The following is a 57671-nucleotide window of genomic DNA, read 5'->3' as shown; positions in this document are numbered from 1 at the left end:
GTAGATGAGGGTCGGCTGACGCAGGCGCACCGGCCAGAAGACCAGGTCGAGCGGGGTGTCGGGGGTGTCGTCGAAGCGCCGCCAGCGGAACTCGTAGTCGAGCTGGCGCAGCAGCTCCACCGCCGACGGCCGCGCGCCGAGGACGGCTTCGAGGGTGGGCAGGTGGACCCGGTGCAGCGCGGTGCCCGCGGGCGCGACCCCCGGCGGGGCGGGGACGCTGGGCGCGGCGGCCGGTGGCGGCGAGGGCGGGAGGGTGGCCAGGCCGCGGCGTACCGCCGGGAACAGCCGGTCGACGTCGACCCCGGTGTAGACGAGCGCGGCGCCGGCCGGGGACGCGTCGTCGTCGTGCCGGGCCCACAGCACGTCGGCCTGCTCGTGCACGGCGCGGGTGAGCGCGTCGCCGCGGCCCGGTGGGTAGCCGGCGACGCAGATCGTGTCGCCGCGCAGCGCCTCGGTCAGTGCGGCGACGATGACCTGGTCGTCGGCGCGCAGCGGTTCCGGGTCGTGCAGCAGGGCGCGCTCGTCGGATTCGGAGGTCGGCCGCCAGTACCCGTGCAGATGCAGGACGTCGACGCCGCCGGCGGGACCGAGCGGGCCGGCGAACGTGCCGTCGCGGTTGAGGGTGAGCGCGCGGGCGGTGCCGCCGGCGCGGCGGACCGCGATCTCGATGAGCGGGTCGAAGTTGGTGGTGATGACCCGCCGCTGGAACCGGTCCGGCAGCCCGGCGAGGAGCTCGCCGACGGCGACGACGCCCGGGGGCAGCGACCAGGCGTCGCGGTCGTCCTCCAACTGGACGCCCCGGTGGTAGCCGACGCGTTCCCAGGCGGGGGTGGCGGCGCGGGCGGGCCGGTACGCCTCGAGGGCGGCCCTCTGCACGACGATGTCGAACTCGACCGGGGACAGCCATTCGGTGAACGCTCGGCGGTAGGCGGTGTAGAGCGCCGCGTCGCGGCGGGTGGCGCGCAGCCCGGCGAGAGCGGCTTGCAGGTCGGTGTTCTGCAGCGTCTGCCCGACGAACTCGTCGGCGAGGTCGACCATCCGGTCCACGCCGGGCACGACCCGCGCGGTGAGCCCCGACCCGAGGACGAGCGTGATGTCCCGTCCCTTGCGGATCGTGGTGACCAGCCGGTTCACCAGGCTCTGTTCAGTGCCGGTCATGCCGTCGCCTCCGCTGCGCTCCGGCGCCGACCCGACCGAAACACTGCGCCCATGATGACCGGCCCTCCGCTGCGCTCCAGTCCGGTCATGAGGTCACCTCACGGGCGGCGGGCTCAGTCATGCGCTCACCTCGCGTGCCGCGGGTCGTCGAGCCAGGTGACGAGGTCGGTGCCGGTGTCGGTGAGGTCGCCCGCCGCCAGCTCCGTCTCCAGTTGCTGCGGGCGCCAGCCGAGGTAGCCGACGAAGAGATACGCGGCGTCGATGACGGCCTCGGCCAGGGCGGGGTGCGCGTCCTGCGGCACGACGACGAGTCCGCCGCCGACCACCCGCCACCCGCCGGGTGCGGTCATGCCGGGCCGCAGCACGCCGAGCAGCAGGATCACGTCGCGGACGGGGCCGCCGTCGAGGACCGCGGGCACGTGCAGCGACCCGGCGAGCTCGTCGCCGAGGACGTGCGCCGGGGAGCGGGTCGCGGGCCGGTCCAGGCGCACGCCGATGGCGCCCTCGATCGGCGAGTGGGCGAGGATCGCCAGGTCCCCGGCGAGCTCGGGGTCGCCGCCGCCCTCCGCGCCGCGCAGGACCCGCCCGACGAGGGAGCTGTCGGGCCGCGCCGGCACCGGCCTGGGCGGCTGCGGGGGCGCGGCGGTCGGGAGCGGCGCGGCGGCGTTGTGCACGATGGGGATGCGGTCGCCGCCGTTGCGGGCGCGCAGCTCCGGGATCGGGCGGCCGCGGGCCCGTTGCACCCGGCGGATCTCGTCGTGCAGCGTGCCGAGGTCCAGCAGCGCGGGCCCGCCCTCGACGCCGTCGCGGAGCAGCTCGACGAGCACGCCGGTGAACGCGGTGAGCGGCTCGTCGGGCGGCGCGAGCGCGATCCGGTTGCCGGACGCGGCGACGAGCACGCAGCTGCGGTCGATCTCGACCTGGGAGGCGAGCGCGGCGTCGTCGTCGGTGCCGAGGCCGGGGATGGCGCGCCCGGCGTAGCAGCAGTCCAGGACGACGACCCGGTGTGCGCTGCGGCTGCCCTGCACGAGGCGGCGCACCCAGTCGAACGGCACGGCGCTGGAGTACGCCGAGTCGGGCACGGTCTGCCCGACCGCGAGGTGCAGCACGCCGGTGTCGGGGTCGATGACGCCGTGGCCCGCGAAGTACAGCAGCAGCAGGCCGGACACGTCGACCTCGGCGGCGGCGCGGCGCATGACGGCGTGCACGTCGCGCGGGGTCTCCGGATTGTGCACGACCCGGCACGCGTCGGGGTCGAGACCCCAGCGGTCCGGGTCGATCAGCACGTCCCGCAGCGCGGTGAGGTTGTTGGTGACGGCGGGGATGGCCGGGAAGTTGTCATAGGTGCTGGAGCCGACGAGCACCACACGCGACCGCCGCGCGTCGGAGAGGTGCGTCAAGACCCGGAACCGTCCCTTTTCATAGACCCTCGTCGTCGGCACCGAGCGTATACGAGCCGCGCCACTGGGTGCGCGTCAGGCGGCCAGGAAGTTCACCACCTCGGCCACCACGGCGGGCTCGCGCAGCAGGCGGCGGTGCCCGAGGCCGGTGGTGACGTGCAGCCGCGCCGACGGCCACGCCTCGGCGATCGCGATGCCGTCGGCGACCGGGACGGACCGGTCCCCGCGGTCGTGCACGATCAGCGTCGGCGGCATCAGTACGGCAGCGCCGATCGCCGGCACGTCGAAGTGGTGCATCGGCGCACCGACGCGCCGTTCGACGCGCCGGGTCAGCCGGGTCAGGGTGCGCTCGCCGAAGCCGAGCACGCGGGCGAAATGCCGGGCGTAGGACGCCGGGCTCGCCATCGGGGCGACCATGGCGACCTTCTGTGCCATGAGGCCGTCGCACAGCGCGACCGCGGCCGCGACCGAGCCCAGGGAGTGCGCGACGATCCCATCCGCCGGACCGTGCTCGGCGACGACGGCGTGCAGCGCGGCGGCGAACTCCGGGATCGACGAGGAGCGCGGGCCGAACCCGCCGGGCCCGGACGCGCCGTGGCTGGGCGCGTCGAACGCGATCACCCGGTAGCCGCGGTCGACGAGGCCGGGCACGAACGGCTCCAGCTGGCCGCGGTGCCCGGCCCAGCCGTGCAGCAGGTAGATGTTCGGCCCCTCACCCCAGGTGGCGCCGGCGATGTCGGTGCCGACGGCCCGGACGGTGAACGGCCGCCCGGTGGTCGTGCCCGGGGCCGCCCTCGGAGGGAGGCGGAACCAGATCCGCTCCGCCCACCGGGCGCCGATCGAGGGCGCGGCGTGTTCGAGGAACCGGAACGCCGACCGGAGCGGCTGAGGCGCTCGAAAAAACCGATCGTTCGTGCTTTTTTGCACCGACACTGCGACAGCGGTCATGAACAGGACTCTCCTCAGGAGCAGCGGATGAACAGGGCGTCGAGGGCGGCCCGGGCATGCGCCTCGGCCCGCTCGTCCTCGAGCAGATGGAACGCCTGGTGGAAGGCGAGCAGGATGCCGTCGTACTCGTACGCGGCCCGGTCGGGGTCGAGATCCGCGCGGAACGCCCCATCCGCGACCCCGGCCCGGAACATGGTGGAGATCATGTCCAGCATGTCCCGCTCGCCGCGCACGACCTCCTCGCGCACGGCACCGGGCTGGTGGTGGAACTCGGCGGCGGCGGTGACGAACAGGCAGCCGCCGGGGGCCGCCTCCCACCGCAGCCACCCGTCGAACAGCACCCGCAGCCGCGGCTCGCCGCGGGGCGCGGCCAGCGCGGGCCGCACCACCTGGTCGACGAACCGGGACCGCGCGTGCCGCAGGACCTGGACCTGCAGCGACTCCTTGGACTTGAAGTGGCCGAAGAGCCCGCTCTTGGACAGGGCCGTGCGCTCGGCGAGGGTGCCGATGGTCAGCCCGCCGAGCCCGACGGCCCGGGCGACGCTGGCGGCCTCGTCGAGCACCGCGATCCTGGTCTCCTCACCCTTCCCCATGCGACCAGAAAAGCACGACCGTTCGTCCCGCGCAAGCGTGTTGCGCGCGAGCCCGACCCGGACTGCGACGCCGCGTCGGTGGTCAGGCCCGCTGCGGTGCCGGGCAGGCCGCGGCCAGCCACAGGTCGGCGGGGCTGCCGAGGCGGGTGGACTCGACGGAGACCTGGCGATACGCGGTGGCCGTGGTCGAGTGGGCCAGCATGCCCCGCACCCCGTGCAGCTGCAGCGCGGTCCGGCTGGCCGTCTGGGCGTGTTCCGCGAGGGCGGCCAGGACGCCGGCCGCGGCAGGGTCCTCGTCGCGGTCGAACTGCCAGGCGGCCCGGTGCAGGACGAGCCGCCACCCGTCGCCCTCCCCCATCAGGGTGGCCAGGCGGTGCGCGACCGTCTGCCGCTCGACCAGCGGCCTGCCGGACTGGACGCGGGTGTTGACGTGCGCCCGGGCGACCTCGAGGATGCGGTCCGCGGTGCCGAGCAGCAGCGCCGCCTGACGGATCCGGGCCGCGGCGAGCGCGCGCCGCCAGCGCTCCGCGGTGATCGGCAGCGGGCGGGCGGCGGCGCCGTCGAAGCGGACCCGGGTCGCGGGCGTGCCGAAGTGATCGAAGGGCTCCGCGAGGCAGGTGGCGGGGTCGGCGACGACGAGGTGCCACGCGTCGTCGTCGGTGCGCACCACGCACAGCCCGACGGTGGCGCGCGGCAGCGGCTCCGATGCGCCCCACAGGGTGCCGTCGGCCTCGACGCGGATGTCCGACGGGACGCGGGCGCCGATCACCACGGCGTGCTTCGCGCCCTCCAGCAGTTCCGCGACGGTGTCCGCGGGCACGTCCGGCGAGCCGTCGAGGAGGTCGAGGGCGAAGGCGGTGTCGCGGTAGGCGCCGAGGGGCTGCAGCGCGTGGCCGAGCCGGTCGTTGACGACGATGTCGGCGCCGAGGCCGAGGGCGGCGCCGCCGATGCCGGCGGGTGCGCCGAGCGCGGGCACGCCGATCGTGCCGAGCTGCGCGGACAGGTCGCCGGTGCGGGTCAGCACGGCGTCGACCGCGTCGCGCAGGCGCTGCTGCAGCGGGTCAAGGGCCGGTCCGGGCGCGGCGACGCCGGTGCTGCCGGTGTCGAAGACCCGAGCGCTGCTCAGAATGTCGATCATCACCTCGGACGCGCCGCCGGAGATCGTGACGCCGGGCGACTCGCGCAGCGCCGCCTCCAGGATCCGGTCCCCCGCGCCGGGTCCCGGCACGAGCACGTCGGGTCCGAGCGCTTCCAGGGCCCACCAGGCGATGCGCTGGCCGGTCTCGCTGCAGTGCCACTTCGCGAACGACGACTCGGCGATGTCGGCGTTGCCGTCCTGCAGGTTCCGCAGGACCTGGCAGCTGAGCAGCTTGCTGGCGGCGAGGCGGGTGCGGTGCCGGGCCAGCCCGACCCGCGTGACGTCGCCGGGCCGGCGGCCGTCGGCGTCGAGACGCTCGGCGATCATGTTCAGCCAGTGCCGGCCGCGCGCGTAGTAGTCCAGGCCGGTGCGTTCCGCGGCGAACATCTGCGTGATCAGCGACCAGCCCGCGCCGGGCGGGCCGAAGACCGCGTCGTCGCCGACGCGCACGTCGCTGAACCAGATGTCGTGGAACTGCTCGTCGGCGAGGCTCGGGATGGGCCTGATCGTCACCCCCGGCGTGTCCAGCGGCACGAGGAACAGGGTGATGCCCTCGTAGACGCTGGCCTGCGGGTCGGTGCGCACCGCGATCAGCGCGAAGTCGGCGTAGGCGCTCTTGAGGTTGTACGTCTTGCGTCCGTCGAGGACCCAGCCGTCACCGTCCCGCACGGCGGTCGTGGTGAGGGCGGCGAGGTCGGAGCCGTTGGTCGGCTCGGTGAACAGGATGCAGGCCGTCGTCTCGGCGCTCGCCATCGCCGGCAGCAGGTCCTTGCGCTGCCGCTCGTCGCCGGACGCGAGGATCAGCGAGCCGACGTTCTGCACCGAGATGCAGTACAGGTTCTGCGGGATGCCGTGCGCGACGAGCTGCTCCAGCAGCGTGACGGTCGCCGTGTAGTCGAGGTCGCGGCCGCCGTACTCGGCCGGCCACGAGGGCGCGAGGATGCCGGCGGCGCCGAGGTGCCGGTACAGGGGGCGGACGTCGCCGTCCATCCCGTCCCTGCGGGCATGGACGTCCCGCAGCAGCCGCGCGGTCTCCGGCGAGCTCAGCACCTGCTCGACCTCGGCCGCGAAGTCGAGCGTCTTCTGTGGAACTTCGAAATCCATGCCAGGCTCCTAAACGTCAGACGCCCCGCAGGGCGGCGTGGACCTCCCGCACGACCCGGGCGTGGTGCTCGGTGAGGAAGAAGTGCCCGCCGGGCAGCACGGACAGCGCGAAGGGGCCCGACGTCTGCTCGCCCCACGGGGCCATCGCCGCCGGCGGCACCCCCGGGTCGCTGTCGCCGCACCACGCGGTGACCGGGCACGACAGCAGCGGTCCCGGCTGCATGCGGTAGCTCTCGATCATCGAGAAGTCCGCCCTGAGCATCGGCATGAGCAGGTCGATCAGGTCGTCGTGCTCGAAGACGGTCTCGTCCGCCGCGCCGTAGTCGCGCAGCATGTCGATGAACTCGGCGCGGGGCAGGTCGCTGACCGGCTCCCGCGGCCGGACGATCGGCGGCGCGGGCCTGCCCGTCACGAACAGGTGCCGGACGGGCCGGTCGGCGGTCCTGAGCCGCCGGGCGACCTCGAACGCGAGGATGGCGCCCATGCTGTGGCCGAAGAGCACGATCTCGGTCGGCTCGGCGGCGATCGCCCCGGCGAGCTGGTCGGCGAGGCCGCCCAGGTCGGTGGCGGGCGGCTCCACCATCCGCGCGCCGCGCCCCGGCAGCTGCACCGGCACGAGCTCGACCCGCCCGGTGAAGTACCGCTCCCAGCCCGCATAGTAGGTGGCGGAGCCGCCCGCGAACGGGAAGCAGTAGAGGCTGTGCGTCGCGGTGACGGACCGGAACCGCTGGTCGAACCACGAGCCGGCCTGTGTCGTCTGCTGGATGCTCACAGGGCGGCCGCCACCTTCCGCGGCGTGAACCGCACCGGCAGGCTCTTGTAGCCCGGCACGAAGTGCGACGCGACGTGCTGGACCTCGCCGGCGATCTCGACGGTGTCCACCATGTCGAGCATCTCCTCCATGAAGATCTGCAGCGTCACCTTCGCCATGCCCGCCCCGATGCAGTAGTGCGGGCCGACCCCGAACGCGAGGTGCCTGTTGGGCCGGCGGGCCAGGTCGAACGTGTAGGGGTCATCGAAGACCCGCTCGTCGCGGTTGGCGGAGCCGAGCCAGGCGCTGACGGGGTCGCCGGCCTTGATGGTCTGGCCCTGCAGCTCGACGTCCTGGATGGCGTACCGCATCAGCGCGGTCACCGGGGACGCCCAGCGCAGCACCTCGGCGAGGGCGATCTGGATGCCGTCACGGTGCTCGCGCAGCCGCTCGAACTGCTCCGGGTGCTCCGCCCATTGGCTGAACAGGGTGCACAGCGTGTGCGGCGTCGTCACGTTGGCGCCGATGAGCAGCACGTAGCCGTTGACCATCGCCTGCTGCTCCGACAGCGGCCCCTCCGACAGGTCCATGTTGCGCATGACGCCGATCGCGTCGGGGTGCTCCGCGCCGCGCTCGCGCAGCGCGAACTGCTCCCGGAACGCCTCGAACATCTGGTGCCGGGCCTGGCGGACGGTGGCCATCGCGTCGCCGGAGGCGTAGGTCGGGTCCTCGTAGGCGATCGTCATCATCACCACGTGCATCAGGTGCTCCCAGTCCTGCGGGGGCAGACCCATCAGCGTGCCGGTGATCGACATCGCGAACATCATCGTGTCGTGCGCGATGTCGTGGACGTCCTTGTCGATGGCCCGCCGGATCGCGTCGCGCGCCAGCCCGCGGATCAGCTCGTCGTGCGTCTCGACCAGCGCCGGCGCGAACGCCTCGTTGAGCGGCTTGCGCAGCTCGCCGTGGCGCGGCGGGTCGGTGTCGGCGAGCATGTCGTCGGTGGCGATGTCCGGCGTGTTCAGGTCCAGGACGCTGAGGATCGTGCCGCGCCGCGACGAGAACTCGGTCGGGGTGCGCAGCACTCTGGTGACGTCCTCGTGCCGGGTCACCACCCAGAACGGCTCGCGGCCGCCGCTCGGATCGGCCTTGTAGACCGGTGCCACGTCACGCAGGTGCGACCAGAGCGCGTGCATGTCCGTGACGGCGTGGAACGCGGAGTTGAGCAGGTCGGGGTCGTCGAACTGCACCGGACAGAACGGCGGCGTTGAGATAATCATCAACCGGGCCTTTCGATATCGCCTGTGCATGTCGTATGTGTCGAGTGTCGGCTAAGGCAACAGTAACTGCGCAGTATGTGCGCGGCAACCCGAGGGCGCGTCAGGAGATCCGGATACGTCGATCCCGCAGCTGCTCGTAGAACGGCAGGTGGTGCTCGAAATAGCTGCGCAGCAAGGGATCCGTCCCGATCGTCCGCTCGTACGAGCGCTCCGTGCGCTGCACGGTGGAGCTCTCGCTGACGTCGGTGTGCCAACGCGCGGACCGGCTCCACTCCGGCCGCTCCCCCGGCTGCCACCGCAGGATGTCCGCACGGAAGGGCAGGCCCACCGCCTCGCAGTACGCGCGCATCGTGGCCTCGGGACGGTCGACGAGGTCGTCGGAGTCCAGCACCACGGGCTCGCCGCCGGCGTCGAGGACCGCCTGGTGGATGCGGTGCAGATACTCCACGCCGACCTCGTGCGGCGCGATGTCGGGTTTGATCGCCGCGTACGACGGGATGATCTCGCTCGGGTGCCGCAGCAGGAACGCGTGCCGGGCGCTTTTGAGGAAGTCCTCGCGGGCGAAGAGCGCGTCGTAGCGGCAGTCGGTGGTGTCCTTGAAGAAGACCGTCGACGGCATCCCCAGCAACACGTCCATCAGCTGGTCGTGGGAGTCCACCGGGTGACCGCCGGCTTCGGTGCGGCCGTCGTCGGCGATGTTGCAGAACGGCTCGTGGACGGCGAGGAGGTCGTCGCGCTCCAGCATCATCCGGAAGAACACGGTGGAGCGGGACCGCGGCGCGCTCCACAGGGCCAGCAGCCGGCTCATGTCGACTCCACCTCTTCGAGGGTGCCGACGACCCAGTCGACGATGCACCCGGCGACGTCGATGTCGGTGGCGTCGATCGCGCCGTGGAACTCCGGCGTGTGGTTGACCTCGTTGGCGTAGAGGCGCTCCTCCTGGTCGATCAGGATGTCGACGCCTAGGAACCCGCCGCCGACCGCGTTCGCCGCGGCCACCGCGAGGTCGTTGAGCTCGTCGGTGATCGGGCAGGGCGTAGGGGCGCCGCCGATGGCGGTGTTGGTGCGCCAGTCGTCGACCGCGTTCTTGTAGATCGCGCACACGACGCGGTCGCCGGCGACGTAGGACTTGATGTCGCGGCCGGGCTTGTCGATGTGCTCCTGCAGGTAGTACACGTGCTGCTGCGGGTTGGGCAGCGCGGCGCGGTGCTCCAGGATCGCCCGGCCCTGCTCCTCGTCGTGGACCCGCGCCGTCAGGTTGCCCCACGACCCGGTCACCGGCTTCGCGACCAGCGGGTAGCCGACCTTCCGCATGACGTCCAGCGCGGCCGGTGTACCCCACGCGACCGCCGCCTGCGGGATCGGCAGGCCGGCGTTGTGGAAGGCGAGGGTGGTGCGCAGCTTGTCGCCGCACGTCTCCAGCACCGGCGGGCGGTTGAGCGTCGGCACCCCGAGCGCGTCCAGCGTCGACGCGACCGACGAGGAGCGGCTGTGGCTGACCTCGCGCATGAGCGCCGCGCGGTACGGTGGCCGCCCGTCGGCGAGCATGACCGTCAGCTTCCTGGGGTCGACGTGCTCGTGGCGCAGCCCGCGCCGTTGCATGGTTTCGAGGATCAGCCGCTCCTCCCGGCGGACCCGGGAGGCGACGACGGCGATCGGCATGTCTGTGGTGTCCACGATGGCCCTTCTGTTCGGCCCGGCCGTGCCCCCTGAGCGGTACCCCAGGGTCACGCGTGCCGGGACACGGCGTCCGCGGTGCGGTCGAGCTGGTCGAGCGCGACCTCGAGACGGCGGAGGAGTTCGGCGCTGTGCTCCCGCAGCTCGGCCGGGCGGTGCCGGTCCCAGACCCGCGAGTGCGCGCCGGTCATCCGCACGCCCGTCCAGCCGTGCGCCACGGCGTCGACCCGTGCCGCGGCCTCGGCGAGGTCGGGGCTGCGCCATTCGACGCCCTGGCGGCGCAGGAACTCCGCGTGCAGGCCCGCCTGTGCCTGGATGTTCCAGCTGATGACGTACAGCTCGCTCAGCGCGACCTCGGCCGCGCCGGATCCGGGCGGCAGCGCGCACAGCTCGTCGAGGTAGTCCCGCAGGCCCTCCACCCCGGACAGGGTGTCGCCCTCGGACGGCCGCCGGTAGCGGGCCACGTTCTCCCGGATGGCGGCCGCCACCCATTCGCGGTCCGGCCGCGGCACCTCACCCCGCATGCGGGCGTGCAGCCAGCGGCGGTCGCTGGGACTGGCGCTGAAGAAGACGTCGCCGTCGTCGGCCGGGTTCGCCGAGCCCCAGCTCGCCAGGAAGTCCGCGATCGGGATCGGGCCCTGGAACGCCGGCGGCTGGGCGTCGGACACGAACACCTCGGTGTCGGTGATCCGGTACACCACCAGCAGATGCGCGGCGTGCACGTCGTGGAAGGCGGGCCGGAACGGCAGGTGGAAGTTGTCCACGGCCGCGATCGGCAGCACCCCGGCGGCGAGCGCGTCGCGCAGCTCGCCGAGCCCCGCGTCCCTGCTCTGGTGCCACGTCGAGGAGAAGGGGTGGTAGAGCGCGAGCCGCTTGGCGAGGGAGTCGGGCGACGCGTGGTAGTAGTACTCCTCGGTCGTCCAGGCGCCGGCCTTGCGGCGGAACTCCCACGGTGCGCCCAGCACGGTGACGGGGTCGTGCCCGTCGTGCAGGAGCACGGTGGCCATGGTGCCGTGCAGGCAGCTGCCGAGGTCGCGGGTCCACAGCCGGACCTGGTCGAGGGAGTCGGCTGTGATCATGCCGTCGCACCGTCCGCGAGGCGCACGTCGACGCCGGTCACCAGCGTGACCGCGAAGACGTGCAGGGCGACCAGCCGCGGCAGGCGCAGCGCCTGGGCCGTGCCGCGGCGCGGCATCCCGATCCGGGACAGCCACATCGTGGTGGGCAGGCCCTGCTGGACGTGGTGCGGGTAGTGCATCCGCGCGGTCCTGAACGCGGGCTCCTCACCGAACGCGGGCGTGCCGTCGAGGAAGTCCGAGACACCCACCCGCAGCGGGTCGGCGTACCCGTCGTCGTAGTGCACCCACAGGACGTCCTCGCTGCGCCGCTCGGAGGCGGCCAGCAGGTAGATCCAGTCGTAGCGGCCCGGCGGGACGTCGATGACCTGCCCCTCGGCGCGGACGTTGTCGCCGTCGGCGCCGGCGTCCGGCCACACGAACGGGATGCCGGCGACCTCGATCACCGTGCGCGGCGCGGGCAGCTCCTCGGCGGGGAACGAGTTGCCCCACGCGTTGACGCGGCCGGCCGTCAGCTCGTCGACGCCGCTCGTCGCCCGGTTGTTGAGCAGGTCGTCGATGTTGATCAGACAGAACTCCGGACGGGTCGTCGTGGCGGGCAGCCGCCGCACGACGCGGCCGGGCGCGCTGGAAACCTGGCTGCTCATACGAACCTCCGATCAGTACAGCGAGAGGGCCTGCAGGGAGCTGTGCGTGCGCCCGTCCACCTCGGCGAGGTCCGGCACGGTGTTGAAGTCGACGATCATCGTGTCGCGCCAGCCAGGCACGTCGCGGTCCTCGGTGCGGATCTCGCTGACGGCGTGCTCCATCGTCGTGTCGGACAGCACCAGCGCCTCGAGCGGGTCGGTCATCGTGACGCGGTGCTCGGCCCGGTCCTCGCCGCGGCGGAAGACCTGGCTCTCGCCGCCGACGCAGTGGTGCCGGCCGATCAGGTGGATCGCCACGTATTCGTGGCCGTCGGAGTGCCGGCCCTCGGGCGCCGGCTCCGAACCCTCGTCGGGCTCGGCGATCACGCGGATGAAGTGGATGCCGAGCTCCCAGTCCCGGCTGCCGGCCGCGTCGTTCATCAGGCCGACGGACTCCTGCAGGATCTCGCTGAAGCGGCTGCTGGTGAGGGCGTCGTCGGTCAGGGGCTCGAAGACGCGCAGCTGGTCGCCGAACGCCCGGTTGATCTTCTTGCTCTGGAAGAACTCGGTGCCGAGCAGCGGTTCGAGGGTGCCGTCGCGGTGGGCGAGCACGCGACCGTACCGGCGGTTGCGCCGGCACCTGGCGGGGCCGAGATAGGCGTCCGGGACGAGGTCGTCCCAGGCGGCCGTGAAGCGTTGCCAGTCGTGTCCCTCGGTCGGCAGCGGCAGGCGGCCGTGTGCCCAACCGCGCTGCGCGACGTCACCGGCGCGGAGGTCTTCGGAGGTGTCCATCAGTGGTTTCCCCTCGATGGGTCGACGTGGGCGCGTACGCACACTCGGGGGCTCTACAGTCATTACCGCCAGAATACTATGGAGTCTGCATCGTGTCCTGTTGACTGTCGGAGTCTATTTGTTGATACAACGGGCCCGGGACGGGTGGATCGCACCGTCCCGGGCCCGGGGCGGACCGGGGCGACGAGGTCATCGCCGCACCCGGTCCGGTCTCATGCGGCGGCTACCGGGGTCTCCACCCGCACCTGCGGCACCTGCCGGGTCAGGCTCGGTGCGTCGGTGCCGGGCTCCTCGGCAGGAGGCGTCTGCGAGGCGGCCTCGGCGGCCGTGTCTTCGGCGGAGTCCTCAGCGGCACCGCCCACCTCGCCGGCGAGGAACTCGGCGAGGGCGCGGACCGTCGGGTTGCTCCACAGGATCGTGGGCGGCAGGTCCACCGCGAAGCAGCGGTGCAGCCGCACCCGCAGCGCCACGGTGAGCACCGAGTCGACCCCGAGCTCCAGCAGCGGCCGGTCGATCGCGATGTCCTCCGGTGCGAGGTTGAGCTCGGCGGCGACCTGCTCGTGCGTCTCCGCCGTCACCTTCTCCACCAGCTCGTCCGCCGGGACCGATGCCCAGTCCACGGCGCCGCCGCCGGTGTCCGCGGCCTCCGCGTCGGTCACCGACAGGTGCGAGAACACAGGCAGGGTGTGCCCGGGCATGACCCGCATGACGGCGACGTACGGCAGCGCGTAACGGTCCGCGTAGCTCCAGCTGCGCAGCGCCTCGCTGACAGTGATGCCGCCGAGGCCACGCGACTCGGCCTCGAGGATCGTGGCCTTGCCGGTGGTCTCCCCCATGCCGCGGCCGATCCACTGCGCCCACGCGAAGCTCGTCGAGCCGGTCTCGCCCCGGGCGTGCCGCAGCGCGGCGAGCGCGTCCAGGAACGAGTTCGCCGAGGCGTAGCTGACCTGGCCGGTGAGCCGGGCGAACTGGCCGCAGGAGGAGAACATGGTGAAGAAGTCGAGCGTGCCGGCCGGGTACAGCCGGTGCAGGACCATCGCACCGTCGGCCTTCGGACCCATGGTGGTGTCCAGGTTCTGCGCACCGGTCTTCTCCACCAGCGCGTCGGACACGACACCGGCGCAGTGCACGATGCCGCGCACCTGCGGCAGGTCCAGGTTGCCGGGGTCCAGCGCCCGGGCGGTCGCCTCCGGGTCGGAGATGTCCAGCCGCAGCACCCGCACGGTCGCGCCGGCCGCCTCGAGGGCGACCACCTCGGCGACCTGGGCGGCGACGGCGGGGTCGGACACGGTGTCCCACTCCGAACGCGGCGGCAGCCCCCGGCGGCCGACCAGGACCAGCCTGCGGGCACCCCGCTCGACCAGGTACCGCGCGGCCTCGAGACCGAGCGCACCGAGACCGCCGGTGACCAGGTAGGTGCCGTCGGGGCGGCAGTCGACCGGCTCCCGCTCGGCGGGCCGCTCCACCTTGCGCAGCCGGGCCGCGAAGAGCCCGTCGGCGGTGCCGGACAGCACGTCCTCGTTCGGCGGCAGCGCGCCGATGACGGCCGCGACGGACGCCAGGTCGGTGCCCGCGTCGACGTCGACGGTGCCGCCCCAGAGGTCGGGACGCTCGCCGGCGACGATGCGGCCGGCACCCCACAGCGGGGCGTGCGCCAGCGCGCCTTCCGTGGTGCCCTCGCGGACGCCCCGGGTCAGCGCCCAGATGGTGGGCCTGCGCTGCTCGTCCTCGATCGCGGCGACCCGCTGGGTGGCGTCGACGAGCGCCTGCGCGCACCGCCGGGCCGCCTGCTCGGGCGCCTCGCCGGGCAGCAGCGCCGGCGGCGCCACGATCACCACGTCACCGGCGGCCAGCAGGCCGTCGCTGATCGCGGCCGGGTCGGTGGCCACGCGGGTCTGCACGCCGCGGGCGTTGAGCGCCTCGACCAGCGCCGGTCCGCCCTCGGGCTGCCCGACGAGGAGCGCCTGCCGCGGCTGCGGCGCGTCGGCGCGGACCTCGACTGGCTCCCAGGCCAGCTCCTGCACCAGGTCGCGCGGGCCGACCGCGCCGGAGCCGATGTCCTGCACCTTGACGTAGCGCAGCCCGCGGGCCTCGCACACGACGGCGCCGGTCTCGTCGGCGACCCGCATGTTGATGGTGTCCGGGGTGCGCGGGTCACGCGTGGTGTGCACGTAGATGCGCGCTGGCGACTCCCCCTTGAACTGCAGCGACTCCAGGTGCGAGCAGGTCCGCAGGACGGTCGAGTCCTCCGACATCACCAGCACGCCGCTGGCGGTCAGTGCGGCGTCGACGACCGCGGTCCAGCTCGATGGGTGCAGCTTCGGCGTGTGGTCGACGGTGACCGTCGCGATCTGCTCGTCCTCGCCGCGCAGCAGCTCCTCGACGACCCACGGGAACGTGTAGCCGTCGACACCCATGGCGCGGAAGATGCCGTCGACCTTCGCCCACGTCCACGACACCGGGCAGCGGGCGCGGATCGTGTCCACGTCCTCGAGCGGGGTGACGCCGACCTCGGGCTCGGGCACGACGGTCGCGGTCGTGTGGGTCAGCCACTCGTCGTCCCTGACACCACCACCGATACCGCCGCTGCCGTCCTCGCGCTTGATCCGGCTGGCGAGCCGGACCTTGTCCTGCTCCATGACGACCTGCACGACCCGGGTCGGGTGCGCCGCGAGGGGGATGCGGAACACGATGTCGCGCAGCCCGTAGGGCACGTCACCGTCGCCGGCGGCGGCACCGATGAACGAGTTGAGCACCACCGAGGCGGGGACCGTCTCCACGCCGACGACCTTGTGCGACTGGGCGTAGGGCCGGTTGTCCATGTTCAGCTCGGTCTGCCAGACCCGCTGCACGGGGGCGCTGGCGACGGTCGTGTGCCCGCCGATCAGCGTGTGCTTCTCCGGGTCGTGGCCGAGGCCGCCGCTCGTCTCCGCCGGGGTGTCCGGGAAGATCCAGAACGGGCGGTGCTGCCAGCGCACGGCCGGCACGTCGACGAGTCCGCCGGTGTACGACCAGCGCACCGGGCTGCCGAGGCAGTGCAGGCGGCCGAGGTTGGCCAGCACCGTGCGCTGCTCCGGCTGCTCGCGCTTGAGGGTGATCGCGACCTGCGCGTCGGAGACGCCGGCGTCGATGGCGGTCTCGCTGATCGAGTGCGCCACCACCGGGTGCGAGGACACCTCCAGGAACACCCGGGCGCCGTCGTCCAGCGCGGCCCGGACGGCCTGGTGGAAGCGCACCGGGTCGGCCAGGTTCGTCGCCCAGTAGCCGCCCTCGCGGGCCGCGGTGGAACGCGGGTCCGCCATGGCCGTGCTGTACAGCGTCACCTTCGGCTCGACGGCGTGCAGCTCGGCGGCGGCCCGGCCGACCTCGGCCAGGACCTCGCCCCGCACGTGCGGGCTGTGGAACGCTACGTCGGTGTTGACCTTGCGGGCCTGGATGCCGTCGGTCTCCATCTCGGCGACGAAGGCCTCGACCGCGCCGATGTCACCGGAGACCACTGTGGACAGTGGGCTGGCGGCGATCCCGGCGACGACGCCGTCGCGGCCGGCGAGCCGCTGCTCGACGTCGGCGAAGGACATCGGCACCATCGCCATCGCGCCCTGCCCGGCGACCCGTTCGAGGGCGCGGGCCCGGCGGCAGGCGAACCTGGCCGCCTCGATCCGGTCGAGGCTGCCGGCGACGACCGCCGCGGCGATCTCACCGACCGAGTGACCGATGACGGCGCCGGGGACCAGCCCCAGCTCCGCCCACACCTCGGCGAGCGCGACCTGCATCGCGTAGGTCATCGCCTGGGTGCGGGTCACCGTCCACGGGCCACCGGCGTCGATCGCCTCACGCGGGGTCCAGCCCAGCTCCTCGGCGAAGACCGGGCCGAGCTCGTCGATGACGCGGGCGAACGCCGGCTCGGTGGTGAGCAGCTCCTGGCCCATCCCGGACCACTGGGCGCCGTGCCCGGAGAAGACCCAGACGGGTCCGCCGGCGCCATGCTCACCGAAGGCGCGGGCGGCGCCGGTGACGACGCCGGGCGAGTGCCCACCGTCGGCGAGGGCCTCCAGCCCGTCGAGGAGCTCGTCGGCGCTGCCGGCCACCACGACGGCCCGGCGGGCCAGGTGCGAGCGGCGGTCGGTCAGCGTGTGGGCGAGGTCGTCGAGGTCGGTGCCGGGGTTGGTGCGCACCCAGTCGGCGACCGCGCCGGCCAGGCCGCGCACGCCCTGCTCCGAGGCGGCCGACACGGGGAACACCCAGGGGCGCTCGCGCCGGTCCACGCCGTGGCCGTTGGCCGGCGGGTGCTTCGCCGGGGCCTGCTGCAGGATCGCGTGCGCGATCGAGCCGCCCACGCCGTAGCTGGAGACACCGGCCCGGCGGCCGTGCTCACCGGCGCGCCACGGCGTCGTCTCGCCGACCAGGCGCATCCCGCCGTCCTCGAGGCCCAGCTCGGGGTTGACCTCCTCGTGCGGGCTCGGCGGCAGCTCGCCGTGGCGCATGCCGAGCAGCACCTTGATGACGCCGGCGATGCCGGAGGCGGCCTCGACGTGCCCGACGTTGGGCTTGAGCGTGCCGATCAGCAGCGGGTCGTCGCTGTCGCGGCCGGGGCCGAAGACGCTGCCGATGGCCTTCGCCTCGGCGGCGTCGCCGAGCTGCGTGCCGGTGCCGTGCGCCTCGACGTACTGCACCGTGTTCGGGTCGATGCCGGCCCGCTCGTAGGTCTCCTCCAGCATCCGCTGCTGGGCCTCGGGGTTGGGGGCCATCATGCCGTCGGAGCGGCCGTCCTGGAACACGCCGCTGCCCATGACGAGCCCGTAGATCGGGTCGCCGTCGCGGGTCGCGTCGGACAGACGCTTGAGGATGACGACGCCACCGCCCTCACCGCGGCCGTAGCCGTCGGCGGACTTGTCGAACGCCTTGCTGCGCCCGTCGGGCGACGTCGCCGACGCCGCGTCGAGGGCCACCACGAGCGCCGGCGAGGACATGATGTTGATGCCGCCGACGATCGCCACGCTGGTCTCACCGGTGCGCAGCGACTGGCACGCGACGTGCAGCGCGGTCAGGGAGCCGGCGCAGGCGGTGTCGACCGCCATGCTCGGCCCGTGCGCGTCGAGGAAGTAGGAGATGCGGTTGGCGATGCCGTAGAACGTGGTGCCGTTGACGGCCCAGGCGCCGGTGCGGTCCAGATCCTCCAGGAGCCGGCGGCCGTAGTCGTTGGTGTTCGCGGCCACGTAGACACCGGCGTCGGTGCCGGCGAGCGAGGTCGGCGGCAGCCCGGCGTCGCAGAGCGCCTCCCAGGCCATCTCCAGCATGATCCGCTGCTGCGGGTCGATGTATTCGGCCTCGCGCGGGGTGATCTGGAAGAACTCCGCGTCGAAGCCCTCGATGTCCTGCATGAACGAGCCCTTGCGGGTCGTCTGGCGCAGGATGGCGCGGGTCTTCGGGTCGGCCTCGTAGGGGTCCCACCGCCGGGCGGGCATCTCGCCGACGGCGCTGCGTCCGGCCCGCAGGAACTCCCACAGCTGGCCGGGTGTGTCGAGGTCGGGGGCGAAGCGGCAGCTCATGCCGATCACCGCGAGCGGCTCTTCGGTGGTTTCCGGGGCGGTCTGCGGTGTGTGCACCATTTCAGCCAACGTGAACACCTCCTTCGGCGACGACCGCGCGGCGCAGGCTCAGCGGCCGCAGGTCGGTCCATACCTCGGCGATGTGCGCGAGGCAGTCGTCCTTGGGGCCGTCAAAGCCCTCAGCGGCCCAGCCGTCCGGGACGTCCTGCCCGGCGGGCCAGATCGAGTACTGGTCCTCGTGGTTGCGCACCACGAGATACGTGCGCTCGTCCGTGCTCACTGTCACTCCCATCGTTTCGGTCTCGTCCGTTTCGGCCGTGCGGGGGCCGGCGCCGGGCATCCTCCCGGCCCGTTCCCGTGTGTTCCGGTCCCGGGACCCGTGTCCCGGCCGGCAGTTCAGGACGCTCAGGACGCGCTGAGCGTCCGGATGTATCCGGCCAGGTGCGCCGGGGTGTGCAGGGCCCGGGTCCGCAGCAGCTCGCTCAGCCCGCCTGCACCGGAGGGGGCGGTGCAGCGGCGCAACGTCCGGGGCCCGGCGGCGGACGGGTCCGCCGCCAGCTGGGCGGCGACCTGACCGGCGATGCCGGCCACCCAGACCCGGTCCGGGTCCAGTCCGCCGGCCCGCTCGTACCATTCGCGGTCCGGGCAGGGCCGCAGCTCGTGCCCGGCGGCGCGGATCGCCGCCAGCAGGTCCTGGGTGCTGCCGACGGCCGCGGGGACGGCGTCGACGTAGCTGACACCCGCCTCGGTGCGGCCGTCGCCGGCCAGCAGGACCGCCTCCGCGGCGGCGTCGGCGGGCAGCGCCTGGAAGAGCTCGTTGCCGTCCAGGGCGAAGCTCTCCGGGTGCTGACCGGTCTCGATCATCGCCCGGGACCAGCTCCACACGGCGTCGGCCGCGTTGATCTGGTGGCGGTCCTGGTCGCCGAAGACGCTCGGGATCCGCACCACGGCGGCGGGCACGTCGAGCTCGCCGGCGTGCTCGAGGTACAGCTCGGCGACCGCCTTGGACCGCACGTAGCCGTTCACGCCGGACGGCAGCGTGTGCAGCGGGCCCGGTGGCACCGTCCCCCCGGCCGGGTAGCCGGCGGAGTCGAAGACGGAGCTGGTCGACACGACGGTCAGCGCGGTGCGGCGCCCGGCGGCGGCCAGTTCCAGAAGCCCGGCGAGGCTGTGCGTGTTGGCGTCGGCGAGCTGCTCGTACGGGTACACGTGGTTGACCCACGCGGCGGTGTGCACGATGCGTCCCGCCCGGTCGGCGAGCCGGTCGTGGTCGGCGACGGACAGACCGAGCCGCGGCGCGGCGATGTCGCCGTCGACGAGCTCCACCCTGGCCGCGTGCCCGTCGCGCCACAGCCCGAGCGCCGTCATCCCCGCGACCAGGTCGTCGCGGCGGGCCTCCCCGCCCCGGGCCAGGCACACCACGCGGGTCGTCTCCTCCGCCAGCAGCCGCGCGAGGACGAACCGGCCGACGAAGCCGGTCGCGCCGGTGAGCAGCACGACGCCATGGTCGGCGTCGGGACGCTCCGCCGGGCGCGGGATGCCGGCGACCCGCTCGGCGATCTCGGCGCGCATCGCGGTGATGTCGTCGTCGCCGGTACCGGCGGCGGAAACCACATCCGCGGTGCCGGCGCGGACCTCGTCGACGGCGTCGGCGAGAGGCTGCAGCTGCGGCGTGCGGAACAGGGTCTCCATCGGCATCTCGACGCCGAGCGACGTGCGGATCCTCGCGACCAGGTGCATCACCATCAGCGAGTGCCCGCCGAGTTCGAAGAAGTTGTCCTCGGTGCCGACCGTGGCGACGCCGAGCAGGTCCTGCCAGATCGCGGCGAGCTCCCGCGCGGTGCCCTCGGCCGGCGTCGCGCCGCGCGGGCCGGTCGCGGTGCCCTGGTCGCCGCGGTCGGCGAGCGCCTGCCGGTCGAGCTTGCCGTTGCGGGTCAGCGGCAGCTCGGGAAGGACCGTGACCTTCGCCGGGACCATCCACTCGGGCAGGGTCCGCAGCAGCGCGCGGCGGATCGCGGAGCCGCTCGGCTCGGCGTCGCCGGCGGGGACCACGTAACCGGCGAGGGTGGCGGCGCCGACCCGGTCGCGTTCCAGCAGCACCGCGGCGCGGGCCACGTCGTCCAGGGCGCTGAGCGCCGCCTGGACCTCACCGAGCTCGATCCGGTGGCCGCGGACCTTGACCTGGTCGTCGCCGCGGCCGAGGTACAGCAGTTCGCCGTCGGCGCGGCGGATCGCGAGGTCGCCGCTGCGGTACATGCGGGCGCCGGCCCGGCCGGTGAACGGGTCGGGCAGCATCCGCTCGGCGGTGAGGGCGGGGTTGGCGACGTAGCCGTGGGTGACGCCGTCGCCGCCGACGAAGATCTCGCCGGGGACGCCGGGGCCGACCGGGTGGTGCGAGCCGTCGAGAAGGTACAGCGACAGGTCGTGCAGCGGCGGGCCGATCAGCGACGCGTGCTCCGCCAGGTCGGTCTCGCGCACCCGACGGAAGGTGACGTGCACGGTGGTCTCGGTGATCCCGTACATGTTGATGAGCTCCGGCTGCTCGTCGCCGTGCGCGGCGACCCACGGGCGCAGCGCGGCGTGGTTGAGGGCCTCGCCGCCGAAGACGACGTAGCGCAGCGCGGTGCCGCCGCCGCGTGCGAGCAGCGCCGCGCTCACCTGGCCGAACGCCGACGGCGTCTGGCTGAGCACGGTGACGCCCCCGGTCTGCACCAGCTCGGCGAACACGTCGGGGGCGCGGGTCGCCCACTGCGGCACGACCAGCAGGCGGCCGCCGTGCAGCAGCGCGCCCCACAGCTCCCAGACGGAGAAGTCGAAGGCGTAGGAGTGGAACAGCGTCCATACGTCGTCGGGGCCGAAGGTCATGTGCTCGTCGCAGGCGGCGAGCAGCCGCAGCACGTGCTCGTGCGCGACGAGGACGCCCTTGGGCCTGCCGGTCGAGCCGGACGTGTAGATCACGTACGCGGGGGCGTTCGCGGGCACGTCGACGGTCACCGGCTCGGGCGCCTCGGCGATCTCGGACCAGTCCAGCACCAGGGTCTGCGGGCCGTCGTCGCCGAGTGCGGGCGCTTTCGCGGTCGCGGGGGTGACCAGGACGGTGCTGACCCCGCATTCGGCGAACTGGTCGGCGGTGCGGTCGGCGGGGTTCTCGGGGTCGATCGGCAGGTACGCCGCGCCTGCCTGGAGCACGCCGAGGATGGCGGCGGGCAGGTCGACGCCGCGTTCGAGGACGAGCCCGACGATGCTGCCCGGTCCTTCGCCGCGGTCGCGCAGGGCGGCCGCGATCCGGTTCGCCCGCTCGGCGAGGTCGGTGTAGGTGAGCCGGTCCTGGTCGTCGGCGGCGGCGACCGCGTCGGGATGCCGGGCGGCCTGCTCGGCGAACGCGCCGTGCAGGGTCGTCGCCGCCGGCGCATTCGCCGGCTCGTGCGCGGGGATGACCGCCGGCTCGTCGTCGGCGAGGATCGCAAGGTCCGCGACCGGGACGTCGGGCGTGGCGAGGCCGGCCCGCAGCAGCGTCTCCAGCCAGCGGGCCCAGCGGTCCACAGTGGACGCGTCGAGCAGCTCGTCGTCGAACGGCAGGTAGCCGACGACCTCGTCGCCCTCGCACCACAGCTCGGCCATCAGGTCGTAGTGGGTCGCGCCGCCGTCGAGCTCGGCGAACGACACCTCGACGCCGGGCATCCGGGGCGGGGTCGGCGCGCCGTCACGCAGCGAGAACGACGTCTGGAAGATCGGTGTCACGCCGGGGCGGCGGGAGGTCTGCAGCTCCCGCACCAGCATGTCGAACGGGATCTCCTGGTGTCCGAGCGCCTCGCCCAGGGCCACGCCGGTGCGGCGGACCAGGGTGTGCAGGTCCGGCCGGTCATCGACCCGCACGTGGATCGGCAGCCAGTTCAGGAAGTAGCCGATCATCCGCTGCGTCTCCGCGCGGGGGCGGCCGGCGACCGGTACACCCACCACCAGCGACTCCGAGCGGACGATCCGCGACAGGAAGGCGATGTAGCCGGCGAGGAACGCGCCGAGCAGCGTCGTGTCGTGCCGCTTCGCGAGGTCGCGCAGCCCGTCGACGAGGTCGGCGCCGAACCTGACGTGCTGGAACTGTCCCTGGCTGCCGCGGATCGCCGGGCGGGGGCGGTCGGTGGGCAGGTCGAGGGCCTCGGGGGCGCCGTCGAGCCGCTCGCGCCAGTGCTCCAGCAGCCGCTGCATCGACGCGCCGTCCACGGTGGCCCGCTGCCACTCGGCGAAGTCCGGGTAGTGCACCTCCAGCGGTGTGAGCTCGACCGGCACGCCGCGTTCCCTGGCGTACAGACGGCCGAGGTCGTCGAGCAGGATCCCCAGCGACCAGTTGTCGGACACGATGTGGTGCTGGACGAGGGCGAGCAGGTGGGTGCGCTCGTCGACGCGGTAGAGGGTGCAGCGCACCAGCGGCCCCTCGGCCAGGTCGAAGTCCTCGGCGACGAGCCCGGAGGCGAGCTTTTTCGCGGTACCTGCCGGGTCGGTCTCGCCGGTGCAGTCGACCTCGTCGAGCGGCAGCGTCATGCGGTCCAGGACCAGCTGGTAGGGCTTGCCGTCGCGCTGCCGGAACACCGTGCGCAGCGACTCGTGCCGCAGGGCGAGCTGCTGCAGCGCCTCCCGCAGCGATTCGGGGTGCAGGTCGCCGTCGATGCGCAGTGCGACCGGGACGTGGAAGATCTCGCGGCGGGTCAGCAGCTCGTACATGAACCAGAGCCGCTCCTGCTCGAAGGAGCACGGCGCCTCGTCCGTGTCGGCGGCGCGGCTGGTGATGCCGAGGTCGGCGCCCTGGCGGGCGAGCATCCGCTCCACCAGGCGGCGCTTCTGCGGGGGCAGCGACGCGAGCCGCGTCCGCAGCGCGGCGAGGTCCGCCGGGGCGGCGTCCGGCTGCCCGTTCGACGGGGTCTCCGGCGCGGCGTCCAGGTCGGCGTCCGGCCGCGTCTGCAGCTCGGTCGGCTGGTCCATGGCAGGGAACTCCTTGTCCGTCGTCTGCGTCCGTGTCGGCTGTCCGGTCGTCGTCCTGGTGCTCTTTCGTCGTCCCGGTGCACTTCCGTCGTCCCGGTGCTCTTTCGTCGTTTCGCCGCGGTCGTACCTGTCGTCAGCGGCCGGCTGCGGGTGCGGTCGTCCGCCAGGTCTGCGGTCGCCCGCAGGGTCAGCGGGCGGTGAAACCGCCGTCGACCACCAGTTCGGTGCCGGTGACACCGCCGGAGTTGGGGCTCGCCAGCCACAGGCAGGCGGCGGACACCTCGGCCGCGGTGACGAGGCGGCCGAGCGCGTGCAGGGACGCGGAGGTGCTCTCGTAGTCGTCGAGGCCGGAGCCGAGCGACTCGGCGACCGCGCGGGTGCTGCGGGTGCCCAGCTCGGCGTCGTCGGCGACGGTGCTGGGGCACACGGCGTTCGCCCGCACGCCGTGCCGGCCGTACTCCAGGGCGATCGACTTGGTCAGCCCGACCACGCCGTGCTTGGAGGCGACGTAGTTGGCGTACATCTCGAACGCGACCCGGCCGCCGGTCGACGCGGTGTTGACGATCCGGCCGCCGCCCTGCCCGACCATGTGCGGCAGCACCGCCCGGCAGCAGCGCCAGGTGCCGCTGAGGTTGACGTCGAGCGCCAGCTGCCACTGCTCCTCGGTCAGCTCGTGTGCCCGCACCCCGCCGGGGCCGAGCACGCCGGCGTTGTTGAGCAGCACGTCGATCTGGCCGAACTCGTCGAGCCCCTCGTCGACGACCTTGTCGACGCCGGCCTGGTCGCGCACGTCGGCGACGCCGGTCAGCACGCGGCTGCCGAAGCGCCGGCACTTGTCGGCGGTCTCCTCCAGATCGCGCCGGCCCGACATCTCGTACGGTCCGGCGTCGGGGTCGCAGTGGTCGACGAGGATCAGGTCGGCGCCCTCGCGGGCGAAGGTCAGCGCGTGGGAGCGGCCCAGCGCACGGGCCGCACCGGTGATCATGGCGACGTTCCCGTCGAGCAACATCATGCCTCCATCGGTCTGGGATCCGCCGGCGCGGGTGTCACGGCCAGGTGCCGCCCGAGCCGGGGCAGGGCGAGCGCCAGGACGTCGATCGCGCGGTACAGCTCGCTGATCGGGATGTGTTCGTCGGTGGTGTGGTCCAGGTGGGCGTCGCCGGGCCCGTACGCGGCCATCGGCACCCCCCACGGGTCGAGGGTGTTCATGTCCGAGGTGCCGGCCTTGCGCTTGAACGTCGGGCGGCCACCCTGGGCGGCGATCGCCGCGCGCAGCTGGCTCACGACCGGGTCGGACCGGGTCCGGGTCACCCCGGGCACCCGCTCGTCGACCCAGATCCGGCTGTGCGTGCGGCTGCGGGCGAAGCGCTCCAGGGCCGCGAAGTCGAAGCCCGGCGGCACCCGGCAGGTCAGGAACGCCTCGGCGTCGGCGAGGTCGCCGCACAGCCGGATGAGTGTGCCGGCGGCGACGCCGAACGCGACCGGGTCGTCCTGGTCCGGTGACAGCCCCCGCAGGTAGTCCTGCACGTCGTGGGCCCAGCGGGCGGCGCGCTCGACGGCGGTCGGCTCCGGGCTGCTGGTGTGCAGCGGAGGTTGACGCATCTCGTACCCGAGGCCGATGCGCCCCTTGTAGCCGAGGCAGACCCCGTCCCAGCCGCTCGGCTCGCCGATGACGACGGCGGCCGGCCTCGGCACGGTGTCCATCACGTGCAGGGCACCGAGTCCGCCGGCGACCTCCTCGCCGACCGCGCCGATGACGTGCACGCGCACGTCGTGGCTGCGGGCGGCGGCGCAGATCATGGTGACGAAGGCGCCCTTCGCGTCGACGGAGCCGCGTCCGTACAGCAGGTCGCCGATCTGGCAGACCGGGACCTGCCCCGGCACGGTGTCGATGTGCCCGAGCAGCATGACGGTCGGGGCGTCGCCGGGGCCGATGACGCCGTGGACGTTGCCGACCTCGTCGACGTGCGCGTCGAAGCCCAGCGTGTCCAGCTGGTCGGCGAGGAACCCGGCGAGCGGCAGCTCCTGACCCGACACCGACGGGATGCTCAGCGCGGCGCGCAGCAGCCACGCCGGGTAGTCCTCGCGCAGCACCCCGGGCCGGGTCCGGCGCGCGGCCCACGCCGCCGCCTGCTCCCTTTGTTCAGCCACACTCATGCCACGCCGCCCGTGCCGCGCTCGCGGACCTTCGAGCCACGGCCGGCGAGGGCCTGGCGGATCGGGCGCTTCTGGCTCGCGGCGCCGATGGCGACCCGGGCGACGGTCAGGCTGGCGCGCAGCCCGGCCCGCACCTTGTGCCGCATCCGCCCGCGGACGGTGTCGCCCTCGAGGTGCTGCGGGCCGACCTCGGCGATCCTGGTGGCCGGGTCGTCAGGGTCGGCGTAGACCCCGGCGACGTCGGTGAGCAGGACGAGCGCGTCGGCGTCCAGCGCGACGGCGAGCCGCGCGGCCATCTCGTCGGCATCGACGTTGAGCAGGTTGCCGTCGGCGTCGCTGGCCGGCGGGGACACGACGGGCACCTCGCCGCGGTCGAGGATCGCCCGCACCGGTGCGGGGTCGACGTGCTCGATCCGGCCCGACCGGTCGTCGCGGATCAGCACCGTCCTGCCTTCCCGCACCGACCGGATGGCCGGCTTGCGCGACGCGGTCGCCAGTGCGCCGTCCGCCCCGCTCAGGCCCACCGCCCGCGTGCCCCGCGCCCGCAACCCGCTGACCAGCTCCGGCTTGACCCGCCCGAGCAGCGCCATCGTGATGACGGAGAGCATGGTGCGGTCGGTGCGCCGGCTCTGGGTGCCGTCCGGCGACTCGATGACCTCACGTTGCACGCCGAGCTCGTCGGCGAGCTGGTCGGCGACGGCTCCGCCGCCGTGGACCAGGACCGTGGGCGTGCCCGCGGCGGCCAGCTCGGCCACCTCGTCCAGCACCGGCCCCGGGTCGGCGCCACCACCGATCTTGACCACGATCACCCCGTCGGACGTGGGTGTGACGTCCTGTGCCATGCCCGTTCACCTCCTCTGCTGTCCCGCCGCCGGTGTTCCCGCCCGTGCCCGTGCCGCACGGCTCAGGCCGGGTGCAGGCCCGTGAACTCCAGGCCGGCGTCCTCGGGCAGGCCGCGGGCGACGTTCAGGCTCTGCACCCCGCCGCCGGCGGCGCCCTTGACGAGGTTGTCGAGCGCGGCGACCACGACGATCCGGCCGCCGTCCTCGTCCACCGCGCAGCCGACGTCGACGAAGTTGGTCCCGGACAGGAACTGCGGGTCCGGCAGGCGGTGCACCCCGCGGCTGCGGGCGACCACCCGGACGAAGGGCCGGTCCCGGTACTCCCGCTGCAGCACCCGCAGCACGTCGCGGCGCTCGACCGGCTCCGGCGGCGTGACGTGGCAGATCACCTGCGCGCCACGGACCGACGGGACGGCCGTCACGGTCATGCGGGCCCGGACGCCGGCGTGCGCGGCGATCTCCTGCTCGTGCCGGTGCCCGGCGGGCTTGTAGACCCGCAACGCGTTGCCGCGCTCCGCGTGGTGCGACGACGGGCCGGGTTCGGCGCCGGAGCCGGACGAGCCGGTCCGGGCGTCCACCACCACGTCTCCCGAGACGAGGCCGGCCCTGCTCAGCGGGGCGAGCGCCAGGATCGCGGCGGTCGCCATGCAGCCGGGGACGCTGATGCGCTCGGCACCGGGCAGTTCGTCGGCGTACAGCTCGGGCAGGCCGGTCCTGTAGACGTCGCCGGACGCGGAGGTCGCCCCGGCCCGGAAGTCGGGGCTGAGGTCGACGATCGTGCCGGCCAGCTCGCCGACGCCGGCCTCGACCTCGGTGGACGCGCCGGAGGGCAGCGCCAGGAAGGCGGTGTCGACCGGGGCCAGCTCCTGCGGCGGGTGGAAGGTCAGCCCGAGGTGGTGCAGGTTGGGGTGCACCTCGGCCACGGGCCGGCCGGCGTGCCGGCGCGAGATCGCCTGCACCAGGTCCAGTTCCGGGTGGGTGTGCACGAGCCGCAACAGCTCCCCGCCCGTGTAGCCGGCCGCACCGACAACGCTCACCTTCACCGTGCCGCCCCTTCCACCTCGTGCAGTCTTTGTCGTTTGTGCTGTCAACGTTTCGTCAGAGTTCCGGAGTGGGCACCGCGGCATCGCGCGGTTGTATCGCGCGGTGGTATCGCGCGGTGGTATCGCGCGGTGGTGGAGGGTCCGCCTCGGCGTGCCCGCCACCGACCGGCGAACGGGCGGCTATTCGCCCCAGTCCTCCTCGACCTCCGGCGCCAGGGCCAGCACGACCGGCCCGGTCGCCACGACTTCGAGCTCACTGCTGCAGTGCTGGCAGATCACGATCTCGGCAACCATGAGTTCGTCCGATACGCCCACTGCGCCACCACACTCGGGGCACTGCACGGTCAGTGCAACAGTCACGAGTTGCCTCCTGCAGATTGTGTGACTACTGTTTGGCCAACACTGCAGAAACTAACACATGCTTCACGGCACCACATCCCGAGAGACGCGATGAAGACGACGCGGGGAGATCTGCCGGGAAGGGCTCTCGCAGGTCACGGCAAGGGTGATCGAATATCTGGGAAGATGGATCGATGTGCCTTCCCCACGTCGCGTTTTGTCGCACAGCACAAGGAAGGGAGGAGCCGCGATGATCGAGTTGCGGATCACCCCGGACGGGGTGATGCTGGCCTTCGACACTGTTCCGCCGACCCGGCGACACCGGATTGAGGACTACGCAGACTCTGCATCGCAAGGCGATGAAAGTCTGCAGCATCGGTCTCCTCGCGCACGCCCTTCCGAGCGGCGACCCGGCACCCGAGAGCACCGTCCGGAGGTGTTTGTTCATGGCTGACACGCGCACCGTGACCCCCACTGTGCCCCCCACACGGACCCGCGGCGCCGAGCTGGCGCTGCTCGGCGGCGACCGCGCCGTGCCGAAGGACATCGCCGGCGGCGACTGGCCGATCGTCACCACCGACGACGAGCGGGCGGTGCTCCGTGTGCTGCGCGACCAGCCGCTGAACGCCGCGTCGCCCGGCGAGCCCGAGATCGGCCGGCTCGAGGCGGCATGGGCGGAGCACACCGGCACCCGGCACTGCGTCGCCGTCGCCTCCGGCACCGTCGCGCTGCACCTGGCGCTGCGCGGCTGCGGGATCGGCCCCGGCGACGAGGTCGTCGTGCCGGCCCTGACGATGAACGCGACCGCACACGCCGTCCACGCGGCCGGTGGCACCGCCGTGTTCGGTGACATCGAGCCGGGCACCTACAACCTGGATCCCCGCTCCGCCGCCGAGGCGACCGGTCCCAGGACGGCGGCGCTGCTGCCGGTACATCTGCATGGGCTGCCGGCGGACATGCCCGCCCTGCACCGTCTCGCCACCAGGCTCGGCGTGCCGATCGTGGAGGACGCCGCGCAGGCGCACGGCGCGCGGCTCGAAGGGCGCAGGGCCGGGGCGCTCGGCACGGCCGGCTGCTTCAGCCTGCACCCGCACAAGAACCTGCCGACGTGCGGCGAGGGCGGGCTCATCACCACCGACGACGACGACCTGCACGAGCAGCTCGTCGGTCTCCGCAACTTCGGCGAGCACGCGCCGGCCGAGACCCGCAGCTACATCAGCCACCGCGCCGCGTTCAACGCCCGGATGGCGCCGGTCGCGGCCGCCTTCACCCACTCGCAGCTCGCCCGCTTCGACGACTACGCCCGGCGGCGCGAGCCGGGAATCCGTGCGTTCGTCGACCGGCTGGCGCAGCTGCCCGGCCTGCGGGTGCCGCTGATTCCGTCCGGGCGCACGCACGCCTGGCACATCCTCCGCCTGATGCCGCAGCCGGAGGCCCTCGGGCTCGGCCCCGAGCACCGCACCGGGCTGCGCGCCGCCCTGCACCGGGTGCTGCGCGCCGAGGGCGTGCCGGTCTCCCAGTACCAGGTCGCCCCGCTGCCGGCGCATCCCGCCTTCCGGCCCGCCGGCATGTCGGAGGCCGACGCACTGGACCGGGTCGCCGAACGCTTCCCCGTCACCGCCGCGGTCGTCGACGGATCCCTGTGCCTGCAACGCCGGCACCTCGACCCGGCAGCCGGGCCGCTGCTGGAGCGCTACGCCGACGGCTTCGAGAAGGTCTGGCAGCACCTCGACCTGATCCGCCAGATGGCCCGCTCGCGCCCCGCGCCGGGCTGGCGAGAGGTGCTCCGCAAAGGCTGACCAGACCGAAACTCACCGAAGGGAGCCAGACATGGCCGTGCCGACCACGACCGGCCCGCCGCACTCCCCTGTGCGGGCGGGTGGAACACCCGTCTCCGACGAGGACGCGCCCGGGTCCGAAGTGGACCGGAGCAGGTCCGCAGCAGACACCGCCGGCGCCGACGTATCCATTGTGGACACACCCGGCGGGACAGGCTTTCCCGGCGGGGCGGCGGCGATGGCGCAGCGGATCCGCCAGGACGTGATCCGGATGGCGGGCGGCCCCGAGGGCGCACACGCCGGCGGCAGCCTGTCCTGCGCCGACCTGATGGCCGTCCTGCACGCGGAGCTGCTGCGCCCCGGCGACTCGTTCGTGCTCAGCAAGGGCCACGCCGCGCCGGCGCTCTACAGCGCGCTGGTCCAGCTCGGCCGCCTGCCCGCCGAGGAGCTCGACAGCTACGCCCGGCCCGGCAGCCGGCTCTTCGGCCACCCCGCCCACGACCTGCCCGGCGTCGAGTTCGCCACCGGCTCCCTCGGCCACGGGCTCGGCCTGTCGATCGGGCTCGCGCTCGCCGAGCGGCTGCGCGGCGGCGACCGGCGCGTCTACACCGTCCTCGGCGACGGCGAGCTGCAGGAAGGCAGCGTGTGGGAGGCGGCGCTGCTCGCCGGGCACCGCAAGCTGTCCGGGCTGGTCGCGACCGTGGACCGCAACGGACTGCAGATCACCGGCGGCACCGAGGGCTGCGTCGCGCTCGAACCGCTCGACGCCAAGTTCGCGGCGTTCGGCTGGCAGGTGCGCACCGTCGACGGGCACGACCTGGCGGCGCTGCGCGAGGCGCTGCGGCCGTCGGCCGACGGTCCCGTCGCGGTGATCGCCGAGACCGTGAAGGGCCGCGGCGTGCCGTTCCTGGAGCGCAAGGTCGCCGGGCACTACGCCAAGCTCAAGCCCGCCCTGGTGCAGCGCGCGCTCGCGGCCCTCGCCAAGAGCGCGAAGGGAGCACCGTCATGACCCAGACCGTCGCCGCCGCTGCCGACCCGCGGCCGGTGCAGGAGACGCCCGAGCTGGGCCCGGACCCGCGCACCGCCTACCGGGACGCGCTGATGGACCTCGCCGCCTCGGACCCCCGGGTCATCTGCCTGGACTCCGACACCGGCGGGCTGGAGGACACGTTCGCCGAGCGGTTCCCCGACCGGTACATCAACGTCGGCATCGCCGAGGCCAACCTGATGACCGTCGCCGCCGGGCTCGCCCGCCGCGGCTTCATCCCCTACGTGCACACCATGGCGACCTTCGCCACCATGCGCGCCGCGGAGTTCCTGAAGGTCGACGTCGTCGGCAACCGGCTGCCGGTGCGGGTCATCGCCACCCACGGCGGGCTGTCCGCCGCGCACTTCGGCACGACCCACTTCGCGCTGGAGGACCTCGCGGTCGCCAGAGCCCTGGCCGACCTGGCCGTGGTCGTGCCCGGCGACGGCCGGCAGATCGCCGCCGCCACCCGGCAGCTGCACGAGCTGCCCGGCCCCGTGTATCTGCGGCTGGGCCGCTCGGCCACGCCCGTCCCGCCCGGCCCGGCGCCCGAGTTCCGGCTCGGCGAGGCCAGGACGCTGCGCGAGGGCACGGACGTCACCATCGTCGCGACCGGGCCGATGCCGCTGCTGTTCGCGCTCGACGCGGCCGAGCGGCTCGCCGGCGACGGGATCGCCGCCGAGGTCCTCGACCTGCACACGCTGCATCCGCTGGACCGCGACGGGCTGCTCGCCGCGTGCCGCGGCCGCGCCGGGGTGGTGACGGTCGAGGAGCACCGGCCGCAGGGCGGCGCCGGCGACGCGACCGCCGAGGTGGTGTCCGCCGACCTGGCCGTGCCGATCCGCCGGATCGCCGTGCGCGGCCGGCCCGGCGCCCGCGTCGCCGGCCAGCGCGACGCCCTCGAAGCGCACGGGGTGAGCACGAGCGCGGTCGTCGACGCCGCCCACGCCCTCCTCGCCCGCACGGACCACGACGACACACCGGCGCGCCACGGGGCCGCCGACCGGAGGACGAGGTGATGACGATGGCCGGGACGGCCCTGATCCACGACGAGGACCGGATCCGTTACGTGCAGAGCGTGTTCCAGCGCGTGCTCAAGGTCGAGAAGGGGGTGACGCCCGACGACGACTTCTTCGCCCTCGGCGGCACCTCGCTGACGGCGATGGAGGTGATCGACCTGATCGAGGCCGAACAGGGCCGGCGTCTGGCGGTGCGCAACTTCTACCAGGCGACCGTGGTCCGTGAACTCGCCGGCGAGCTCACGCCCGCCACCGACACAGACGGAGGTGCCGCATGATGCGGCCGAGAGCAGGACTCGCCGCCGAGGCGAGCACCGAGGTTCGCCCTGAGGCGAGCACAGGGGCGAGCACGGCCGCGGACGGCCGGACGTCCGTTGAGGCCACCGGCGCGCCCTCACCCGGACAGTCGACGTCCAAGCTGCACTCCCTGACCGGTCTGCGGTTCATCGCCGCGTTCCTCGTGGTGCTGTGCCACGTCGGGATCAACCTGCTGCCCAACGTGGCCAAGGACCAGGTCTTCGTCCTGCACGTCTTCTACGGCTTCGGATCCGTCGGGGTGTCGTTCTTCTTCATCCTCAGCGGTTTCGTGCTGACCTGGGTCGCCCGGCGGACCGACACGGTGCCGCAGTTCTGGCGCCGCCGGTTCTTCAAGATCTACCCGAACCACCTGGTGATGTTCGTCGCGGCGATCATCCTCGCGGTCACCGCCGCGCACGCGCTGTCCACCCGCGACACCCTGGCGACGCTGTTCCTGGTGCACGCCTGGATCCCCGACCAGCAGCTGCTGTTCAACCTGTGGTCCAACACGCCGACCTGGTCGCTGTCGTGCGAGCTGCTGTTCTACCTGGCGTTCCCGTTCGTGCTCACGCTGCTGCGCAAGGTCCGCCCCGAGCGGCTGTGGCGCGGCTTCTGGCTCACGTTCGCGGCGATCTGCGCCGTGCCGTTCATCGCGCTGCTGCTGCCCAGCGGCGGCGAGCTGCACCGCGGCACCGGCCTGCCCTGGCTGCACATGTGGTTCATGACGTTCTTCCCGCCGGTGCGGATGCTCGAGTTCGTGCTGGGCATCTTCACCGCGCTGATCGTCATCAACGGCCGCTGGAAGAAGTGGCCGATGCCCGTCGCCGTGATCGTCGCGTTCGTCGCGCTGATCGCCGCCGGTGGTGCCACCCCGCCGATCCTCGGCTTCGTCGCCGTCTCCGCGCTGCCGCTCGCGCTGCTGGTCGGCGCCACCGCCACCGCCGACATCAACGGCCGCGGCACCTCGTTCGGCAGCCGTGCCATGGTGTTCCTGGGTGAGATCTCCTTCGCCCTGTACCTGGTGCACTGGCTCGTCGTGGCCTACGGCTGGATCGGCCGGCACTCCCCGACCTGGGGCGCCGACCCCGCCGACGCACCCACGACGTGGGGCACCGTGCTCGCCTATTCGGGGCTGACGATCGTCACCAGCCTCGTGCTCGCCTGGCTCCTCTACACACTCGTGGAGCGCCCGATCATGCGGCACTGGAGCCGCCCGGCGGCGAAACGCGAAACTCCCGAGGCTGTCGGGGCCGACAGGGGCTGAACATCGATGAGGCTCCCACCCGTGCGGGTGGGAGCCTCATCGCGTCTCATGCAGTGTGTTTCGGGCAAGGGTAGGGTGAGGACGACCGCAGAGGGGGCAACGTGAAAGTCACCTGGAAACAGGTCGCGACCTGGCGGATGCAGCGCCAATACGTGCACCCGCGCACGAAGCGGAGCGCGAGCGAGATCGTCGGCAGGCTGTGTGGTGTGCAGGCGCAGGTGTGGAGCGCCGCCGAGCTGGCCGTCGCCTTGCGACAGACGACACCCGACGGTGACGCCGTCGACCGGGACGTCGCCGACCTGACGCTGATGAAGACGTGGGCGATGCGCGGCACGCTGCACCTGCTGCGTCCCCAGGACGCAGGTGCGTTCCTGTCGCTGATGGCCGACGCGGGCAGCTGGCTCAAACCCTCGTGGACCAAGGCGTCCGGGGTCAGCCCGAAGCAGGTCGACGAGCTCACCGAGGAGGTCTCGGGCATCCTCGACGACGGCGCGGAGCTCACCCGCGACCAGCTCGTCACGAAGCTCATCGCCGACAAGCGGTTCCAGAGCATGGAGGAGCGGCTGCGGTCCGGCTGGGGCTCGGTGCTCAAGCCCCTCGCCTGGCGGGGCGCCCTGTGCCACGGCGTCAACCAGGGCAACAAGATCACGTTCACGTCGCCGGCGAAGAAGTTCGGCAAGGACTGGCAGGGCATCCCCGAGCCCGACGAGGCCGCCCCCCTCGCGATCGAGGCCTATCTCGGCGCCTACGGGCCCGCCGCCCCGGACACCTTCGACCGCTGGCTGACGCTCAACAGCACCAGCAAGCCGAAGCTGCGCAAGTGGTTCGCGGACCTGGGCGACAAGGTGACCGAGGTCGACGTCGAGGGCCGCAAGGCGCTGATCCTGGCCGAGCACGCCGATGAGCTCGCCGGCACCACCGAGTGCAAGGGCGTCAAGCTGCTCGGCCACTTCGACCAGTATGTGCTCGGCCCCGGCACCAAGGACGACGCGCTGCTGGACGCCCAGCACCGGGTCAAGGTGAGCCGGGCGGCCGGCTGGATCTCCCCCATCGTCGTGGTCGACGGCCGCGTCGAGGCCGTGTGGGAGATCGACGGCAAGGAGCTCGTCGTGACACCGTTCGACGGCGTGAGCCTGCCGCGCAAGGACCTCGACAAAGAGGCCACCCACGTGGGCAAGGCCAACGGGATCAGCGGCCTGAAGGTCCGCATCGCCTAGCACGCGGGCGGAGGCGGCGCGCGCCGACGCGCACGGCGGAAGCGGGCGCCGGGAGGCGCGCGGCAGCGACAGGCTCAGGAGAAGTGGGCACGGTGGAGGTCGCGCAGCAGTGCGACCTCCGCGCCGTGGTGCATGACCTCGCGGTTGACGTGCAGCATCAGTGTCGCCATCGGCCGGTCGCCCCACGGGCCCTCGGCCTCGCCGATCGGGCGTTCGAGGGCCGCCTTGTCCAGGCCGCTCACGGCGTCGCGCCAGTCCTGGTAGTGCGCCCGCAGCGCGGCGACGGCCGCGTCGGCGCTGACCGGCAGCTGTGCGGTCGCCATCGTCAGCGAGCCGTCGCCGAAGTGGGTGCTGGTGCGGATCGCCAGCACCTGGAAGGCGACATGCGTCAGGCGCCACGCGATCGTGGTCACCGGCGGCGGCTCCGGCGTCTCCCTCGTGCCGTCCAGCGTCGCGCGGCCGTCCGCGGCGGTGCGGACCGACCAGCAGTCCTTGACCGGCTCCCAGAAGTACTCGTCGTCGGTGAGACCGCCGAGGCGGGGCGTGAGATTGTGCTCCCAGTAGAGGTCCAGCTGATCGAGCACCTCTGCGCGCCAGTCCATGCACGGGCTCCCGTCCGGTCGTTGCGGCCCTTCCTGCACCGTAGGACTGCCGCGACAACCGCCTTGCCGGGATCGGCGCGCGTTCCCCCGTTCGGGAGAAGCGCGCCGGAATGCCTGCCGATCAGCGCAGATTCTGCAGCCTGACCTGCCCGCGGGCGACGAGCCCGCCGGCCGCGTCGACCGTCTCCACGACCCACACCTGTTGCGTGGCGCCGCGGTGGACGGGCACCGCCGTCGAGGTGAGCCGGCCGTTGGCCGCGGTGACCGGGGCGTAGAAGTCGGTGGCGTTGCTGACCCCGACCACGGTGCCCCGGTCGCCGATCCAGCGGTCGGCGGCCACGCTCGCGACGGACTCGACGACCGCGCAGTGCACCCCGCCGTGCAGGATGCCGTGCGGTTGCAGCAGGTCCTCGCGGGCCGACCAGGCGGCGACCACCCGGTCGGGGCCGACCTGCTCGAACTGCAGGCCCAGGTGCTCGACATAGGGTCCGAGTCGCTGCGCGACCATGTCCGTCGTCATGTCTCGAGTATCCCAGTGTCTGCCGGACTCTGCAGAGTCCGCAGTCAGTTGTCGAAGAACTCGAGCTGCCCGTTGCGGCGCAGCCGGTCGACCCACGCCTGCGCCGTGTAGCGGGGGACGTCGAAGTGCCGGGCGAGCTGCCCGACGCTGCCGGTGCGGCGCAGCTCGGCGGCGACCAGCTCAGCGTCGGGCATGCGCCGGTACGGCCGGTCGGGCTTGGCGCGGCTGGCCTGCCGCTCCTCGGTCTCCGGGACCGCCGTGCCGGGGAGCACGGTCGCGGCGACGGCACTGCTGAGCGACCGGGCGAGCATGTCGAAGTCGATCGACCGGGCGGCGTTGGTGGGCAGTGCCCCGCCCTCGGGGGCCATCACGGACAGCTCGACGACCTGCGCTTCGAAGTTCTGGTTGATCCGGACGCGTGCGGTGATGGTGGCGGGCGCCTTGTCCCTGTCCGGGCTCTCGGCCACGATCTTGACCGTGTAATGCGTTTCAACGAACTCCTGATCGGGTTCCATCGGGACCGCCTTATTCTGTTGCTCCTCTCGGGGCGAGCCGAGGGAAAGGTGCATGTCGACTGGCACAGCCATCCTGCGGATACTATACTCCGGTCGAATCTTCGAAGGCTGCCCCGAAGGAGTGAGGCTTCGAAGGCCACGCGCGGCGACCGCATAGCGCTTGACCTGGGAATTCGCCGAAGCCCGACCATCGGGAGTCGCAGTCTGCGACGTCTCGCCATCGCGGAGCATGCGCAGATTTTTTCGACCCTGTGCCACCGACTCACACCGTAGGGTGACGGACCTCGCCGGTCAGCCCCGGCCGGGCGCGCCGGTTAACGCCAGCTCCCCGATCGGCGCGCCGGGCGTCTCGGCGACCGCCGCCAGGAGATCGAGCACCTGATCGATGCGCCGGTAGCCGGACGCCTGGTCCCACAGATCGGTGTTGAGCTCCACCATCGCGGACAGGCCGGACGGGCGCAGCAACCCGTGGAACGCCATGTCGTAGCGGGCCGTGCCGTGGGAGATGAAGCGGTACTCGCAGCCCAGGCCGGCGAACGAGGCCGGCATCCACGACTCCAGCTGCAGCTCGCAGGTCACCTGGTAGATCGGGTGCACGCCGGTGACCCGCTCCGGCTGCACGGTCTGCACGATGTCGGCGAACGGCGCCTGCTGGTGCTCGTAGGAGCGCAGCACCGCGGCGCCGACCCGCTGGACCAGTTCGTCGAAGCGCGGGTCACCGGACAGATCCAGCCGGATCGGGATCACGTTGAGGAAGCAGCCGATGAGGTGTTCCGCGCCGCGGACGGTCCGGTTCGCCGTAGGGATGCCGATGACGATGTCGTCCTGGCCGCTGAGGCGGTGCAGCAGCACGGCGACCGCCGCGCAGAACACGGTGAACGGGGTGGTGCGCCCCGCGGCCGCGACGTCGCGCAGCGTGCGGGCCGCGCCGGCGGAGACGGGCCGCTCCAGGAACTCGCCGCGGAAGCGGGCCTTGTCGCCGCGCGGGTGGTCGGTCTCCAGCCGCAGCGCCGGCGCACCGGCGAGCTCGCGGGCCCAGAACCGGCGCAGCCGCTCGCCCTCCGGTCCGTCGAGGAGCTCCTGCTCGGCCCTGGCCAGGGCGGCGAAGCCGACCTCGTGCCGCGGCAGGACCGGCGCGCGACCGGCGGCCCTCGCCTCGTACGCGGTGCCCAGCCCCCGCATCAGCAGCGTCATCGACACCTCGTCGGTGACCAGGTGGTGGAACAGCAGCTGGGCCTGGTGGTGCTCGGCGGTCAGGCGGATGATCCGCGCCCGCAGCAGCGGCCCGCGGGTGATGTCGAAGCCGGTGTAGGCGATCTCCTGCTCCAGCCGCTCCCGTTCGGCCTCCCTGGCGGCGTCGTCGAGTCCCGTCAGGTCGTGCACCGGCACGTCGATGCCGGTGTGCGGCTGGATCCGCTGTACCGGCTGCCCGTCGACCTCCACGAACGTGCCACGCAGTCCGGGCTGGTGGGAGACGACGTCGTTGACCGCGGCGGCGAACGCGTCCGCCCGCAGCGGCCCGGTCAGGTCCAGCACCAGGGGGATCGTGTGGGTGAGCGAGCCCGGGTCGGCCTGCTCGGCGAGCCACAGCTGACGCTGCCCGGACAGCAGCGGCACGTCGACCACCGCGGCGGGATCGTCGGGGGCGTCGGCGGCGGCGGTGGCCGGCCCCTCGTCGGAGGCGTCGGGCAGGTCGGCGACGAGCTCCAGCATGCCGTCCAGCTCGGGGTTCGCGGTCCGCAGCTCGGCGGTCAGCTGCGCCGGGGTCGGGTTCTCGAACAGGGCCCGGACCCGCACCCGCGCCCCGAGCGCCTCCTGGAGATCGGCGACGAGCCGGGTGGCGAGCAGTGAGTGCCCGCCGGCGGCGAAGAAGTCGTCGTCCGGTCCGGTCTCCGGCTGCTCCAGGGCCTGCGCCCAGATCTCGGTGACCAGGTCGAGCAGCCGGTCGGGCCCCACCTGCGAAACGGCGGGCGCGGACTCGGTCCGCAACGCAGAGGCGGGCAGGCCGTCCACGACCTCCAGCCGGCCGTCGACGCTGCGCCGAGCGGTGAGCCCGGTGGGCGCGCCCGCGAGGAGCAGCGCGGCGGGGTGGTGCGGCGACAGCCCGCCGGCCAGGGCCAGGTCCTCGGCGCGGGCACCGTCGAACGCGGTGAGCACCGGCCAGTCCTCCTCGCCGCGGGACCGGTCCAGCCGCACCGTCACCGGCGTGCCGTCCGGCAGGTCGATCCGCGTCGCTTCCCCGGCGTCGCCGTCCAGCGGCGCGGCCTGCGGCGCGTGCAGCTCCAGCTCCGGCAGCCGCAGCTCCGGGCGCTCCAGCCACTGCCGCAGCACCCGGCCGTAGTCGTCCACCAGCGCCTGGACCCCGGCCGGGGTGTAGAGGTCCCCGTCGTACTCCAGCCACAGCCGGACCTGCCCGCCTGCGAACTCGATCTCCACGACGGTGTCGAAGCGGCCACGGCCGCGCTCCACGTCCAGGACCCGCACCGGCAGCCCACCGAAGCGCAGGTCGCCGACGGCGTCGACCCGCGGCAGGAACAGGTGCTGGATCAGCGGGGTCCGGTCGGTGGGGCGCGGCGCGGACGCGGCCCGCACGATCCGGTTGAACGGCAGCCGGACGTGCTCGATCGCCGCCGCGACCCGCTTCGAGCAGCGGGCCACCGTCTCGGTCAGGTCGGGTGCGCCGGCGAGGTCCAGGCGCAGCGGGACGGTGTTGGACAGCTGCCCGACGAGCGACTCCAGCTGCGGAGCGCCGCGGTTCGCGGCGAGCACGCCGAGGATCAGGTCGTCGCGGCCGGTGGAACGGGCGATCGTGGCGGCCCACCCGGCGAGGCACAGCGCATACGGCGAGCTGTGCAGGTCGCGGGCGGTGGCGCGCAGCGCGGGCCCGCCGACGCCGGGCAGGACGAACTCGACGCGGCTGCCGACCCCGCGCCGGATGCGCCGGCGTGGCCGGTCGGGCCGCACGTCGAGACTCGTCGGCGCGTCGCGCAGGGTCTCGCTCCACCACGCGGTGTCGGCGTCCTGGGTGGCCGGCAGGAGTGCCTCGCGCTCCCAGAAGACGAAGTCGCCGTACTGCAGCTCGGGCTCCGGCACGGTCGACGGGAGATCGGCCGACGCGGCGGTGTAGTCGGCGGCCAGTTCGGCCAGCAGCAGCCGGACGGCGGTGGCGTCGGCGACGATGTGGTGCACCGCGAGCGCGAGGACGTCACCGTCCGGGCCGCCGCCGTGCACCAGCAGGAACGCGACACCGCAGCCGGCGGAGGGGTCGATGCCCCGGGCGGCGAGGTCGGCGAGTTCGGCGCCGGTCGGCTCGTCGACCACGGTCACCGGCAGCGGGTCCGGCACCGGCCGCACGATCTGGCCCGGCTCCCCGTCCCGCAGCCGCAGCGCGGTGCGCAGCACCTCATGCCGGGTCAGCAGCGCGCGGACCGCGGTGCGCAGCGCGGTCTCGTCGAGGCGGCCGGGCACGGCCAGTGCCACGCACTCCGTCAGCGGGGCCTGCTCCGCCGCCGACGCGTCGGAGGACCAGAAGTGCTCCTGGATGACCGCGAGCGGCATGAAGTCTTCGTAGTCTCTCATGGAAATACGGTAACTCACTGCGCCTCCAGGCGCGCGAGAGTGACCGGTTCGGGTGGCTTCTGCCCCGGCAAGATGCGCTGTCTGCAGAGTCGCGTTACCGTGAAGCCGTCGGCAGTTGTGGTGTGTGGGTGAAGACTCATGCCGACACACAGCGCAGACCCGCGCACCGGAATACGAGCGTCTCGCACGAATTCCCGCAGAGGAGTCATGGGGCATGACCTCAACCAACGCGCAAAACAGGACACCAACCGCACGGGCCGGGCATCCCGGGGGCGCGGCCCTCAAGACGCCACAGCAAGGCCCGGCGGGCGCCGCGAAGCCTGCCGACGATGGTGGCCGCCGGCCCTCGGTGCTGCGCAACCGCGACTTCGCCCTGGTGTGGAGCGGCGAGTCGATCAGCCTGCTGGGCAGCGAGATCAGCGTCGTCGCGCTGCCGTCCCTCGCCGTGCTCGTCTTCGGTGAGGGCGCACTCGGCGTCGGTCTGCTGATCGCGCTGCAGTGGATCCCGTTCGTGCTGCTCGCCCCGATCATGGGGGTGCTCACCGACCGGCTGAACCGGCGGATGATGATGCAGGTCGCCAACCTCGCCCGCTTCCTCATCCTCGGCTCGCTGCCGCTGCTGTGGGCGCTGGACGGGCTGACGGTCACCCACCTGTACGCGGCGGCGGTGCTGAAGGGCATCTTCGACGTCGTCTTCCAGCTCGCCTATCAGGCGTACCTGCCGCAGCTGCTGCCGCGGGAGGACCTGGTCGACGGCAACGCCAAGACCCAGCTGAGCCGGTCCGTCGCGCTCATCTTCGGCCGCAGCGCCGGTGGCGCCCTGGTCGGCCTGCTCGGCGCCGCGCGGGCGATCACCGCCGACGCGGTCACCTATCTGCTGGCCGGTCTGAGCCTGATGTTCGTGAAGTTCCGCGAGCCCGCGCCGCAGCCCCGGCCCGGCGGTGTCGGCGCCACGCTCAAGGAGCTGCGCGGCGGTGTGTCGATGACGTTCGGCAACCGGCTGCTGCGCTACCTGACGCTGATGGCCACGTTCGGCAACACCGCCGTGTCCATGGTCCTCGCGATGATCATCGTGTTCGGCTACCAGGACCTGGACCTCAGTGCCGCGCAGATCGGTCTGGTCCTCGGCGTCGGCGGCACGCCCGTCATCCTCGGCGCGATCCTGTCCCGCCGGATCAACGAGCGTCTCGGCATGGGCCGCACGCTGCTGCTGACCCATTCGATGCTGGTGCTCGCGTTCCTGCTGCTGCCGTTCGCGCAGTTCGGCGGCACCGCGGTCGCCGTCACGATCCTGATCGTCTCGCAGGGCATCTCGTCGTTCACCACCCCGGTCGGCAACGTCGGCGTCATGACGCTGATCCAGAAGGCCACGCCGCCGCAGGCGATGGGCCGCGTCGGTGGGGTCGCCCTGCCGTTCGTCTGGGGCGCCAACGCCGCCGGCCCGCTGCTGGGCAGCGCGGTCGCCGTGACGTTCGCCAACATCACCGCGTTCTACCTGGCCGCCGCGCTCGCTGTGATCGCCGTGATCTGGGTCCTGCTGGGCCGGGTGAACAGGCTGATCGACGACGTCCCGGAGAACGAGCGAGTGGTCGTCCCGGCCGCCTAGCGAGCACCCGGCCACGTCCGTCCGGCCGCCCAGCGAGCATCCAGCCATCAGGAGGTGCACAGACATGATCACCCACCAGGACACCCCGGTCGTCCGCGACAGTGACGCCGCGACCACGACCCTGGTCTCCCGGATCGAGGAGTTCGCCCGCACCGCACCGCTGTCGCCGGCCGTCCGGCACGGCGACCGGGCGCTGACCTACGGGGAGCTCGACCAGCAGGCCAACCAGCTCGCCCACGAGCTGTCGGTCCTCGGTGTGCGGCGCGGCGACATGGTCGCCATGTATCTGGGCCGCTCGATCGAATGGGTGGTCGGCATGCTCGGCTGTCTGAAGGCCGGCGGTGTCTGCATGCCGCTGGATCCTTCGGTGCCGGCCGAGCGGTTCCACCGGGCCGTCACGGCGGGACGCCCCACCGCCGTGGTGGCAGCGGCGCACTGCCCGAACGCGGCCGAGGTGCCCCCCGTCCCGGTCGGGGTGCCCGTGGCGCCCTGCCCGGGCGGCGGGAACCCGACGCCGCCGGTGCCCAGCGGGCTGCCCGTGGTGACCATCGACGCCGGCGTGCCCGCCCGCGACCAGCTACCCGACCCCGGCCCGGCGGCGCGGCGCGAGGAGCTCGCCTACGCGATGTTCACCTCGGGCTCCACGGGCGCGGCGAAGATCGTGCTCGCGCAGCACTCCTGGCTCGCGCTGAGCGCCGCCCGCAGCGCCACCATCAACGGCACCACCGCCGCCGACCGCGGCTCCTGGCTCGGCGCGGCCGGCGCCGGCATCGCGATCCACGAGGTCGGCGGCCTGCTCTGGCAGGGAGCGGAGATCGTCATCGGCGAGCACGACGTGATCGCGTCGCCGCCCGCGCTGCGCGACTGGCTCCTCGCCGAGCAGATCACCCTCAGCTTCGTCATCACCCCCGTCGGCGAGGTGCTGCAGAACCTCCCGTGGCCGCGGGAGACCGCCCTGCGGCTGCTGACCCTCGGCGGCGACCGGCTCAACCAGTGGGGTCCGGCCGGCCTGCCGTTCGAGATCGCCGTGTCGTACGGCAGCCTCGAAGCCTTCCAGGTCGCCAACTCCAGCTACCCGTGGGACCGGCGGTGCACGCCGGCAACGGCGACGGACGCCGACCGGCAGGCCGCGCCGCCCGTCGGCCGCCCGATCGAGGGCGTCACCGTGCACCTGCTGGAGGACGACGGACGCACCCCCGTCGGCGACGGCATCGGCGAGGTCTGGATCGACTCCGACTGCCTGAGCCTCGGCTACCTGGGCGACCCGGCGCAGACCGCGGACCGCTTCCGCCCCAACCCGTTCGGCGCGCCCGGCAGCCGCCTCTACCGCTCCGGCGACGCCGGCCGCTTCCGCCCCGACGGCGTCCTGGAGCACCACGGCCGCATCGACGACATCGTGAAGATCCGCGGCCACCGGGTGGAGCTCGGCGACGTCGAGTGGGTGCTCGGCCGGCACCCCGCCGTGCGTCAGGTCGCGGTCGTGCCGACGATGGACGGCGATCAGCGCCGGCTCGTCGCCTGCTTCACCGCCGAGACCGGCGTGTCGCCGCTCGAGCTGCGCGAGCACGCCCTGGAGCGACTGCCCGACTTCATGATCCCGGTCGCCTTCGTCCAGCTGGACGAGCTGCCCCTCAACACGTCCAACAAGATCGACCGCCGCCGGCTCCCCCCGGCGGACTGGGCCCGGGGCCGTCCGGTGCGCGCGTGGCGGGCGCCCGCCCCCGGCGCGGAGACGGAGCTGGCGCGGCTGTTCGCCGACCTGCTGCACGTCGACCGGGTCGGTGCGGACGACCACTTCCTGGAGCTCGGCGGCGACTCGCTGCTGCTGGCCCGCCTGCAGGGCCACATCGAGCAGGACCTCGGCACCCGGGTCGAGATGAACGACCTGGTGACCGACCCGACCGTCAGCGGCCTGGCGCAGCTGGTCTCGGCGGCCGGCCCGACCACCGTGGCGCCCGCGATCCCCCAGATCACCCCGCGGCGGCGCTGAGCACCACCGGAGACCCCAGGAACGTCAAGGGCCCACGGGAACCCCCATGGGCCCACCGACCCGGCTTGGAGGCTGGCATGACGACAGAGGCTGCGGAAGCCACCGACAGGTTGGTGACCGCGTTCGACCATCACGACCCCGAATACACCCCCGAGACCGCGCAGCGTGTCAACAGCGGGATCCGCGACCGCGGCGTCACCTACTCCCCCGCGTACGGCGGCGTCTGGATCCTGTCCCGGTACGCCGACGTGCGCGCGGCCCTCACCGACTGGCAGACCTACAGCTCGGCCCGCGGCGTGCACTTCCCGCGCGCCGAGGGGATGCCGATGTTCTCCCCCATCGACTTCGACCCGCCGCAGCAGCGCGAGATCCGTGACCGGATGGCCGCGCCGATGACCCGGGAGGCGATCGGCGACCTGGAGGCGCAGCTGCGCGCCATGGCCGACCGGCTGCTCGCCCCGGTGGCCCAGCGCGGGCACGGCGACCTGATGAAGGAGCTCGCCGAGCCGTTCGCGATCGAGGTGCTGGGCGTCGCCTTCGGACTGTCCGAGGAGTGCCGCGGCCGGGTCCGTGCGGCGACGAAGACGATGTGGACCTACATCTCCACCGACCGCGACGCGAGCAAGTTCTGGCCCGCGTTCCACGACATCCTCGCCGAGGAGATCGAGCGGGTGCGGCGCGAGCCCGACGGCGGCTACATCGCGCGGCTGGCGGCGATGACCCGCGACGGCGAGCCGCTGCCCGACGAGGAGCTGTACTCCATCATCGTCAGCTTCTGCGTCGCCGGGCACGACAACACGATGAACTCGATCACCCGCCTGGTGCACACCCTGGGCCAGGATCCCGCGCTGCAGCTGCGGTTGCGGCACGAGCCGGAGCTGCGCGCGGCCGTCGCCGAGGAGACGCTGCGGCGCTGGTGCCCGACCGACCGGTTCACCCGGATCACCACCCGCGAGGTCACCGTCGCCGGCACCACGATCCCGGAAGGCGCCCGCGTGGTGCTGCTGTTCGACGCCGCCAACCGCGACCCGGAGAAGTTCCCGGATCCCGACGCGTTCGACCCCGACCGTGGCAACTCCCACCAGCATCTGGGTTTCGGGCACGGCATCCACCACTGCATGGGCGTGCATCTCGCCCGGGCGGAGTTCGCGGCGGTCCTGGACGCGCTCGCCGAACTGCCGGTGTTCGACCTCGCCGGCCCGAGCGAACTGCACTTCGAGAACGGCCGGCACATCATGTTCGACCAGGTGCCGGTGCGGTTCCGGGCCGGGGAGGAGCGCTGAGATGACCGTGGAGACGACGACGGCACCGCCGCCGACGCTGCTGATCGACCTGGCGACCGGCCTGTGGCGGTCGCAGACGCTGACCGCGGCGATCGAGACCGGGACGTTCGAGACCCTCGCCGACGGCGGGGCGACCGCGCCGGAGCTGGCCGAGCGGCTCGGCATCGCGCCGCGCCCGGCGGAGATCCTGCTGACCGCGTGCACCGCGCTGGGCCTGCTGGAGCAGCGCGACGGCCGCTACTACAACAGCGCCGTCGCGGACGCCTATCTGGTGCCGGGCCGGCCGGACTACTTCGCCGACTACGTGCAGATGGTCGCGAAATACACCGCGCCCGGCTGGCTGAAGGCGACGGAGGCGGTGCGCACCGACGCGCCGACCAAGCCGGTGCCGGACCCGGACCGCAACATGTTCGCCGACGGCAACCGGCCGGACTCGTTCTGGGACGGGCTCTTCGCCTTCTCCACCCTGACCGCCCGGCACCTGGCGCGGGCCGTGGATCTGTCGGGGGTGCGCCGCCTGCTGGACGTCGGCGGCGGCGCCGGCGCGACCCTGTTGGAGCTCTGCCGGCAGTACCAACACCTCAACGGCACCGTGCTGGACCTGCCGCACGTGTGCGGACTCGCGCGGCAGCGCATCGACGCGGCCGGCCTGCGGGGGCGGGTCGGCACCACGGCGGCGGACTTCTTCGACGACCCGCTGCCCACCGGGCACGACGCGGTGCTGCTGTCGATGATCCTGCACGACTGGGACGAGGCGCAGAACCGGAAGATCATCGCCGCGTGCCTGGACGCGCTGCCGTCCGGCGGCACGCTGCTCATCAGCGAGCTGCTCGTCGACGACGACAAGTCCGGACCGGTCGACGCGGCACTGATGAGCATGAACATGCTCGTCGGCTGCTGGGGACGCAACTACACGGCGGCCGAGTACAGCGGCTGGCTGCGCGACGCCGGGTGCGCCCGGGTCCGCACGGTCCGCTTCGACTCGCCCGGCGCGAACGGCGTGGTGATCGGGGAGAAGGCGTGATGGACCCGCGGCAGAGACGCTGGTTCCTGCGGGAGCCGTCACCCGATGCGAAGATGCTCCTGCTCGCCATGCCGTACTCCGGCTGCGGCGCCTCCATGTACAAGGGCTGGCCGACGAGCGTCGGCGACGCCGAGGTGGTGCCGATCCAGCAGCCCTTCCGGGAGAACCGGATGCGGGAGCCGCACTTCGGCACCTACCAGGACGTCACCAAGATGATGCTCGACGACATCGGCGACATCGTCACCGGCCGCCCGTGGGCGGTGTTCGGGCACTGCGGCGGCGCGCTGCCGGCGTTCGAGACGGTGATCCAGGCCCGCGAACGCGGCCTGACGCCGCCGCACCAGTGCTTCATGTCCAGCCAGGTCGCGCCGCAGGACGGCCCGTGGGGCCGGTTCCTGAGCCTCGACGAGGACGGGCTGCGCGCCGAGATCGCCGGTCTGCTCAGCGCGATGGGCGCCGCCGGGTCCGCGGCCGAGGAGCTCGTCGACCTCTTCATCGACACCATGGAGGCCGACGTCGAGGCCAACCGGGTGTACTGGCGCCCGGCCGGCACCGTCGACTGCCCGATCACGGGCATCGGCTGGGACGAGGACGTCGAGGTGCCGCACGGGCTGATGACCGGCTGGCCGCTGTGGGCGCCCTACGAGAAGGTGCTCCTGCACGGCACGCACTACAGCTTCCTGGAGGCTCCGGCCGAGCTCATCGACGTCCTGGCCGAACGAATGCGCGCCGGCTGACCGGCCCTTTCGCGCACCTTCGCGCACCTTCGCGCACCTAGGGACCCCGGCGACGGCGGGGTCCCTCGGCTCGTGCTGACTGTGAAGTATCCATGGTCTCAAATGGCAAACTCGGCAAAGTCTGTATAGCCTGTACTCAACCGCACGCTGACTGGGAGGACCGTTCCATGCCTCAACAGAGCGAGTTGCTTCGTCGACTGCGCCGGCTCCCCGGGGAGCGCCGGGACGAATTGCTGGCCCGGCTGGAGGGCGTCTCGTCGGGGATCCGATCGGCGCCGCTGTCGTTGCGGCAGGAGCAGCTGTGGCTGTTCGACCGGTTCGCCCCCAGCAGCCGGGCGTACGGGCTCGGCTTCGCCTTCCCGATCGAAGGCCCCCTCGACCCCGAGGCGCTGCGCGCCGCGCTCGTGGACCTGCAGCAGCGGCACACCGTGCTGCGCTCGACGTTCCCCGACGACGACGAGCAGGGCACCCAGCACGTGCAGCAGACCCCGCAGGACCTCCGCCTCGACGTCGAGGACGTGCCCGCCGACCGGCTGCGCGGACGCGCCGACGAGATCGTCCACGACGAGCTGCGCCGCGGCCTCGACCTCAACTCCGGGCCGATGGTGCGGTGCAGGCTGCTGCGCGCCGACGAGGAGCGCCACCTGCTGGTGCTCACCAGCCACTACATCGTGCTCGACCCGCGCTCCGCCGGCGTGCTGCAGCGCGACCTCGCCGTCGCCTACGAGGCCCGGGTCGCGGGCAGCGCGCCGCAGTGGAAGGAGGAGCCGGTCGACTTCGGCGCCTACGCCGCCTGGCAGCGCGAGTGGGCCGGGCAGGACGCCGCCCGCGAGGCCGCCGAGTACTGGCGCGGCACCCTCGCCGGCTGGGAGGGCACCGAGCTGCCCGCCGACCACGCCCGCCCGCGCCTGCTCGACCTGACCAGCGACGTCGTCCGGGTCCCCGTCCCCACCGAACTGCTGGCCGCCGCCGACGGCCTGCCGGGGCACGAGCGCCGAGACGTGCTGCTCGCCGCGTTCCTCGTCGTCGTCGCCCGGCACACCGCCCGCAGCGACCTCACCATCGGCGTCCCCACCGACGTGCCCGGCCCGTTCGACCCGGACCTGCTCGTCGGCGACTGCGGCAACCTCGTGCCGCTGCGGGTCGAGCTCGACGAGGCCGACACGTTCGCCGCCGTCGTCGCCGAGATCCGCGCCGCCCGGCACGCCGGCGCCGACCACGCGGTCCTGCCGTTCAAGCTGATCCTCGACGCGCTCGGCGTCGAACCCGACGCCGGCAGGCTGCCCCTGGTGCAGATCGGCTTCGCCGACACCGGCGAGCCGGCCGCGCCGGTGGAGGCCGACGGCGTGCGCATCGGCTGCGAGCAGGTCGACGCCGGCGCCGGCACGTTCGAGCTGGCGCTCGAGGTCAGCGGCGGCGCGCGGCCCACCGCGGCGGTCCGCTACGCGACGTCGCTGTACGAGCGCGGCACCGCCACCCGGCTGCTGGAGCGGTTCCTGCAGACGCTCGGCGCGCTGTGCGCGCGGCCGGACCGGCCGCTCGGCGACGCCCGCATCGGCACCGACGAGGAGCGCGCGGACGTCCTGGAGCGCTGGAACGCCCCGATCGGCGACCCGGCCGACACGACGCTGCACGAGCTCTTCGCCGACGTCGTCGCCGCCGGCCCGGACCACACCGCGCTGTCCTGGCAGGGTGGCAGCCTCACCTACCGCACCCTCGACACGTGGTCGTGCCGGATCGCCGACGAGCTCGTCACCACCGGTGTCGGCCTCGGCGACCTCGTCCCCGTCGTCATGGAGCGCGGCCCGGCGCTCATCGCCGCCGTGCTCGGCATCATGCGCGCCGGCGGCGCCTACGTCCCGATCGACACCGGCCAGCCCGACGAGCGGCTCGCGATGATCCTGGAGGACACCGGCGCGGGCACCGTCGTCGTCTCCCCCGGCACCGCCGAGAGGATCCCGCAGCCGCTGCGGCTCGTCGTCGGCACCGACCCCGCCGACGTCGCACCTGCGGAGGAGGTGGCCTGCCACCGCGGCGCGCCGGCCGTCGTGCCGCCCGCGTCCGCCGCGTACGTCATCTACACGTCGGGTTCGACCGGCCGGCCGAAGGGCGTCATCGTCGAGCACCGCAACGCCGCCAACTTCGTGCGGACCGTCCGTGGGATGTTCGACCTCACCCCCGCCGACCGGGTCCTGCACTTCGCGTCGCCCGGCTTCGACGTGTCCGTGTTCGAGATCTTCGGGTCGCTGCTCAACGGCGCCGAGCTGTACGTGATGGACGAGGACCAGCGCCGCAACGTCGACGCCCTCGACACCGTCCTACGGGAGCGGAGGATCACCGTCGTCGACCTGCCGCCGGCCATCATGGAGCTGCTCGCCCCCGAGGGCTACCCGGACCTGCGGATCGCGTTCGTCGGCGGTGAGGCGTTCACCGGCGAGCTCACCACCCGGTGGGCCCGCGGCCGGGGCTTCTGGAACGGCTACGGCCCGACCGAGACCACCGTCACCGTCGTCGCCAAGCAATGCGAGGGCGAGTGGACGTCGTCGCCACCGATCGGCCGGGCGATGGCCAACCACCGCGCCTACGTCGTCGACACCGCCGGCGCCGGGGTCCTCCCGGTCGGCGCGATCGGCGAGCTCGCCGTCGCCGGGCTCGGTGTCGCCCGCGGCTACCTGGGCCGCGCCGACCTGACCGCCGACCGCTTCCGCCCCGACCCGGACGGCCCGCCCGGCTCCCGCCGCTACCTCACCGGCGACCTCGCCGTCTGGAACGACGAGGGCGAGCTGGAGTTCGTCGGCCGTGCCGACCGGCAGGTGAAGGTCCGCGGCGTGCGGATCGAGCTCGGCGAGGTCGAGGCCGCGCTGCAGGCGGTCGACGGGGTCGCCCAGGCGGTCGCCGAGGTCGCCAACGATCCTCGCACCGGTGCGCTGCTCATGGCGTACGTGGTGCCGGAGCGCGCCGGGGAGCTGCAGCTGGACACGGTCCGCTCCGCCGTCGCGGGCCGGCTGCCCTCGGCGATGGTGCCTTCGGTGCTGGTGCCCCTCGAGGCCGTGCCGCTGACGCCGAGCGGCAAGATCGACCGGCGCCGGCTGCCCGCCGTGGAGTTCGCCGCCGTCGACGAGCTCACCGAGGCCGACGAGGAGAACAGCACCCCGACCGAGCGCACCATGCGCGAGGAGGTGTTCGCCCCACTGCTGGGCGCCCGCATCGGCAACGACGTCAACTTCTTCGCCGCCGGCGGCACCAGCCTCCAGGCGATCCAGCTGTCGTCGCGGGTCAACGCGGTCTTCGGGGTCGCGGTGCCGATCGCCGAGTTCTTCGCCACCCCGACCGTGTCCGGCCTGTCGGCGCTGGTCGACGCGGCCGGCTCCGCCCAGGGCGCGCAGCGCGACGCCCTCGCCGAGGCCCTGGCGGCCGTCGAAGGGCGCAGCGACGAGGAGATCGCCGAGCTCGCCGCGGAACTGGACGCGCGATGACGACCTCCACGGTGAGCTTCGCCACCGACTCGCAGTGGGTGCGCCGGGTGCCCCGGGAAGGCGCCCGGCTCCGGCTGATCTGCCTGCCCTTCGCCGGCGGCGGCGCGTCCGTCTACCAGGGCATGGCGGCGCACCTACCGCCGTGGGTCGAGGTCATCGCCGTGCAGCCCCCGGGGCACGAGGACCGGTCCCGTGAGGACCTGCCGGGAAGCATCCCCGGGCTCGTCACGGCGTGCTCGATCGCGCTGCGGCCGTACACGACGATGCCCTACGCCCTGTACGGCCACTGCGCCGGCGCCCTGCTCGCCTACGAGGTCGCGCACGAGATGGGCAAGCGCTTCGGCACCTGGCCGCAGCGGCTCGTCGTGGGCGAGCAGCCCGCACCGCAGGCCCCGCCGCCCGCCGAGCCGCTGCACCGGCAGCCGGACGAGGACCTCCTCGCGTCCATCCGCGACCGTGGCGGGCTGCCCGAGGCCGTCGCCGGCAACGCGCAGCTGCTGGAGTTCCTGCTGCCCGTGCTGCGCGGCGACTTCGCGCTCTGGGAGGCCTACCGGCACCGCCCGCGCCCGCCGCTGCCGGTCCCGATCACCACCGTGCGCGGCACGACCGGCTCGGTCGACGAGACCGCGATGGCCGGCTGGGACCGCCATACCACCGCCGGGCGCACCGGCGTGACCGTCGAGGGCGGCCACTACTTCATCGTCGGGCTGACCGCGGCGGCGGCCGGACAGATCGCCGCCGCCCTGGAGGGCCCCCCAGAGGGAAGGACGTCTCCGTGAGCACCACCGACACCATCGCCCGGATCGCGGCCGGCGCGGCCGGCGTGCAGGACGCCGCCGCCGTCTTCGACCGCAAGCTCCGCGCCCCGAACGCCCGCAGGTCCGCCGCCCGTGACTCCGGCGGGCTGCCCAGTGGCGTCGAGGTCCCCGCCGACCGTCCCGCGCTGGTCCGCGGCCCGGAGCCGGTGCCGCCGCCCGACGCGGTCGCCACGCTGCCCGAGGCCCTGGAGCGCGCCGCCCGGATCGCGCCCGGCCGCGGCACCACGTATGTGCTCCCCGACGGCGGCACCGACCGGCAGACCTACGCCGAGCTCTACGACGAGGCCCGCCGCGTCCTGGGCGGCCTGCGCCGGCACGACCTGGCCCCCGGCGACGCCGTGCTGCTGCAGTGCGCCGACAGCCGCACGTTCGTCACCGCCTGGTGGGCGTGCGTCCTCGGTGGGTTCATGCCGACCGCGGTCGCCGCCGCACCGGAGTACAGCGGCGACAACGCCGCCGTGCGCAAGCTCGCCTCCGCGTGGGAGCTGCTCGGCAGACCCCCCGTGATCGCCGACGCCGCGTTGTCCGAAGGCGTGCGGTCCCTCGGCGACCGGCTGCCGGGCCTGCGCGTCCTCGCGGCGGACTCGCTCTCCGGCGACGTCGTTGCGGACTGGTCGGTGCCCGACCCCGAGTCGCTGATCGTCAACCTGCTCACCTCCGGCAGCACCGGCACCCCGAAATGCGTCCAGCACCGGCACCGCACGATCGTCGCCCGCACGTACGCCACGATCGCCGCCAACGGCTTCACCGAGGACGACGTCTCGCTCAACTGGATGCCGCTCGACCACGTCGGCGGCATGATCATGTTCAACCTGCGGGACGTGTTCCTCACCTGCGAGCACGTCAACGTCCGCACCGGGTCGGTGATCCGCCGCCCGCTGCTGTGGCTCGACTGCGTCGAGAAGTTCCGGGCGACCTGCACGTGGGCGCCGAACTTCGCCTTCTCCCTCGTCGTGCAGCGCGCCGACGAGATCGCCGCCGGGTCCTGGGATCTGCGCACGCTCACCAACATCTGCAACGCCGGCGAGGCCGTCGTCGCCCGCACCGCCCGCCGCTTCGTGGAGCTGCTCGCCCCGCACGGCCTGCCCGCCGACGCCATGATCCCCTGCTGGGGCATGTCGGAGACGTCGTCCGGGGTCACGTACTCGCGCATGCACCGCGACGACCCCGGCGCCGGCACGATCGCGCTGGTGCCCGCGTCCCTGGACGGCGCGCTGCGTGAGCTGCCCGCCGGCACCCCCGGCGCGGTCGTCGTCACCGAGGTCGGCGGGCCCATCCCGGGCGTCGCGCTGCGCATCGTCGACCCGTCCGATGCGGTGCTGCCCGAGGGGCGGGTCGGCCGGTTGCACATCAGCGGCACGACGGTGCAGAACGGATATGCGCACAACGAGAGGGCCAACGCGGAGAGCTTCACCGGCGACGGCTGGTTCGACACCGGCGACCTCGGCTTCCTGCGCGACGGGCGGCTCTTCCTGACCGGCCGGCAGAAGAACATGGTCATCGTCAACGGCGCCAACTTCCCGGCCCACGAGATCGAGGCCGTCGTCGAGCAGGTCTCCGGTGTACGACCGGCGTGCTCGGCCGTCGCGGGCGTGCCCGACGAGGACACCGGCACCGACGCGCTCGTCGTGTTCTTCGTCCCGGCGACCGACGACGTGCCGGCGGTGGTCGACGACATCCGCACCGCGCTGTCCCGCGACCTGGCGCTGCGCCCGACCTTCCTGGTGCCGGTGACGGAGCGGGAGTTCCCTCGGCAGAACGGCGGCAAGGTCCAGCGCGAGCGGCTCCTGGAGGGCTGGCGCGAGGGCACCTTCGACGACCGCTGCTACGCCGACGCCACCGGGCCCACCGCCGCTGTCGAGGACGACGCAGATCTCCCGGCGCTGTCCGTCGTCTGGGAGTCCGCCGCCGCGCCGCTGCGCCCCCGCCCGTCCGGTCCCGTCGCCGTCTTCGTCAGCGGGCCGCGTCCCGCCTGGCTGGACCGGGTCGCCTCGCTGTCCGACCTCGGCCCGGCCACGCAGGTGCTGTTCGTGGCCACGGCGGCCTCCCCGGACCCGCTCGGTGACTTCCTCACGGTCGCCGCGGCCGTCGGGCCCGACGCCGAGCTCACCGTCCTCACCCAGGGCGCCGTGCGGGCCGCCGACGGCGACGTGGTCGTGCCGGAGCTCGCCGGGCTGACCGCGCTGGTGCGGACCGCCGCCTCGGAACGCGTCGCCGCCCGGGTCAGCCTTCTCGACGCGCCCGCCGGCGCCGATCTGGCCGCGCTCGCGCAGCTGCGGCACGACGACGACGTGGTCGCCGTGCGCGACGGCGCCCCGCTCGTCCAGCGGCTGCGCACCACGTCGCTGCCCGAGGCGTTCGACGTCCCGGCCGGTGTCCTGCCCCGCGGCGGCACCTGCCTGGTCACCGGCGGGCTCGGCGGCCTCGGCCGGACGATCGCCGAGCACCTCGTCGCCGCGCACGGGGCACGGCTGCTCATCGTCGGGCGCACCCCCGCGTCGCGCCTGGACGACGGCTCCCGCGAGGCCCTGGAGATTCTCGCGTCGGTCGGCGAGGTCCGGTACCGCACCGCCGACGTCACCGACGCCGACACCCTCGCCCGTGAGGTCGCCGACGCGGAGGCCGCCTGGGGCCGCGGGCTCGACCTGGTGCTGCACCTGGCCGGGGCGCCGGTCGCGCCGCAGTGGGAGCACCTGACGGACCACGAGCTGCGGACCGAGACCGCGGACTGGCTCGCCGGGATGCTCCGCCCGAAGGCCGGCGGGTGCGCCGTCGTCGACCGGCTCCTGCAGACCCGTCCGGACACGGCCGTCGTGGTGTTCTCGTCCGTCAACGGCGTCTTCGGCGGCACCGGATTCGGCGCGTACGCCGCTGCCAACGCCGTCCTCGACGGGTGGGCGCAGCGGTGGTCGGCGACCGGGCGGCGGGCGCAGAGCCTCGGCTGGAGCATGTGGGACGGGCCCGGCATGAACCAGGGCAGCCCCCTCGTCGCCGCGGCGCGGCACCGCGGGCTCACCTTGATCGACCCGGCCCGCGGGACCCTGGCGTTCCTCGGGGCGTTGCACGCCGGGGTGGTGCACCTGCTGATCGGCGCGGACCCGTCGAACGAGCAGATCAAACCGTTCCTGGCGGCGGACCAGCTGCGGGGCGGCACGATCGCGGTCGCGGTGGTGCCCGGCCCCGGGGAGGACCCGCAGCGGGTCCGGTCCGCGGTCGCCGCACGGCTCGCGGGTGAGGGCATCTTCGCGCGGATCGCGGTGACGACCCGGATCGAGCGCGACCGCGGCGGCGCCCCTGACCCGTCGGCGGTGCTCGCGGCGATCGGGTCCGGCGCGGCGGGCTACGTCGCGCCGGAGGGCCGCCTGGAGGAGCTCGTCGCGTCCGCCGCGGCCGACGTGCTGTCGGTGCCCCGGATCGGGCGGGAGGACTCGTTCTTCAGCCTCGGCTGCGACTCGGTGCGGGCGTTGCAGCTCGCGCAGGCGCTCAGCGAACGGCTCGGCGCACCCGTCACGGTCGGGTCGCTGTACGAGTCGCCGACGGTCCGCGCCCTGGCGGCCACCATCGCCACCTGACCTCTGCTCCTCCTCTCAGACGGCCTCTTTTAGACGGCCTCCGCCGGTCGGCTCTTCGGTGGGGGCCGTCGCCTAGGGTGGACGGATGGCGGCACTGACCGGGCGGATGTCCCTCGACCTGTTGCACCCCGCCGGCGCTCAGGACCCGGCCCGATGGCTCGGTGCCGTCACGGGGCTCGACAGCATCACGACGACGGCGGCCGACATCGCGCCGGTGCACGCGCTGCGCGACTCGGTGCGCCGCACCGCGGCGAGGGCCGCGGCAGGAGCTCCCGCGAGCATCGTCGACCGGCTGGCCCTCAACGCCGCCGCGGCGGTCACCCCACCGCGGCCGGTGCTCCGCCCCGACGGCCGCCGCTCCGTGGACCGCCCGGTGCCCGTGCCGGAGGTCTTGTCGCTGCTGGCCCGCGACGCGATCGACCTGTTCGGCGGCCCCCTCGCGGCACGGATCCGGATGTGCGCCGGTTGTGGCCTGCCGTACGTGGCCTGGCCGGCGCGGCACTGTTAGGCGAGACGGCCGGTTTCGACGTGGCTGACGTCGCCGCCGGCGTCGAGCAGGAACGCGAGGGACCTGCCGAGCACCGGAACGCCCCGCAGGGCGTCCGCCACGCGCGGTCTGGAGCGCGCCGGCAGATCCGCGCGGGTCGGCAGCGGGGCGCCGGCGGGCGTGACGGCATCGACCGGGAACGTGACCACCCGCAGACTGTAAGGCCCCGGCCGGTCGGCCGGGGCCCGTCGTGCCGCCAGGGTCAGACCTCGGTCTGCTGGTGGAACACGCTGCGCCATTCGTCGTCCTCGCGGGCGTAGACGCTCGTGGCGAAGACCTCGAACTTCTGCTTCTCGTCGTCGATCAGCGCGGTCACCGTCGCCTTGTAGGTCACCAGGGCGCTGTCCTCGCTGATCTGCACGACCTTCAGGTGGGTCAGATCGGTCTTGAGGAACGGGTTCTCGTTCTTGGTGACGTTCGGGACGATGTCCGCCTTCCCGGCGACCCCGTGTTTACTCACGGTCAGGGCATCATCTCGTACCACCCGTTCGTAGAAGCCGCCGTCGCCCTCGCGGTTGGCGCGCCACATCTCCTTCTCGAGCTGCTTCAACTCAGTTGCGATAGTCATGTCGCCCCCTTCCGGTCGTCGATTACCCGCGGACTGCACCGGTTAAACTGGTTACGTGCACCCCGGTATCCACGTGTTGACCAGCGCCGACGGTCAGCGGTTCTCGTTCGATCCCGGCAGTCTCAGCATCGAGCTGCTCGCCACCGGCGGGCCCGGCGCGGGGCGCCGCTGGGAGATCCTGCACCGGCCCGAGGACCTCGCGGACTGGCTGACCCGCACCCGCCTCGCCGCGACCGCTCCGCTCACCGTCGGTGACGTGCGGATCAGCGCGGGCGACCTGGACCGGATCCGGCACCTGCGGGACACGTTCTGGTCCGTCGCGCCGGCGCTGGCCCAGCGCAGTACCGTGGCAGCCGCCGACATCGAGACCATCAACGGCTACGCGGCGCCGCCGCCCCGCTTCCGCGTCGACCCGGCGGACCTGAGCCGGCGGTGGGTCACCCCGATCACCGGCCGGCAGCTGCTCGGCGCCTTCGCCCGCGACGCGCTCGACGTGATCGGCACCGCCGAGCTGCGCGCCCGGCTCCGCGAGTGCGCCGGCAACCCCTGCGAGCTCATCTTCCTCGACACGTCCCGCCCGGGGAACCGCCGCTGGTGCTCCATGGAGCGCTGCGGCAACCGCAACAAGGCCCGCAACCGTCGCGCGGAGCCGACGGCTCCCGAGGCCTAGCCCGCCGGGGTCAGGCGGAGCCAGCGGCAGCTCCAGTCGTCGTCGTTGCCGGGGACCGGCGGGCCGTGCTGCTCCTCCGCGGGCGCGTACCGGCCGCGCGTCCCGTCCAGCCATCCGCAGCTGACCCGGTAGGCGCCGGACGGCAGCGGCAGCACGGTGCCGACGCCGAGCATGTGCTCCAGGTCCAGTGCGGTCGGGCCGGCGTTCGAGCGGCCGTCCGGCAGGCCGGTCACGTCCGTGGCGGCGACCGGGGCCCACACGATCGCGACGCGGCCGGTCGGGAGGTCCAGCCCGGCGACCGGCAGCTCCCTCGCCCGCGCGACGGGCGTGGTCACGTACCGGCGCGGGCCGTCGGCGTTGCGGACCCATGAGCGCATGACGAGCAGGCCGCCGTCGCCGGTGGCCGCGACCTCCGCGGTGCCGGGGCCGTCCATCTCCCACACGAGGCCGGTGTGCTTGCCACCATCGCCGAAGCGGACGAGCCCGGCGTCGAACTCGTCGTCGTCCGACGGGTACAGGACGGTGGTGGCGCGGGCCAGGTCGCAGCCCGGGTCGAGCTCGTGGTCGTCGGCCAGGACGGCGCCGCCCCAGGCCGCGAACGCGTCGGCGGCACAGATCAGCAGCGGGCCGCCCTCACCGCCGACACGCGCGAGCCAGGCGTCGGCGGGCTTACGGCTCACGGCTCACGCGGAAACGTCTCCTCGACGGAGCCGTCCAGGGACCGCCCGGTCAGCGGCGAGATGTACAGCTCGGCGAGCAGCACGTCCCCGAGGTACGACGGGTTGACGCCGGGCTCCTTGCGCCCCAACGCCTGCATCGCCCCGCCGAGCCGCAGCGACGCCCGGACCGCGGCGGCGGGCATGCGGCGCACCTTGCGGGGCCGCCCGACCGCGGCGGCGACCCGGCCGAGCATCTCGTCCCAGGTGAGGTTCTCGTCGGCAACGGGAATGTCCTCGTCGCTGCCCCGTTCGAGCGCGTCGGCGGCGACCACCGCGACGGCCCGCGCCGACGTCACCGCCGTCCCGCCGACAGGAGCGAGCAGCGGGGACCTCGACCTGGCCCAGCGGTCCAGCGCTCCGGCCCAGTTCGGCAGCCGGTCCCCCGCCCGGCCGAACACGAACGGCAGCTCCAGCACGGCGACGGGCAGTCCCGGCCCGGCCGCCTCGCGTGCCTCCTGGGCCTGTTCGACGCGGCAGCGGATGTACGTGTGCCGCTGCGTCAACCGCAGCTCGGGACGCAGCCTGTCGTAGTACGTGTAGTACGACCCCATCACGACCCCGCGCGTGAGCCCTTCCTCCCGGGCCGCGGTGAAGAGCCGCACCACAGGGTCGACGATGTCGCGGCGGAACTGCGGATGGATCGGCTTGCGCAGCGGCTTCTGCTCGTCGGTACGAGCCGCATACACCACCCCGTCATGCCCGGCGAGCACCGCCCGCAACTCGTCGGCCGACGCGCTGTCCATGTCGAGCAGATGGTCCACCCCGGGCTGCGCGCTCCGCGCCACGGTCGTCACCTGGTGTCCCCGCTCGCGGAGCACGTCCACGACATGCGCCCCGATCAACCCGCTGCCACCCACCACAAGAATCCGCACGCCGAATCCTGCCCGTCTCCCCCACCCACTTGTCAAGCGAAGATCCCCGATCCCCAGCCGTCCACCGCCGGCCTGCGCGCCATTATCGTGCCCTCGGACGCTCTGACGCCTGCGCTGGACTTGGTGTTGCGCAACCGGGACAATGAAGGGGCAGCGCCTACCGGGGGGAGGCGGCCCGTGCCACGACCTTACTTTTCTGTTACTGGTCAGGTGCTGGTCGGCGGGTCGGTTTGACTTGGGTCGATTGATGTCTGGATCATGGTCGGGTGTCTGGGACTTCGTCGATCGAGCAGCTGCTGGAGCGGCTTGCCCGGTTGGAGGCCCGGGTCGGTGAGCTTGAGCGGGACAACGCCGTGGTGCGGGTGGAGAATGCCGGGCTGCGGCAGCAGAACGCGGTGTTGCGGGCGGAGAACGCGGACCTGAGAGCCCGGTTGGGGCAGGATTCGTCGAACTCGTCGAAGCCTCCGTCGTCGGACGGGTTGGGCAAGCCTGCGCCGAAGTCGTTGCGGACCAGGTCCGGG

At 73.3% G+C, this 57671-nt stretch carries 45 protein-coding genes (1 of these 45 running past the window's edge); 17 read left to right on the top strand and 28 right to left on the bottom strand.

All coding sequences use genetic code 11. The features are described from left to right. The 20 genes from ABZS58_RS07575 to ABZS58_RS07480 form a co-directional block, all read right to left on the bottom strand. A protein-coding gene (locus ABZS58_RS07575; RefSeq protein WP_354778689.1) for a hypothetical protein crosses the window boundary here: on the bottom strand, positions 1 to 1158 show its 5' portion. 864 nt of this gene lie to the left of the window's left edge; 1158 of the gene's 2022 nt are visible here — the first part of the coding sequence; its start codon is at positions 1156 to 1158; its stop codon lies off the left edge, out of view. Positions 1159 to 1283: 125 nt separating this feature from the next. Beyond that, positions 1284 to 2558, bottom strand: coding sequence for a YqgE/AlgH family protein (locus ABZS58_RS07570; protein ID WP_354778687.1), 1275 nt, complete (start codon positions 2556 to 2558; stop codon positions 1284 to 1286). A 75-nt stretch (positions 2559 to 2633) separates the two neighbouring features. Then, complete coding sequence (locus tag ABZS58_RS07565) at positions 2634 to 3506, bottom strand: alpha/beta fold hydrolase (protein WP_354778685.1); 873 nt, start codon at positions 3504 to 3506, stop codon at positions 2634 to 2636. A 14-nt stretch (positions 3507 to 3520) separates the two neighbouring features. Next, positions 3521 to 4099 (bottom strand): TetR/AcrR family transcriptional regulator, encoded by a 579-nt coding sequence (locus ABZS58_RS07560; protein WP_354778683.1) that lies wholly within the window; start codon positions 4097 to 4099, stop codon positions 3521 to 3523. Positions 4100 to 4181: 82 nt separating this feature from the next. Next, positions 4182 to 6341: an acyl-CoA dehydrogenase family protein gene (locus ABZS58_RS07555; protein ID WP_354778681.1), complete on the bottom strand. Its 2160-nt coding sequence runs from the start codon at positions 6339 to 6341 to the stop codon at positions 4182 to 4184. 16 nt (positions 6342 to 6357) lie between these two features. After that, positions 6358 to 7113 carry an alpha/beta fold hydrolase gene (locus tag ABZS58_RS07550; protein ID WP_354778679.1) on the bottom strand — a complete coding sequence of 252 codons (756 nt, stop codon included), beginning with the start codon at positions 7111 to 7113 and terminating at the stop codon, positions 6358 to 6360. Continuing rightward, positions 7110 to 8372 (bottom strand): cytochrome P450, encoded by a 1263-nt coding sequence (locus tag ABZS58_RS07545; protein ID WP_354778677.1) that lies wholly within the window; start codon positions 8370 to 8372, stop codon positions 7110 to 7112. Before ABZS58_RS07545 ends, ABZS58_RS07550 begins: the two co-directional genes overlap by 4 nt. Positions 8373 to 8472: 100 nt before the next feature. Beyond that, complete coding sequence (locus ABZS58_RS07540) at positions 8473 to 9180, bottom strand: hypothetical protein (RefSeq protein WP_354778675.1); 708 nt, start codon at positions 9178 to 9180, stop codon at positions 8473 to 8475. Beyond that, a complete protein-coding gene (gene lysX, locus ABZS58_RS07535) occupies positions 9177 to 10049 on the bottom strand; it encodes a lysine biosynthesis protein LysX (RefSeq protein ID WP_354778673.1) in 873 nt (290 codons plus the stop codon). The genes ABZS58_RS07540 and lysX overlap by 4 nt, the downstream gene beginning before the upstream one ends. 50 nt (positions 10050 to 10099) lie before the next feature. After that, on the bottom strand, positions 10100 to 11128 hold the full coding sequence (locus ABZS58_RS07530; protein WP_354778671.1) for a BtrH N-terminal domain-containing protein: 1029 nt from the start codon (positions 11126 to 11128) through the stop codon (positions 10100 to 10102). Further along, positions 11125 to 11772: a hypothetical protein gene (locus tag ABZS58_RS07525; protein WP_354778669.1), complete on the bottom strand. Its 648-nt coding sequence runs from the start codon at positions 11770 to 11772 to the stop codon at positions 11125 to 11127. Before ABZS58_RS07525 ends, ABZS58_RS07530 begins: the two co-directional genes overlap by 4 nt. Before the next feature lie 12 nt (positions 11773 to 11784). Further along, on the bottom strand, positions 11785 to 12543 hold the full coding sequence (locus ABZS58_RS07520; protein WP_354778667.1) for a 2OG-Fe dioxygenase family protein: 759 nt from the start codon (positions 12541 to 12543) through the stop codon (positions 11785 to 11787). A 212-nt stretch (positions 12544 to 12755) separates the two neighbouring features. Then, positions 12756 to 18152: a beta-ketoacyl synthase N-terminal-like domain-containing protein gene (locus ABZS58_RS07515; RefSeq protein WP_354778666.1), complete on the bottom strand. Its 5397-nt coding sequence runs from the start codon at positions 18150 to 18152 to the stop codon at positions 12756 to 12758. 1 nt (position 18153) lies between these two features. Further along, positions 18154 to 18378 carry an MbtH family NRPS accessory protein gene (locus ABZS58_RS07510; RefSeq protein WP_354779177.1) on the bottom strand — a complete coding sequence of 75 codons (225 nt, stop codon included), beginning with the start codon at positions 18376 to 18378 and terminating at the stop codon, positions 18154 to 18156. Between the two features lie 119 nt (positions 18379 to 18497). Then, on the bottom strand, positions 18498 to 23069 hold the full coding sequence (locus ABZS58_RS07505; protein WP_354778664.1) for an amino acid adenylation domain-containing protein: 4572 nt from the start codon (positions 23067 to 23069) through the stop codon (positions 18498 to 18500). Between the two features lie 187 nt (positions 23070 to 23256). Next, entirely contained in the window at positions 23257 to 24081 is an 825-nt protein-coding gene (locus ABZS58_RS07500; protein WP_354778662.1) for an SDR family oxidoreductase, read from the bottom strand. After that, entirely contained in the window at positions 24078 to 25220 is a 1143-nt protein-coding gene (locus tag ABZS58_RS07495) for a M20/M25/M40 family metallo-hydrolase (RefSeq protein ID WP_354778660.1), read from the bottom strand. Before ABZS58_RS07495 ends, ABZS58_RS07500 begins: the two co-directional genes overlap by 4 nt. A 2-nt stretch (positions 25221 to 25222) precedes the next feature. Next, positions 25223 to 26068 (bottom strand): acetylglutamate kinase, encoded by an 846-nt coding sequence (gene argB / locus ABZS58_RS07490; RefSeq protein ID WP_354778658.1) that lies wholly within the window; start codon positions 26066 to 26068, stop codon positions 25223 to 25225. A 62-nt stretch (positions 26069 to 26130) separates the two neighbouring features. Continuing rightward, positions 26131 to 27111 carry an N-acetyl-gamma-glutamyl-phosphate reductase gene (gene argC, locus ABZS58_RS07485; RefSeq protein ID WP_354778656.1) on the bottom strand — a complete coding sequence of 327 codons (981 nt, stop codon included), beginning with the start codon at positions 27109 to 27111 and terminating at the stop codon, positions 26131 to 26133. Positions 27112 to 27291: 180 nt separating this feature from the next. Next, a complete protein-coding gene (locus ABZS58_RS07480; RefSeq protein ID WP_354778654.1) occupies positions 27292 to 27471 on the bottom strand; it encodes a lysine biosynthesis protein LysW in 180 nt (59 codons plus the stop codon). Positions 27472 to 27896: 425 nt separating this feature from the next. Between ABZS58_RS07480 and ABZS58_RS07475 the strand changes: the two genes are divergently transcribed. The 6 genes from ABZS58_RS07475 to ABZS58_RS07450 all read left to right on the top strand — a co-directional run bounded on the left by ABZS58_RS07475 (position 27897) and on the right by ABZS58_RS07450 (position 34052). Beyond that, positions 27897 to 29249, top strand: a complete 1353-nt coding sequence (locus ABZS58_RS07475) for a DegT/DnrJ/EryC1/StrS family aminotransferase (protein WP_354778652.1) — start codon at positions 27897 to 27899, stop codon at positions 29247 to 29249. A 31-nt stretch (positions 29250 to 29280) separates the two neighbouring features. After that, the gene (locus ABZS58_RS07470; protein WP_354778650.1) at positions 29281 to 30237 is read left to right on the top strand and encodes a transketolase; all 957 of its coding nucleotides are present in this window, start codon (positions 29281 to 29283) and stop codon (positions 30235 to 30237) included. After that, the gene (locus tag ABZS58_RS07465) at positions 30234 to 31274 is read left to right on the top strand and encodes a transketolase C-terminal domain-containing protein (RefSeq protein ID WP_354778648.1); all 1041 of its coding nucleotides are present in this window, start codon (positions 30234 to 30236) and stop codon (positions 31272 to 31274) included. The genes ABZS58_RS07470 and ABZS58_RS07465 overlap by 4 nt, the downstream gene beginning before the upstream one ends. 5 nt (positions 31275 to 31279) lie before the next feature. Then, entirely contained in the window at positions 31280 to 31552 is a 273-nt protein-coding gene (locus ABZS58_RS07460; protein ID WP_354778646.1) for an acyl carrier protein, read from the top strand. Next, positions 31549 to 32835 carry an acyltransferase gene (locus tag ABZS58_RS07455; protein ID WP_354778644.1) on the top strand — a complete coding sequence of 429 codons (1287 nt, stop codon included), beginning with the start codon at positions 31549 to 31551 and terminating at the stop codon, positions 32833 to 32835. Before ABZS58_RS07460 ends, ABZS58_RS07455 begins: the two co-directional genes overlap by 4 nt. A gap of 101 nt (positions 32836 to 32936) precedes the next feature. Beyond that, positions 32937 to 34052 (top strand): winged helix DNA-binding domain-containing protein, encoded by a 1116-nt coding sequence (locus ABZS58_RS07450; protein ID WP_354778642.1) that lies wholly within the window; start codon positions 32937 to 32939, stop codon positions 34050 to 34052. Positions 34053 to 34126: 74 nt separating this feature from the next. Here ABZS58_RS07450 and ABZS58_RS07445 read toward each other — a convergent pair whose 3' ends face one another. The 4 genes from ABZS58_RS07445 to ABZS58_RS07430 form a co-directional block, all read right to left on the bottom strand. Continuing rightward, on the bottom strand, positions 34127 to 34654 hold the full coding sequence (locus ABZS58_RS07445) for a DinB family protein (protein ID WP_354778640.1): 528 nt from the start codon (positions 34652 to 34654) through the stop codon (positions 34127 to 34129). Between the two features lie 121 nt (positions 34655 to 34775). Beyond that, the gene (locus tag ABZS58_RS07440) at positions 34776 to 35174 is read right to left on the bottom strand and encodes a PaaI family thioesterase (protein ID WP_354778638.1); all 399 of its coding nucleotides are present in this window, start codon (positions 35172 to 35174) and stop codon (positions 34776 to 34778) included. A 44-nt stretch (positions 35175 to 35218) separates the two neighbouring features. After that, the gene (locus ABZS58_RS07435; protein WP_354778636.1) at positions 35219 to 35689 is read right to left on the bottom strand and encodes a hypothetical protein; all 471 of its coding nucleotides are present in this window, start codon (positions 35687 to 35689) and stop codon (positions 35219 to 35221) included. Positions 35690 to 35980: 291 nt separating this feature from the next. Continuing rightward, positions 35981 to 39268 carry a condensation domain-containing protein gene (locus ABZS58_RS07430; protein WP_354778634.1) on the bottom strand — a complete coding sequence of 1096 codons (3288 nt, stop codon included), beginning with the start codon at positions 39266 to 39268 and terminating at the stop codon, positions 35981 to 35983. 349 nt (positions 39269 to 39617) lie between these two features. On the opposite strand from ABZS58_RS07430, the gene ABZS58_RS07425 reads away from it, so the two are divergent. From ABZS58_RS07425 to ABZS58_RS07385, 9 genes are all read left to right on the top strand, one after another. Then, complete coding sequence (locus tag ABZS58_RS07425; RefSeq protein WP_354778632.1) at positions 39618 to 40874, top strand: MFS transporter; 1257 nt, start codon at positions 39618 to 39620, stop codon at positions 40872 to 40874. 64 nt (positions 40875 to 40938) lie between these two features. Then, positions 40939 to 42864 (top strand): non-ribosomal peptide synthetase, encoded by a 1926-nt coding sequence (locus tag ABZS58_RS07420; RefSeq protein ID WP_354778630.1) that lies wholly within the window; start codon positions 40939 to 40941, stop codon positions 42862 to 42864. A gap of 77 nt (positions 42865 to 42941) precedes the next feature. Next, positions 42942 to 44147, top strand: a complete 1206-nt coding sequence (locus tag ABZS58_RS07415) for a cytochrome P450 (protein ID WP_354778628.1) — start codon at positions 42942 to 42944, stop codon at positions 44145 to 44147. Between the two features lies 1 nt (position 44148). Beyond that, positions 44149 to 45171, top strand: a complete 1023-nt coding sequence (locus tag ABZS58_RS07410; RefSeq protein WP_354778626.1) for a methyltransferase — start codon at positions 44149 to 44151, stop codon at positions 45169 to 45171. Then, positions 45171 to 45908 carry a thioesterase domain-containing protein gene (locus ABZS58_RS07405; protein ID WP_354778624.1) on the top strand — a complete coding sequence of 246 codons (738 nt, stop codon included), beginning with the start codon at positions 45171 to 45173 and terminating at the stop codon, positions 45906 to 45908. The genes ABZS58_RS07410 and ABZS58_RS07405 overlap by 1 nt, the downstream gene beginning before the upstream one ends. A 167-nt stretch (positions 45909 to 46075) precedes the next feature. Next, complete coding sequence (locus ABZS58_RS07400) at positions 46076 to 49384, top strand: amino acid adenylation domain-containing protein (protein WP_354778622.1); 3309 nt, start codon at positions 46076 to 46078, stop codon at positions 49382 to 49384. Next, positions 49381 to 50163 (top strand): thioesterase domain-containing protein, encoded by a 783-nt coding sequence (locus ABZS58_RS07395; protein WP_354778620.1) that lies wholly within the window; start codon positions 49381 to 49383, stop codon positions 50161 to 50163. Before ABZS58_RS07400 ends, ABZS58_RS07395 begins: the two co-directional genes overlap by 4 nt. Next, positions 50160 to 53774 carry an SDR family NAD(P)-dependent oxidoreductase gene (locus ABZS58_RS07390; protein WP_354778618.1) on the top strand — a complete coding sequence of 1205 codons (3615 nt, stop codon included), beginning with the start codon at positions 50160 to 50162 and terminating at the stop codon, positions 53772 to 53774. Before ABZS58_RS07395 ends, ABZS58_RS07390 begins: the two co-directional genes overlap by 4 nt. A gap of 85 nt (positions 53775 to 53859) precedes the next feature. Beyond that, entirely contained in the window at positions 53860 to 54282 is a 423-nt protein-coding gene (locus tag ABZS58_RS07385) for an ABATE domain-containing protein (RefSeq protein WP_354778616.1), read from the top strand. On the opposite strand, the gene ABZS58_RS07380 is transcribed toward ABZS58_RS07385, so the two are convergent. Beyond that, positions 54279 to 54470 carry a hypothetical protein gene (locus tag ABZS58_RS07380; RefSeq protein ID WP_354778614.1) on the bottom strand — a complete coding sequence of 64 codons (192 nt, stop codon included), beginning with the start codon at positions 54468 to 54470 and terminating at the stop codon, positions 54279 to 54281. The two genes, ABZS58_RS07385 and ABZS58_RS07380, sit on opposite strands and share 4 nt — an antisense overlap. A gap of 53 nt (positions 54471 to 54523) precedes the next feature. Beyond that, complete coding sequence (locus ABZS58_RS07375; RefSeq protein WP_354778612.1) at positions 54524 to 54889, bottom strand: nuclear transport factor 2 family protein; 366 nt, start codon at positions 54887 to 54889, stop codon at positions 54524 to 54526. A 55-nt stretch (positions 54890 to 54944) separates the two neighbouring features. Here ABZS58_RS07375 and ABZS58_RS07370 point away from each other — a divergent pair, with 55 nt between their 5' ends. Continuing rightward, the gene (locus tag ABZS58_RS07370) at positions 54945 to 55559 is read left to right on the top strand and encodes a CGNR zinc finger domain-containing protein (RefSeq protein WP_354778610.1); all 615 of its coding nucleotides are present in this window, start codon (positions 54945 to 54947) and stop codon (positions 55557 to 55559) included. Here ABZS58_RS07370 and ABZS58_RS07365 read toward each other — a convergent pair. Next, positions 55556 to 56239 (bottom strand): hypothetical protein, encoded by a 684-nt coding sequence (locus ABZS58_RS07365; protein WP_354778608.1) that lies wholly within the window; start codon positions 56237 to 56239, stop codon positions 55556 to 55558. The genes ABZS58_RS07370 and ABZS58_RS07365 overlap by 4 nt on opposite strands. Beyond that, entirely contained in the window at positions 56236 to 57150 is a 915-nt protein-coding gene (locus ABZS58_RS07360) for an NAD-dependent epimerase/dehydratase family protein (RefSeq protein ID WP_354778606.1), read from the bottom strand. Before ABZS58_RS07360 ends, ABZS58_RS07365 begins: the two co-directional genes overlap by 4 nt. A gap of 266 nt (positions 57151 to 57416) precedes the next feature. Between ABZS58_RS07360 and ABZS58_RS07355 the strand changes: the two genes are divergently transcribed. Beyond that, positions 57417 to 57671 (top strand): DUF6444 domain-containing protein (locus ABZS58_RS07355; RefSeq protein ID WP_354778604.1); only part of this gene is annotated, 255 nt, incomplete at its 3' end.

It is taken from the genome of Dactylosporangium sp. NPDC005555, assembly GCF_040605635.1.
GTDB lineage: Bacteria > Actinomycetota > Actinomycetes > Mycobacteriales > Micromonosporaceae > Dactylosporangium.
Note: the sequence above shows the minus strand (reverse complement) of the source record. Positions and strands in the feature narration are given on the sequence as shown.

Bases quoted from the DNA above. Each gene is read 5' to 3' on its own strand.
- ABZS58_RS07420 (WP_354778630.1), top strand. From the start codon at position 40,939: ATGATCACCCACCAGGACACCCCGGTCGTCCGCGACAGTGACGCCGCG.
- ABZS58_RS07520 (WP_354778667.1), bottom strand. From the start codon at position 12,543: ATGGACACCTCCGAAGACCTCCGCGCCGGTGACGTCGCGCAGCGCGGT.
- ABZS58_RS07465 (WP_354778648.1), top strand. From the start codon at position 30,234: ATGACCCAGACCGTCGCCGCCGCTGCCGACCCGCGGCCGGTGCAGGAG.
- ABZS58_RS07410 (WP_354778626.1), top strand. From the start codon at position 44,149: ATGACCGTGGAGACGACGACGGCACCGCCGCCGACGCTGCTGATCGAC.
- ABZS58_RS07530 (WP_354778671.1), bottom strand. From the start codon at position 11,128: ATGATCACAGCCGACTCCCTCGACCAGGTCCGGCTGTGGACCCGCGAC.
- ABZS58_RS07400 (WP_354778622.1), top strand. From the start codon at position 46,076: ATGCCTCAACAGAGCGAGTTGCTTCGTCGACTGCGCCGGCTCCCCGGG.
- ABZS58_RS07445 (WP_354778640.1), bottom strand. From the start codon at position 34,654: ATGGACTGGCGCGCAGAGGTGCTCGATCAGCTGGACCTCTACTGGGAG.
- ABZS58_RS07565 (WP_354778685.1), bottom strand. From the start codon at position 3,506: ATGACCGCTGTCGCAGTGTCGGTGCAAAAAAGCACGAACGATCGGTTT.
- ABZS58_RS07545 (WP_354778677.1), bottom strand. From the start codon at position 8,372: ATGATTATCTCAACGCCGCCGTTCTGTCCGGTGCAGTTCGACGACCCC.
- ABZS58_RS07430 (WP_354778634.1), bottom strand. From the start codon at position 39,268: ATGAGAGACTACGAAGACTTCATGCCGCTCGCGGTCATCCAGGAGCAC.
- ABZS58_RS07455 (WP_354778644.1), top strand. From the start codon at position 31,549: ATGATGCGGCCGAGAGCAGGACTCGCCGCCGAGGCGAGCACCGAGGTT.
- ABZS58_RS07440 (WP_354778638.1), bottom strand. From the start codon at position 35,174: ATGACGACGGACATGGTCGCGCAGCGACTCGGACCCTATGTCGAGCAC.
- ABZS58_RS07515 (WP_354778666.1), bottom strand. From the start codon at position 18,152: ATGGTGCACACACCGCAGACCGCCCCGGAAACCACCGAAGAGCCGCTC.
- ABZS58_RS07525 (WP_354778669.1), bottom strand. From the start codon at position 11,772: ATGAGCAGCCAGGTTTCCAGCGCGCCCGGCCGCGTCGTGCGGCGGCTG.
- ABZS58_RS07470 (WP_354778650.1), top strand. From the start codon at position 29,281: ATGGCCGTGCCGACCACGACCGGCCCGCCGCACTCCCCTGTGCGGGCG.
- ABZS58_RS07395 (WP_354778620.1), top strand. From the start codon at position 49,381: ATGACGACCTCCACGGTGAGCTTCGCCACCGACTCGCAGTGGGTGCGC.
- ABZS58_RS07505 (WP_354778664.1), bottom strand. From the start codon at position 23,069: ATGGACCAGCCGACCGAGCTGCAGACGCGGCCGGACGCCGACCTGGAC.
- ABZS58_RS07435 (WP_354778636.1), bottom strand. From the start codon at position 35,689: ATGGAACCCGATCAGGAGTTCGTTGAAACGCATTACACGGTCAAGATC.
- ABZS58_RS07560 (WP_354778683.1), bottom strand. From the start codon at position 4,099: ATGGGGAAGGGTGAGGAGACCAGGATCGCGGTGCTCGACGAGGCCGCC.
- ABZS58_RS07415 (WP_354778628.1), top strand. From the start codon at position 42,942: ATGACGACAGAGGCTGCGGAAGCCACCGACAGGTTGGTGACCGCGTTC.
- ABZS58_RS07555 (WP_354778681.1), bottom strand. From the start codon at position 6,341: ATGGATTTCGAAGTTCCACAGAAGACGCTCGACTTCGCGGCCGAGGTC.
- ABZS58_RS07460 (WP_354778646.1), top strand. From the start codon at position 31,280: ATGGCCGGGACGGCCCTGATCCACGACGAGGACCGGATCCGTTACGTG.
- ABZS58_RS07385 (WP_354778616.1), top strand. From the start codon at position 53,860: ATGGCGGCACTGACCGGGCGGATGTCCCTCGACCTGTTGCACCCCGCC.
- ABZS58_RS07475 (WP_354778652.1), top strand. From the start codon at position 27,897: ATGGCTGACACGCGCACCGTGACCCCCACTGTGCCCCCCACACGGACC.
- ABZS58_RS07375 (WP_354778612.1), bottom strand. From the start codon at position 54,889: ATGACTATCGCAACTGAGTTGAAGCAGCTCGAGAAGGAGATGTGGCGC.
- ABZS58_RS07405 (WP_354778624.1), top strand. From the start codon at position 45,171: ATGGACCCGCGGCAGAGACGCTGGTTCCTGCGGGAGCCGTCACCCGAT.
- ABZS58_RS07540 (WP_354778675.1), bottom strand. From the start codon at position 9,180: ATGAGCCGGCTGCTGGCCCTGTGGAGCGCGCCGCGGTCCCGCTCCACC.
- argB (WP_354778658.1), bottom strand. From the start codon at position 26,068: ATGGCACAGGACGTCACACCCACGTCCGACGGGGTGATCGTGGTCAAG.
- ABZS58_RS07500 (WP_354778662.1), bottom strand. From the start codon at position 24,081: ATGATGTTGCTCGACGGGAACGTCGCCATGATCACCGGTGCGGCCCGT.